We start from the raw sequence: 57,671 nt of genomic DNA on the forward strand, positions 1-57,671 counted from the left end.
CACGACTGTGGTCGATACCGAGCACCTCGCCGTGCGGGCCGATCATCCAGCCCTGTCCGTCGCGGTCCGGAATCCGGATCAGCGCGTCCAGCAGACCGAGCGCACGGCCCGCGACGGTATCGGCGTAACCGAGCTCGTGCACGTCGATGAACTGCGGATGCCGTTCGGCCGCAACACGTCCCGCCAACTTCTCCACGTACACGACATTGGATTTGGCGTGGAACACTTCGGGCACATTCGTACCGATAGTACGGCCGAGCAGCGACGCCAACCGCTCGGCGACGGCGTGGCGCGGATTCATGACGGTCTTGCGGATCAGTTCGGTGCCATCGTTGAAGGTGACAAGCTCCACCTTCCTGGCGGCATGCCCCGAGGCCCCCTCACTGAGCACCGTGACCGAACGCTCACCGGAAGCGATCGCGGAGCGGACGATATCGCCGAACGAGCGGATGCCGTGCGCGTCATCCCAAGCGTGGCCGTAGAACTCAGCATGGTCTTCGGTCGAATGCTCGGGACGATGCCGAGCCACCTCGGGGCGGATGGCGTCCAGGCCCGCATCATTGGCGATTCGATCGAGTTCTGCTGCGGGCGCGTGCGGATTCTCTTCGTGCGCTCGGGCTCGGGCTTCGTCGTAGGCCGCGGTGTAGGCGCGCTCCAGCGGCGTTTCGGTGAGATCGTGTCCGGCGGCCCTGAGTTGTTTCGCCGCAACGATTTCCAGTGCGTGCGCACGGGCTTCCTCGTCGAGCATGCGCGTGTTGTATTCCGCGCGCGGCAGGCGCATGCGTTCCTGCGCACCGCCGGGAGTCTCACGGGTATGTGCCAATTCGACGTGGATGGCGCCGTGTACCAGCGCGGCCATCTGTGCCGCATCGGAGGCGCCGACGTCCAGGGCGAGGGTGCGGCGGCTCGGGTAGTAGCGGTCGTCGGCGCCGGACTCGTGCACGATATCGACGTCGTGGCGGGTGAGCACCTCGTCGGCCCAGCGGCCGACTTCGCTCTCCCGCAACTGTTCTCGAATCCGGGCGATACGTTCCTGGGCCGCCTGACCCGCGCGGTCCAGTGGCGTGAGGTCGGTGGCGCGATCGAATTGGTTGGGTGACGGCTCGTCGATGGACTCGACCCTGATGCGGCCGACCTGGTCGGCGTCGACGTTCAGGTGCTCGCGCACGACCCCGGGCCGGTCGAGCAGTTCGCGGATTTCCTGGTGCTGCTGCGCATCGCGCAGGACGCGCTGGTGGTCGTCGGTGCCCGACGCGATGACCAGTCGGTCGGGCTCGCCGGGGATATGCACGATGTGTTCGTTGAGCATCCGCGCATTCGGGTTCTCACGTACGTGTTGGGTGAGAACCTCTTCGATCGCCGCATTCGCCACCTGGTCGGCGCGGTGGTCGTAGGTCGCCTGGGCATGCTGACGCTGGTCGGCCAGGTCGGCGACGGTGCGCAGCTCGTGTTGTTCGGTACGCAGTTCGGCCTGCCGCTCGGACCGAACATCAGGTCCGGCAAGTTCATTCGTGATGCGCTGCAGGCGGTCGGTGATCTGGCGTTGCAGCGGCTGTCCAGCGAGGGTGGGATCGAGGCCGAGGGCGGTCGCGCGCTCCGCGAGTTCTTCCGAGGTGTCGCGCAGGTCACGGAAGGCCGACTCGCGGTCCAGCGCCGCCGTACGCAGGCTTTCGGCGATATCCGCAGGGGTGTCGTGCATGCGCGCGCCCGACGGGAGTTCGGCACTGGCCGCATGCACGCGGTCCCAGGCGTCGCCGTAGTAATCGGTGTAGTTCTTGCCGTTTTGCCACTCGTGGGTGGCGATTTCCCGGCGTAGCGCATCGACGGCGACCTCATGTGCGGCCTGGCGGACCTCGGCCGGGGTGAGCGACGAATCGCTTGCCGACAGATCGGCGGCGGCGCGGTCATAAGCGGCGGTGTAGGTCTCCTCGAGCGGGTTCACGGCGATGTCGTGGCCGAGATCCCGGAATTCCTGGGCCAATTGGAAGCGTCGGCCCGTTGCCGCAGCCTCCTCGTCGACCATGGTGCGCACGAATTCGTCGCGTGCCATCCCCCTGACGTCACCGGTTCGGCCCTGAACATACCGTTCGGCGTGCACGGATTCGTGAGCCAGAGTGAGCGCCTGCTGGACATGATCGACACCCGAGGTGAAGGCGACTGCGGTCAATTCGCGTCGCCGGAATTCACCGGCTCGGCCGTCACCCGCGGACGGCTCGAATCCGTCGCGAACGGGACTATTGTCGAAGCTCGCCGCGATCCGCCGCCCGGTCTCGGTATGGCGCAACAGTTCACGGACCTGATCGGGCTGCGCATCGAGTGAGCGGCCGATGCGGGCCTCCCGATCGGTTGCAAGTGGCTGCTCGGAGCCGAGCGGGTGCAACGGATTTCCGGCCGGGTCGAAGGCGATGGCGTACGTGCCACGGAGCTCGCGCGGCACCGTCGGCGGGAACCCCTCCACTCGGCCCGCCCCCGGATCGCGCACCACGATCCCGCCGTTCTCGTGCACCAGCACATACGCGTGCGCGCCGACGTTGTACCTGTCGACCGCGCCGCTGTATTCATCGACAACCAGCGCCGAAGACCCCTCCGGCATGGAAAGCAACAGCCGCGCGATCTCTGCATGACCCTCATACGAACGCAACTGCCCACCCGCGGCCGTCTGCACCTCCGCGGCCGTCATCCCGTCCAGCCCGATCATCCGCTCCGGCAACCTGATCGCCGAACTCCCGGTGAGCGCCTTGATCAACCGCAGCGACAACTCCGCGCACCGACCACGATTCCGCTCCGGAATCCGAGGCTCATCGCCACCTTGTCGCTGCTGAACATCCGCCCCATCGCGCGCCCTATCCGCAGGCGCATCCCCCGTGTTCCGATGCGCATGCGGCTCGGCCACCGGCTGTGGCACGAAAGCCACTGCAGGATCAAGAGATTCAGCCCGCTGACGCGCCGCCTCGCGCCGCGCCTCGACCTCCTCCCGCCGCACCGAATCATCGGCACGATGCGACTTGGCCGGCTCGACATCCCCACCCCGATGCGCCCCGTCATCCCGCGCCGCCGGGTCCGTCGCATGCCGGACGTCGGAAGGTTCGGAGCGCACCGGAGTGTCGTCGGCGGCGCGCGCGATGCCCTCGTCACCAAGGTGCGCGACACCGTCATCACCAAGGTGCGCGACACCGTCGCCACCAAGGTGCGCGACACCGTCATCACCAAGGTGCGCGACACCGTCGCCACCAAGGTGCGCGACACCGTCGTCACCGGAGTGCGCTGCACCCTCGTCGCCCTCTTTGCCGGGACGCACTGCATCATCACCGTCGGCGCGAACGACACTCTCGCCCCCGGGGCGTACGAGACTGTCCCCTGCGGGGCGCGCCATGCCGTCACGCTCGGGGCGGGCGGCACCGTCACCGTCGGCCCGCGCGGCACCGTCGCTCGCCGACAGAACACCGCCCTCGCGGTCGGGCAGCACCGGACTCTCGCCCTCCGGCCGCAGCACATTGGTGCTGTCGGGGTGTACCACGCGGTCGTTGTCCGGAGGTGCCACGCCGTCATCGTCGGAGTGCATGGCACTGTCGCTGACAGGGGGCACGCCACCGTCACTATCGGAGCGCCCAACGGCATCCCCATCGAGCCGCACGGCACCGGCACCGTCCGAAGATGCAGCGGTGTCACTGACAGGGGGCACGACACCGTCACCATCGGAGCGCCCAACGGCATCCCCATCGAGCCGCACGGCACCGGCACTGACCGGAGATGCGGCGGTGTCACTCACAGGGGGCACGGCACCGGCACTATCGGAGCGCCCGACGGCATCCGCATTGGGCCGCACGGCGGCGGCACTGTCCGGGGGTGCAGCGTGGTCGCTGTTGGGGCGGACGGTGGCATTGCCGTCGGCGTGGGTCTCGGCGTGGATGGGGGCTGGTGCTGCCTGTGGGCCTGCTATGGGTTCGGCGGTGGGGTGGTTGGGTGTGAATTGGGCTGCGCTCGCGCGGATTTCGGGTGTGGTGCGGAGGGATTCGGATTCGGAGGACGTGTCGCCGGTGCCGGTGTGGAATCGGTCCGGGCCGGGGCGGCCGTCGGTGGTGGTGCGGGTATCGGCGGTGGATGGGGTTGCGGAACGTGGGTCTGTGGTGCGGGGTTCGGCGGTCGGTTGTGGGCGGGTCTGTTCGCCGCGTGCGGTTTCGGTGTTGGAGGTTGCGGCGGGGCGCATGTCGGTGGTTGAGGTTGTGCGCGGTGTGGATGGTGTTGCGCCGGTGCGTGCGTCGGGTGCGGCGTGGGTTGGCGCGGTCCCGGGATGCATAGGAGCAGTGCCGGTTCGGAGTGGGGTCGATGCCGCGGCGGCTCCTGCTTGCGCGGCCACGTTGTCGCCGGAGATGCGCGAACCATCGGCGTTCGTGTTCGAAGTGTGTTCCGCGCCCGCGGGGGTCAGGGAGGCCCGGGTACCGGCATCGAGGCGGCTCTGTCCCTCGCGCGCCGACGCTCCCGCGTGATCGGCCGACCCCGTACGGTCGCCGGCACCGTTGAACTCGGCATTCGAATTCGCCTGTACCGCAGAGGGATCCGAATGAACCGCAGCTTCTCCTGCGGGCCGGACGGCACCGTCCGATCCGGTTCCCACCTCCGAATTCCGGGTCGACTGGTCGACTCCACCATCCGCCGTTCCATCGCCGATGCGCTGCGTGGCTGTGGAACCATCCGCGTCGGCGCGCACAGTCGAGGAATTGTCATCACCCGCGTGGGCGGCCGCACCATCATCACCTGCGCGGACGGTAGCACCATCATCACCAGCACGCACAGCAGCATCATCAGCACCCGTGTGGGCGGACGCACCATCATCACCAGCACGCACGGCCGCACCATCATCACCCGCGCGGGCAGTCGCACCATCGTCACCAGCACGCGCGGTGGCACCATCATCACCGGCATGCGCAGTAGAACCATCACCGGAGGCCCCCGCCTTCGACATACCGTCGTCAGCACCATGCGCCTGCGCCGAATCATCGCCCGCACCAAGACTATTCGACGAACCATCAGCCCCCGAACCGTCGTCCACGGCATGCGCTGTCGAACCATCCGCCGTACCGTCCCCACCGCCACGACCGGCGACAGGCTCCGCCGTGTGCCCCGCGTTCGGCGCCCCCTCGCCGGTCTGCCCGGTTCCCGAACCGGCGCCCGCACGCCCACCGGCATCGGCACCATCACCAACCGGACCGGCATCGGGGCGAAAACCAATGCGGGACAGGTCATCCGGATTTACCCGCGTACCGCTCGGCCGGTACCAATCCGGATGCCGATTGTGATAGAACTGCTCGGCCGCCGCTCGATTCGCACCGGACATCGCGCCGTTCGAGGCGCCCGCCGTCAACATGCGCAGGTCGAATTCGGTCTTCTTCAGACCGTCGACGGCCTTGTCCCAGCCACCTTCGGGTCCGGACTTCGCCCAGGTGAACGCGAACTGCGCGCCGACGCTGCCGCCGAATCCGGCGATGGCACCCACTGTGCCCGCCGTCGCGCCGGTGAGCAGTCCACGCAGCCAGGCCTTCATCTCGGTCTCGGCGAGCTTCTCGCCGAGACGCTCGCCGATCGGGCTCGCGACACCGGCGCCAGCCGCGGAACTGATCGCGGTGATGGCGACCTGCTCCCAGTTGACCTCTTTGCGATGTCCCGAATTCACCTGGTACTGCTGAATTCCCCAGTCCTGGACGGTGCCGAGGACCGTGTCGATGGCAATGTGGCGGACCAGGAAATTCGCCAGTCGACGCCCGAGGAATTTGGCCACGATCTCGACGATCTTGTCCATTATCCGCTTGGCGATTATCCGGATGGCCACCCGTGTTCCGGCAATCGCGAGCGCCTCCTCCGCGGGCGCGGTCGGCGGAAAGATCCATGCGATCGCGATCTCGGCCGCAAGCAGCGCGAGGGAGGTGATCAGCATGAGCTGGCCGTATTCGATTTCGGTGCCGACGCTGGTTGCCGAATCGGCCAGCTTCTCGAAATCGCGGGCCAGCATTTCGAGTGATTGCGGACCTTCGAGATAACTGTCGAAGTTGGCGATGATCGCCTCGATGCCGTCGCCGTCCTGATATGCCTTCAGCGACGCCGTTTTCGCATGACGGATATCGGGCAGAATGTCGCGCAGTCCGGCGGCCGCAGCGCGCCAGTCATCGGCCAGCCCCCACATGCCATCGGGATCGCCCGCAGGCCAGTCGGATCCGGCGACCCATTCCAGCCATTTGAGATAACCCGGCAGCTCAGCCATCTGCGCTCACCCTCGGTCACCAGCTGGAATCGGTGACTCCGCGGTCCGTGGCCGATTGGCGCGAGACGACCTCGACATTGCTGAATTCCATCGGCGCGCCGTCATTGTCGGAAACCGATTGGCGCTCTTCGGAATTCGGCGGAGCAAGCGAAACCTTCGGCGCCTTCGGCATTTCGGCGCTCAGGTCGGGCATGCCCACGATCAGATCCGATAGTTTGGGCAGTCGCGCACGACGGTCGTGCAGGGGCGTCATCAGCTCCTGTGCCTTGCGCATCACCTCGGCGGTAGCCTTCTGCGCCGCCTCGGTCACCGCCTTCGCGATCTCGCCGTAGCTCAATTCGTCGATGCCGGAACCGAATTTGGTTTCGACAATGGTGCCGTCGGCGTTCACGGTGACGGTGATCCGCTTGCGCACGGTAGCGCTCGCGGTCAGTTCGGCACGCTGCTGCTGCACCTGCGCGATCGCCCGAAACTGTTGCTGGACTTCATCGAGCACCGCCGCCATCTCGGCCTTGGCGAATTCGTTCGTCATGGGCTACAACTCACCGGAAGCCGTCGCCGTTGGACTGGTCCATCCGCCGCAGTTCCTTGGCGGTCTTGGTCTGACCGGTGTAGAAGTTGTCGAAATTCGTCGCCGTGGTCTTGATATTCCCGGTCATCTGCTCGCGCGCGACCTTGTATCCGTCGGGCCCCTCGGCGAACTGGCGCCCCAGTTTGTCGTTCCCCCACGGCGCACCGCGGCCGGCGAGCGCGGCATCCAACGTGCTCAGCACGCCGTTCACTCGATCCCGAACGGCGCTGGTCCGCTCCGCGGCCTTCTCGAACAGATCCGCGTCGTGCCTCAACTTGTCCGACATCGCGTACTCCTCGAGCTCCAGCGGTCACCCGCACCCATCACCATCGGATCCTCTGATTCGACGATGACAGCGCTTGGCGACTCACCAGTAGCTCGAACATGAACGGCAAGTGCCGCGCCAGTTACAGCGCCCACCGACCGCGGTTCGCGGTCACTTCGGCTCGCGGAACCTGCCCATGATGCCGTCGATAATGCGCAGCACACCGCGCACCGCCATCGGGAAGAAGGCCGCCTTCATGAACTCGAAGTAGCTCGGGTTGTACCGCGCGACATACGAAATGGCCGGATCCACGGATTCGACCTGGTGCCACCAGAACATCGGGATGTAGAGGATGTCGCCGGTCTCGAGAACCACGTCGTAGTAGGACGCGTCCTGCAGCTTCTCGAAGCTGCTCACATCCGGGTCGAACTCGTCGGGGAGTCCGGTGTAGGGGTCGGAAACCTTCATCGGAATCCGGCCGTACACATTGCGGTACTCATTCGGCGGAAACAGCCGGACCCGCTTGCGGCCGTGCAGCTGAATCAGCAGGCCGTGCCATGGATCATTGTGCAGCGGAGTCAGATTGCCCTGTTGGCCGATCCACACACTGCTCGCCGCCGGGCTCTGCTGCCGGGTACCGACGCGCGCGGGCAGCTGATCGGCGAGCGGCTGCGGGTCCGCGGCGGCACGCGAGTAGTAGTTCTTGCCCGGCTTCGGCTCGTCGAAAACCGCTGCCATGACATCGCGGTATTCGAGTACCTCGACCGGCGACGTCTCCTGTGTGAACACGTTGGTCGCACTGGTCAGCGCGGCGACCTTCTGGTCGCCGTATTTCTCGCGCAGCGCTTCCGGCTGAAAATCTTCGAATACCGGCCAAGTTGTTGCGACACCGCGGAATACGACCGGAGTCTGTTTATCGAAGACGGTTTCGAGTTGGAAATCCCGATCGGGTACGACCAGCCCTTGCTGCCCACCCGTCGACCTATTCAGTACATCGCGAACACTTCGCCCGGCCCACAGTACGAAACTGGCTAGGAAAATAGGAGCCAGCGTGACCGGCCTCTCATCGTAACCCTTAGTCATATCCCCGTGTCTTCTGAGAATTGGTGCACTGCTTTGACTTTCGGTTGCTCGAAGCAACCATCACCGCGCCGTGATCCCGACCCTATCGACATCCTCGAGTCTACCGCCCCAACCGTGCCCACTGCTGGGAAGATTGGGACGCGACTCGGCCCGAGCAATCGGACCTCCCACGGACGGCAACAGCCGGCCGGCCGGAACGCCTAGGGTCGAGGAGACGCCGATTTCAGGAGATGTCGTGGCCGACTTGCCTTCGGACCCATTGATTTCGCTGGTGACCGTGGCGGCTGAACATATGGGGTATTCGTGCCGGGCAACCGAACCCGACGAGGTGCAGTTGATGGGCCCGCGTGGGGATGGACCACATTTTCTGTGGCTTGACAACTTGCGGCGCAAGCTGAATGCGAAGCCATTCGATCAGTGGCCCGCGCTCATCGCGGATCATGTCGAAACGTTCCTGGCGCGAGTCGATCTGGATTACACCGATCCGCTCGATACCGACGAATTCACAACAGTGCGTGGTTTTCTCAAGACACGGTTCGCGTCGTCGGACACCATCGCGGGGATCGACATTGTCGGGCACTACGTCGCGCCCGGCATCATCCAGGTGGTGGTGATCGAGCAACTCCGCACCGCCGAGGTCGTCACTTCCGACCAGCTCGCCCACTGGCAGATCGACACCAACGAGCTCTTCGAACTGGCCGAGGCGAACACTCGTTCCGCCGACCGCCTGGCGATCGAATGGCGGAACTACAACGATGCGCATTTCGCCATTCTGAGCGGGTCGGAGTCCGCGAGTGCCCACTCGAAATGGCTCGGCGACTATCCGGTAATCGGAACGTACGGAGCACTTTTCGTCATCTCGCACGAGGGCAACGTCTACGCACATCCCATTGTCGGGCCGAATGCGCTGACGGCGATGATTCTGCTGGGCAAGGTCGCCGCCAACACCTACCGCAGCGAACCGCAGCCGATCAGTCCGGCGGTCTACTGGTGGCGGGACGGGGAAATCGGCCTTGCCGCCATCACCGAGATCGATCCCGATCACAGCGTCGAGGTGCGCCCGACCCCGGAATTCGAGGCATTACTGACCAGCCTTGCGGTGACCTGCGAGTTCGCGGTGGTGCCCGCCGACGCGGTCGATACCGCACTCGATGCGATGGAGCAGTACCGGCACATGTGCACCGCCCCGGACGGCACTGCGGCCCCACCCGCCGTCGACGACCTCATCGCCGAGATCGACCGCAACGGCGGCGCAGTCGGATTCGTTGCCGCCGTCGCTGATTCGCGCGGAGCGGTATTGCGCACCTGGGGGCCGAACCGGGGCAGGCACCTGCTGGCCGTACTGAAGCTCACCAAGGACCGCGACCTCGCCGTGCTGGACGTCGAGACGGGCCACCTCTACGACCCCCGCGGCCACATCGATGTCCGCGTGACCGTCGGTGACGGCCGGTCACTGCCTTACCTCACCCCCGCGCTGCTCGAGGACGTCGTGGTCGCCGCCGCCGACCCTGATGACCCGTTCCTGGTCGTCGCACGCGCGGATGAGACCTACATCCGAACGCGCCGCCACGAATGGGTCTATGAAATCGAGCACCGGGCGGGATCCGCGTCGGAGCACTTTCGCGTATACACCCTGCGGCACAAGGTCGTTCGCGATGTCATCTGGGCGTGGGTCGGTGGCGACCCGTCCTGGAGGGTCGCGGTGCACTGGCGGCGGGTCGATCCCACATCGCCCGGCATCGAGGCGGCATCCGGACTGGAAATCCTGCAGGACGAACTCTCGTGCGCCGGTCCCGGCCTCACACCCGACGCACTCGCCCTCCTCGATGCCTTTCTGGCAGTTCGTGATACGCCGATCCCGTCGATGGATCCGGCTTCGACGAATGACTTGGCGATCGACCCGGCGAGCTTGCGTGACCTGGCGTCATCACACACCGAAGAGGCACGCCCGATTGCCGAAGCCGAGACGCCGGACGACACCGACGAGACCTGAGGGCGGCCGGCGCACCCACGATCACCCGGGTGCAAGGATCGAAGCATGCGAGTACTGGTGCAGCGCGTATCCGCCGCGCAAGTGACCGTCGACGGACAGGCCGTTGGCCGGATCGAACCGAATCCGCAGGGCCTGGTCACCCTGGTCGGAGTGACGCATGAGGACACGGAATCCACCGCGAAGGCATTGGCGGACAAGGTGTGGCGGTTGCGAATCCTGGCGGGGGAACGCGCGGCCGCGGATCTGGATGCGCCCATTCTCGTGGTCAGCCAGTTCACCCTCTACGCCGATACCGCCAAGGGGCGGCGGCCGTCCTGGTCCGCCGCCGCACCCGGCCCCGTCGCCGAACCGCTGGTCGAGACCTTCGCGCAAGCACTGCGCGAGCTCGGCGCAACCGTCGCCACCGGACGGTTCGGCGCGCATATGCACGTCGAACTCGTCAATGACGGTCCCGTGACACTGCTCCTGGAGGGCTGACCACAACCGCCCGAGCGCAACCACCCCTGACAGCTTCGTGCACGGCTGGTTCGCACGGCTACACTCACGACCACGCGGAACAGCCACGGCGGCCGCGAGCGCGGTTGTCATGGTCGTCAACAGGTCGATCGCGGCGGCACCGGTCGCCGGTTGATTGCCTGCTCATTCCGGCCATTTGTATGGCAAACTCGGTCGAGCAGAATGCGGCCGCTCGACGACCGTGACGCGGAAGGTGAAGCGGGAGTTGAGGTCGCGATGGATCTGAGTGCACTCGAGCGTCGGGTAGCCGAGGATCGCCGGGCAGCGATCGACCGGACGGTCGAGAATGAATTGCGTCTGGCCTCGTCGCTGTGCGACCTCGCAAAAGGCCTGGTCGCGACCAAGAACGGCCCCGGCAGGGACCGGACGGCCGAGGCCTTGGCGCCTTCGCAGGAGTCCGTCGGCATCCGGCTGCACTGGCTCGCCGCCGGTCGGGTGACCGCCGAGTTCGCGGGCGAAGTCCAGGATGCGCTTCGCGTCTTCGAGCAGGCGACCCGGCACATCGGTCACCGCGAGCTCGCGGCGAGCACCATCCGCAATGCCTGCCATACCTACCGGCAAGTGTCACGGACGCATCCGCAGGTGGCCGCCGTCTGCGCGGACGGGCTCTCGAAATGCGGCGTCTGGTTGTGCCGCCTCGACCCGAAGGCCGCCGTCGCCGCCAGCGAGGATGCCGTGCGCATCCGCAGTGCGCTGTTCGCGGCGAATCCGGATCAGTCCGGAAAATATCTCGCCAGCCTGAACATGCTGCTGCGCACGCTGATGGTCGGCCGCCAGCGCAAACAAGCCGTGGCGATGTATCGCGAGCGGTATGCGGCACTGACCTCACCTGAGATGACGGCACGGCTGCGCGAAACCCGGATCGAGGATATCGATCTCACCAACAAGACCTTCACCGCGCTCACCAAACTCGAAGCCCGGACCTTGCAGCGCGCGGGACATCTGACGCAGCAGCAGATTCTGTACCAAACCTCCGGCGATCTCGCCACGATCGAGGAGATCAACTGGAAGCTCGCGCTGGTCGGCTTGAAGCCGCTGGCCGCGGGCGCCCTACCCGATCCCCCGTCCCGGCCGGTGGAAATCGGTGCGACCTTCGGCGCATTGAGTGTCCGTTGCAGCGCACGCGACGCCGTCGCCCAGGTTCGCGCCGCGATCATCGCGGCCTACGCCACCGACAACGCACGCCAGGTCGATCGCTCGGCCGTGCGCGGCGCACACGAAACCCACTGGCATACCTTCGATCCCGAACTGAACTCGACCGAATCCCTCGGCGATGACGTAGTGCTGATCGAACAGCCATACGGCGGTTCGGTTGTCGTCATGAGTCTGAACTGGGAGATCGCGCCGGTCGGCAAACATCCACTGGCACAGCATCTTTCCGCGCGCTGGCCGGTGATCAGCGTTACCGCGAACGAGAAGATGTCCTACGAGCTGTGCCGCTACGAGGACGGTGTGGCCACCCAATACGCCGCACTCGGCCGCCCGAGCGGACAGGCCCCACTCGATACCCCATTGGCACCCCTGGACTTCGCGGCCCTGGCCGACTACGGCGCGGATTACGCGTCCGAAACCCAGGTCCGCGCCGCGTTCGGCAACACCGACATGTTCGCGAAGCTCACCCACCTGCCCGCCAGCGGCATTCGGCAAGCGGCCCTGGCCATTCCGCTCGCGGACTACGGCGACAATGTCCTTTTCTTCCGCGGCAACGGGGGTTAACCGGGTACTTCCCAATGGGTTCATCCCTTGGCTCCCACCAATTTTCCCAGCATCCGCCCAATAAATGGCCTGCGTCACCATCGGTGGGCACGGTACCGTCGTCGCGTGCAGGACTTCGGGCAATCGGCTGACGGGACAACGGATCCGGCCCGACTCCGGGCCGCGCGTGCCTCCTCATTCGGCGCACATGCCGCGGCGTACGCCGAGCATCGCCCCGACTATCCCACCTCGGCCATTCGATGGGCGCTGGAGCCGATCGCGACACCTACACCGGTCGTTCTCGATCTGGGCGCAGGGACCGGCAAACTGACCGAGGGACTGCTTGCCGTCGGCGCGGAAGTGATCGCCGTCGAGCCAGATGCCGCGATGCGCGCCGAACTGGCCCGCCGCTTCCCCCAGGTGAACGCGTCGGCCGGTGCGGCAGAGTCGATTCCATTGGCCGACGGCTCGGTGGATGCGGTGCTGGCCGGGCAGGCATTCCACTGGTTCGACAAGGAGCGCGCGTTTCCGGAGATCGCGCGGGTACTTCGCGGCGGTGGGGTATTCGCCGCCCTGTGGAATGAGGATGACCTCGATGTCGAATGGGTTGCGGAGTTGCACAAGGTAACTCGGACGGCCGCGTCCCTCCCGTCCCAGGTGCTGCTGCCCGCGCGACTGCCCGCACATCCGTCGTTCGACAACTTCGAGCGGGCCGACTTTCCGCACCGCCAGCGCCGCACCGCCGAATCCCTCACCGCGACAATCGGAACGCATTCGCACACGCTGGTCATCCCCACGCAGGCTCGCAACGAGCTGCTCCAAAGAATCTCCGACTACCTGCACGGCAGACCCGAGACAGCAACCGGCGAATTCGACTTCCCCATCCACACCGACGTAATCCGCACCGTACGCCGCCCGGTCGATATCCGAACACCGCAGCCGAATTGAGCCGCGCGGCGGTCTAGCGGAAGTCGCTACCTACTCGGTGCGCCACCCACGCCGCAGCACCGCCCCTGAGCTGTACGGAGACCCGTATCGCCGCCCCTGAAGCACCCATCGAACGATCATTGTTCGCCGCAGAACTACGCAATCCCACAGCGGAATTCGAGTAGCTATCTACTCGGGTGAGCACCCAACCCCGGGCCATACGCTTCTCCCATCGTTGAGGTTCAACACGAATCGGAGGAGAAATCATCGCCATTGTGGTTTGCGGTCGATCCCCTGGATGACCCCCGGGTTGCGGTAAGACGCATGAGCGCGGGCGCAAGGAACGACGACACCGATCCAGCGTGAGCTGGGTAATGTCAGGGCAGGCAGCGGACGCATCGTGTCCGAAGTCGTTGCGTACCAGACATTTACGACCCGCGGGCGTCGGTGCGGCTCGGGTCCTCGCCGCGCGACGTCACCGAACTCGGAGTCCGATAGCGTCGCCGATCCACGAGACATTCAAGGCAATGTCCGCCGGGCCGAGACTCCGGCGATGCTGAAGCCGTTCACGCGGACGGCTATTCGGTGCCGACAAACGTCCGGTGCCGATGCAACGTACGGCACCGATCAACGTATTGTGCCGTTCGACTGGCACAGCGCCGGAAAGGTACGGCGGCTCGAACTGCCCTGCCGAAATGTGCGGCGCTATGAATTCGAAACCGATAACATACGGCACCCCAAACGTACAGTGCCGCCAAAAGTACGACTCCCACAGTGCCGAGAAATGTGCGGCACAAAGGTACCCCCCAGATGTTCGGTACCGAGAATGGCCCGGTACCGACCAATGTCCGGTACCAACTTACTCCGCCCAACCTCCGCGTCGAGCATCGCCACATCCTCGTCCGACAGGCTCACACTCAGCTTCATACCGGCAATGCTGCCAGAGTGGAAATGCGTGGGATACGGCTCGGAGCCGCCTACTCCGGACGAACCGTAAGAATCCGCGGCCCGTCCTCGGTAACCGCAACCGAATGTTCCCAGTGCGCCGCCCGACTTCCGTCCAACGTCACCACGGTCCAGTCGTCGTCGAGCACCTTCGTCTGCGTAGTGCCCAACGTCAGCATCGGCTCGATCGCGAGCACCGATCCGACCACGAGTTTCGGCCCCTTACCCGGCGCACCCTCGTTGGCCAGGAACGGATCCATATGCATCTCCCGGCCGATGGCGTGCCCACCGTAACCGTCGACGATGCCGTAGGACCGACCGTGTTCCTTTTCGGCCGCGCGCGTACCCATTTCGATGGCGTGCGAGACGTCGGTCAGCCGGTTACCGGGCAGCATGGCCGCGATACCCGCCTCCATCGATATCCTGGTGGCATCGCTGAGCAGCTCATCGGCCTCGATGATCGTGCCCACGCCGAAGGTCCAAGCCGAATCACCGTGCCAGCCTTCGAGAATCGCGCCACAGTCGATCGAGACCAGATCACCTTCGGTCAGGATCTCGGACGAGGTCGGAATCCCGTGCACCACACGGTCGTTCACCGATGCGCAGATCGAACCCGGAAAGCCGTGATACCCCTTGAACGACGGCACGGCGCCCGCATCGCGGATCACCTGCTCGGCGATCTCGTCCAACTCCAGGGTGGAAACACCGGGCTTGGCCGCCGCGCGCACCGCGACGAGTGCGCGGCCGACAATCGCACCGGCCGCCGCCATCGCATCCAGCTCACCTGCCGTCCGGAACGGCACGACCTTCTTCTTGCGGTTGAAGACCATCCGGCCTCAGTGTCCCAGGGCGTGCAGCGCGCGGGCGTTGACCTCGTCGATCTCGCCGACACCGTCGACCGAGACGACCAGACCGTCGTAATGCTCCAGCAGCGGCTCGGTCTCCTCGCGGTACACCCGGAGCCGATTGCGGATCACGTCCTCGTTGTCGTCGTTGCGACCACGCGCCATCATCCGGCCGACCACGGTCTCCTCGGGCACGACGAAGCAGAGCACCGCGTCGAGCTTCTTGTCCATATCCGCGAGGATCTTCTCCAGCGCGTCGGCCTGATCGACCGTGCGCGGGTAGCCGTCCAACACAAAGCCGTTCGCGGCATCCGGTTCGGCGACCCGAGCCTCGACCATGCGGTTCGTCACATCGCTCGGTACCAGATCGCCTGCGTCGATGTACTTCTGCGCCTCCCGGCCCAGCGGCGTCTGAGCGGAGATATTCGTGCGGAACAGGTCCCCGGTGGAGATGTGCGGGACGCCCAGTTTGTCCGACAGTAGATCGGCCTGGGTACCCTTGCCGGCTCCCGGCGGTCCGAGCAGTACAAGTCTCACTTGAGGAACCCTTCGTAATTTCGATTCATCAGCTGGCTTTCGATCTGCTTCACGGTGTCCAAGCCGACGCTCACCATGATCAGCACCGAGGTGCCACCGAACGGAAGGTTCTGGGTGCCACCGGATGCGCCGATATCGAGGAAAAGGTTCGGCAGGACGGCCACGAGACCGAGGTAGATCGAGCCGGGGAGGGTAATGCGGCTCAATACGAAATTGAGGTAGTCGGCGGTGGGCCTACCGGGGCGATACCCGGGGATGAAGCCGCCGAACTTCTTCATCTCGTCCGCGCGTTCCTCCGGGTTGAAGGTGATCGCGACATAGAAGTAGGTGAAAAACACGATCAAACCGAAGTAGATCGCGATGTATACGGGGTTGCCCGGGTTCACCAGGTATTTCTGGATGATCTCCTGCCACCAACTCTTATCGGTGGCGGTCTTCGAGGAGGTCAGCTGCGCGACCAGGTTCGGCAGGTACAACAGTGAGGACGCGAAGATCACCGGAATAACACCGGCCTGATTGACCTTCAGCGGCAGATAGGTCGAGGAACCGCCGTACATCTTGCGGCCGACCACACGCTTGGCGTATTGCACCGGAATTCGGCGCTGGCCCTGCTCGACGAAGATGACCGCGGTGACGATCGCGAACGCGGCCACACAGACCAGGCCGAAGACCAGTCCACCGCGGTTCTGCAGAATGTTGTTGCCCTCGTTCGGGATACGTGCGGCGATGCCGCCGAAGATGAGCAGTGACATGCCGTTGCCGATACCGCGCTCGGTGATCTGCTCGCCGAACCACATGACCAGTGCGGCACCGGCGGTCATCACCAGCACGATGATCACCATGCCGAAGATGCTGGTGTCGGCCAGGATGTCCTTCTGGCAGCCCTGCAGCAGCTGACCGCGGGCCGCGAGCGCGACCAGACCGGTGGCCTGCAGGATCGCCAGCGCGATTGAGAGGTAGCGGGTGTACTGCGTCATCTTGTTCTGGCCCGTTTGGCCTTCTTTACGCAGTTCTTCGAAGCGCGGGATGACGACGGTGAGCAGCTGGATAATGATGCTCGCGGTGATGTAGGGCATGATGCCGATCGCGAAGACCGACAACTGCAGCAGCGCCCCACCGGAGAACAGGTTGATCAGCTGATAGATACCGGCGGAATCACCGCCGGAGACCAGGTCGATGCATTCCTGCACACTCTTGTAATCGACACCGGGGGACGGCAGCGAAGCACCCAAGCGGTACAGCGCGATCAACCCCAGCGTGAAGAGAATCTTCCGCCGTAAGTCCGGAGTCCGGAAGGCCGATACGAAGGCGGAAAGCACAGATCCTCCTGGCGAACGACATGGTCATGCCACGGATATAGAAAACCCATGACGAGGCTTGGCAGGCAACAATTGAACTCTAACAGTGGCACCGGACGAGCTCTTCACTCGTCCGGTGCCACTATCTGCAGAGTACCGTCAGCCCAGCTCGGTGACAGTGCCACCGGCCGCGGTGATCTTCTCCTTGGCGGCGCCGGTCACCTTGTCGACGGTCACCTGGACCGCGACGCCGATCTCGCCATCGCCGAGAACCTTGACCAGCTGGTTCTTGCGAACCGCGCCGGCTGCCACCAGCTCCGCCTTGCCGATCGCGCCGCCCTCGGGGAACAGCTTGGCGATCGCGCCGACATTCACGACCTGGTATTCCGTGCGGAACCGGTTCGTGAAGCCCTTGAGCTTGGGCAGCCGCATGTGAATCGGCATCTGCCCGCCCTCGAAGGCGGCCGGGACGTTCTTGCGAGCCTTGGTGCCCTTGGTACCGCGGCCCGCGGTCTTGCCCTTGGAGCCCTCACCGCGACCCACACGGGTCTTCTCGGTCTTGGCGCCGGGAGCCGGACGCAGGTGATGCAACTTGATGGTCATGTCAGACCTCCTCAACTGTTACGAGGTGGCGCACGACGTTGATCAGCCCACGGTTCTGCGAGTTGTCCTCACGAACCACGGTCTGGCGGATCTTGCGCAGGCCGAGCGTACGAAGGCTCTCCCGCTGGTTCGCCTTGGCGCCGATCGACGACTTGATCTGGGTCACCTTGAGCTGGGTCTTAACCTCTTGGGCCATAACTACCGACCTCCCGCTGCCTGAGCGCGTGCGCGCAGCATGCCCGCAGGGGCAACATCCTCGAGGGGCAGACCACGACGGGCCGCGACCTCTTCCGGACGCTGCAGCATCTTGAGCGCCGCAACCGTCGCGTGCACGACGTTGATGGCGTTGTCGCTACCGAGCGACTTCGCCAGAATGTCATGGATACCAGCGCATTCCAGCACCGCGCGTGCCGCACCACCGGCGATCACACCGGTACCGGGCGAGGCCGGACGAAGCATGACCACACCGGCCGCCGCCTCACCCTGCACCGGGTGGGTGATGGTCGAGCCGATCATCGGAACGCGGAAGAAGCCCTTGCGAGCCTCCTCGACACCCTTCTGGATGGCCGCGGGAACTTCCTTGGCCTTGCCGTAGCCGACGCCGACCAGACCGTTGCCGTCACCGACGATCACCAGGGCGGTGAAGCTGAAGCGACGACCACCCTTCACGACCTTGGAGACGCGGTTGATCGCGACGACGCGCTCGAGCTGGTTCTTGTCGGCCTGCTGGTCACGACGGTCACCACCGCCACGACGATCGCGGCCACCGCCGCGGCCGTCACGGCTGTCGCCGCCACCGGCGGCACCATTCTGCTGTCCGGCGGGTCCGCTGCCGCCGTCACGCCTCTGACGTCCCGGCATCAGACGTTCCTTCCGTAAATGTTTGCAGTCATCAGAACTTCAACCCCGCTTCGCGAGCGGCATCCGCCAACGCGGCGATCCGGCCGTGGTAGTCGTGGCCACCCCGGTCGAATACGACGGCCTCGATGCCCGCAGCCTTGGCACGCTCGGCCAGCAGTTCGCCGACCTTCTTGCTCTTGGCCGACTTGTCGCCGTCCAGCGCGCGCACATCGGCCTCGATGGAGGACGCGGCGGCGATGGTCTTGCCGATCGAGTCGTCCACGAGCTGTGCGTGCAGGTGACGCGAGGAGCGGTTGACCACCAGGCGCGGACGCTCGGTGGTGCCGACGACCTTCTTGCGCAGACGGAAGTGACGGCGGGTCTTCGACAGACGACGTGCGGTAGACACGTCCTTGCCGCGCGGCTTGCGCTTGGCAATCTGGTTTTCGGTTTGCGCCATGATCACTTACCCGTCTTTCCGACCTTGCGGCGAACGACCTCGCCGGCGTAGCGGATGCCCTTGCCCTTGTACGGGTCGGGCTTACGCAGTCCGTGGATGACAGCGGAGATCTGGCCGACCTTCTGCTTGTCGATTCCGGACACAGCGAACTTGGTGGGCGATTCCACCGCGAAGGTGATGCCCTCCGGGGCCTCGATCGGCACCGGGTGCGAGTAGCCGAGGGCGAACTCCAGGTTGGAGCCCTTGGCCGCGACACGGTAACCGACGCCGAAGATTTCCATCTTCTTCTCGTAGCCCTTGGTGACGCCCTCGATCATGTTGGCGACCAGGGTGCGGGTCAGGCCGTGCAGCGAGCGGTTCTGGCGCTGGTCGTCCGGGCGCGCGACCTCGAGCTGGCCGTCCTCACCCTTGGTGACCGTGATCGGCTCTGCGACGACGTGGGTCAGGGTGCCCTTCGGGCCCTTCACTGACACGCTCTGGCCGTCGATGGCGACCTCGACGCCCGCGGGAATTGCGATGGGCTTCTTGCCAATACGCGACATTGTCCTACCTCCCGTTACCAGACGTAGGCGAGGACTTCCCCGCCTACACCTTGCTTGGCCGCCTGGCGATCGGTGAGCAGACCGGTCGACGTGGAGATGATCGCCACGCCGAGGCCGCCCAGGACCTTGGGCAGATTGGTGGACTTCGCGTACACACGCAGACCCGGCTTCGACACGCGGCGCAGGCCCTGCAGGCTGCGCTCACGGCTCTGGCCGTACTTGAGGTCGACGACCAGGGTCTTACCCACGGGTGCGTCCTCGGTCCGGTAGTCGGCGATGTAGCCCTCGCGCTTGAGGATCTCGGCGATATTCGCCTTGAGCTTCGAGTGCGGAGCCTTCACCTGATCGTGGTACGCCGAGTTGGCGTTGCGCAGACGTGTCAGAAAGTCTGCGATCGGATCAGTCATGGTCATGGTTCGACCTTGACACCTTTCTCGCTGCGGTTCCCATGCAACACCGGCACACCAATAGGCGTGCCAGCCGTGGGCCTACAGCAATTCGGCGGTCCGGCCGACATTTGCCGACCGGATTGAGTTCTCATATGAGCTCTCGGTGCGAGGGCCGTCCACACGTCGATGCAACAGCGCACCTCGGACATGCGGACACAGAGGTGCCCGAGCAACCGCTCTAGTGTAGGCAATGGGCTGACCAGGACAAAATCCGGGTCGGTCCCCTTACACTCACCCGAGTGCAGGATTGTTTCGCGGCCGCGTTCGTGGGCCGCGATGCCGAACTAGCAACTCTGACCGCCCTCGGACGGCGTGCCGTCGCCGGTCATGGGTGCGTCGTTTCGATCGAGGGTGCGCCGGGAATCGGCAAATCGGCACTGCTGGAAGCGGCGCGAAATCCATTGGCGGCAGCGGGCCTGCACATCCGGATCGGCGCTGCCGACGAGTTGCGGCAGGGCGTGCCGTTCGCCGGGGTGTGCTCCTGGCTGGACGACGCGGGAACGACCTCCCCGATCGAGGCGCTGCGCAGCGGAGATCGCGTGGGCGATGTGGCGGCGTCGCATGAACTCGCCATTGCCGAGGCGATTTTGGATCAGATCGACACCTGGTGCGCGGCGGGACCGATTGCGCTGGTCATGGACGATGTGCACTGGGCGGATCGGTCGAGCCTGACGCTGCTGCGCCGGCTCTGCACACTCGTCGACGAACTGCCGCTGCTGCTGGTCCTCGCAGCCCGGCCGCTACCGCGCGATCCGGCGTACGCCGCACTGACAAGCGAACTGGTGGCGCGACAGGCCCCGGTGCTGCGGCTCGACGGTCTGCCTGTCGCGGATGCCGCGGAACTGGTGCGTCATCTGGTCGGCGCCGAACCGGGACCTCGATTGCTGGCGAAGGTGGCCGAGGCCGGTGGGAATCCACTGCATGTCACGGAATTGGTGGCCGCCTTGGTGCGCGACGGGGCGATCAGGGTGATCGCCGACACCGCCGATCCCGCGGGCGCTGTTGTCGCAAACCCGTCCGCGTCACTTGCCGAGGCGATTACGCAGCGGCTGGACTTCCTGTCCCGTCCGACACGGGATGTATTGCCGATGGCCGCGGCGCTGGGGCCGACTATCGATGTCGCGGACCTGGCTGTGGTGTTGAAGATCCCAATTCTGGATGCTTGGAGCGCCGTGACCGAGGCGCTGGACGGCGGGCTGCTCATCCGCGTCGACGCAGAGCTGGTGTTTCGGCACGATCTGATCCGGCACGCACTCGCCGATCGGCTGCCTGCTTCACTGCGGTCGGATCTGCTTCAGCGGGCCGGACAGGCGCTCCAGTCCACCGAGGCGCCGATCGAGCGGGTTGCCTATTACTTGTCGGTCGCCGATCGCGAGTTGGACCGGGCCAGCCTCGATTGGCTGATCGGTGTCGCCGACAAGCTGATCGTTCGCGCGCCCGAACTGGCAAAACGGTTGTTGAGCCGAGTCGCCGCTACGCCGGATCTCGACGCTGGAACGCGTTCGGTACTGATCCGACTGAGAATTCACGCCCTGCTCTGGGATGGGAACGCCGCCGAGGCCGAATCGGTGGTGCGTGAGGCATTGCTCACCCAGCCGGATATAGAACTGCACTGGCTGCTCGCCCAGATCTATCAAGCCCAGGCACGGTTGTCCGATGCGGTCGCATTAGCCGAGGACGTGCTGTCCACTCGGGAGCTCGACGCCGAGGAATCGGCCCGGTTTCTCGGCATGTGCGGACTCGGCAATTTCTTCCTCGAGCGGTTCGCCGCGGCCGAGCAGGCCGGTCGACAGGCCGTGGCACTAGGCGAGAGCACCGGGAACCCGCTGGCCACCGGATACGGACTCACTGCGGTGGGCGCCGTGCATTACACCCGGGGCTACCTGGACGAAGCGTTGAACCTCAGCGCCCGCATCCCGGCCCTCTTCGAGGACGGAACCGGGCCAGACCAATTCGATCCGTACGCGCTCTACGCCCACTGCCTGATCGAACTCGATCACCTGACCGACGCCGAGGCAGTTTTGCAGACGGCGATCGGGCGCAACCGCCGATTCCGCGGGGTCTATCTGTCCTCGAACCTGGTCGCCAAGGCGCGGATGTATTTGGTGGGCGGGCGCTGGGACGACGCGCTGGCCGAATGCACGGCGAGTATGCAGACGCCCGATGTACTCGGGTATGCGACGCTCGCGCACACCATCGCGGCGCTGATCGGAATTCGCCGCGGCACCTTCGTGCCGGACCCCGACCGCGTGCCCGCGCCGGACCATCGCCTCGCCAATATCGGCTACGCGCATTTCCATCCATGGGTCAAGGCGCTGACACACGAAGCCCGCGGCCGCCCCGACCTGGCACTGGAACTACTCGTCGATACGCACAACCGCCTTACCGACGGATTAGCCTCAGCCACACTGCATTACATCTATCCGGACATCGCGCGCCTGGCCGCGGATGTGGGCGACGCGCACGCGGCACGGTCGGTAGCCGCCAGCGCGGATCTGCTGCTCACCCGACAGCCGACCGCATCGCGCACCGGAACCGCCCTGCTGTGCCGCGGCCTGGCCGACTCCGATCCCGACGTACTCCGCACGGCCGCAAGCGCTTTCCGGCAATCGGGCCGCCCATTGTTCGAGGCCCAAGCACACGAAAACGCCGCCGTACTCCTCGCCGCAGCAGGACGCGCCCCCGAATCCCGCAACGCCCTGGAGACCGCGACCGAACTGTATTCCGGCCTCGGCGCATCCTGGGATTCCGCCCGCGCGGTAGCACGGGTGCGACCATACGGAATTCGCCGCGGCGTCCGCGGCCCCCGCAACCGCCCCAAATCCGGCTGGGCAGCACTGACCGACACCGAACGCAAGGTCGCCGCCCAGGTAGCCGAAGGCCTCTCCAACACCGATATCGCCGCCCAAATGTTCTTGTCCCGCAGGACAATCCAATCCCACGTCTCGAGTATCCTGGGGAAACTCGATCTCCACTCCCGCCGGGAAATCACTACGCCGCAAGCCCACTGATCAACTGCTCCACAGGTCGCCGCATACTTGCGAAGCCGTCACACAGCCACCCGGATAGCTCACAAGCCATGCGAGGCTGATACCCGTTCTGCGGGAGCCTCCTTGGCTGTGCGGCACCGCCGAGCCGACTGCGGAGAGCGCCGCAACCAGGGCAAATTGTCGCCCTGCCCGACTAGCATGGCACCATGTCGAGTCCGCGGATCGAGCGTCCCGACCTCCCGGAGTACATGACCTGGGAGGAGTTGGAGCAGCTACCTGAAGAGATCGCGGAACAGATCGAACTCTGGAACGGGCGGGTTGTATGGCTCCGACGCGGGCCTGCCGAGCACCAAGCCTTCACCTTCGCGTTGACAAGCGCGCTGAAAAGCTGCGCCCGCAAGGCCATGACCGAACTGCCGCAACGGTGCTGGCGCGTGGACTTCGAGACGAATGTGTTCTTCGGCGACGCCGGAAAGTCCGATTTCGTCACACCGGACTTCCTCGCCTATCGCCGCCTCGACAAGCCCTACCAGGACATCCGCGCAGCGGACGTGGTGCTCGTCGGTGAAGTCCTGTCACCGTCCAATTCCCAGACCGATATGGAAGAGAAAAAAGCGAAGTACGCACAGGCGGACATCCCGTGGTATTGGGAGATCGCACTCGCCCGGGAAAAGAGCGAAATCGCCTACGTCCACACGTACGCCCTCGCAACCGAGGTCGACCACCTCCCGCCCGGCGTTCGAGCGTTGCACCCCGCGAACTACATCCTGACCGGCAAATGGTCACCCCACGATTCCACCGCGATCACCATCGACTTCCCATTCCCCATCACCATCCCCTGGTCCGAACTCGAATTCTGAACCGCAGCAAGCGAATCGACAGCCTCGAAAACCGGGGGGCCGGGGAGGTGAGGGCCGAGTCCGCCCGGACCGCTCATCCGGCGTAGGTTTCGCTCATGCGCCGCCTCAACGTGCAGCCGAAGAAGAAGCTCGGCAATCCGGGGCGTCACTTGCGCCGGCTGGCTCGGTGGCCGGAGCGAATCGTTGAGCAGGTTCCCGACTCGTCGCTCCTGGTCGAGGAGCGGTACTGGAATTTCAAGCTGCCGGTTGCCGCGAAACTGGTCGATCCGCCATATGCGACGAATGCGATCCGTAAGGCGTGTCTTGCCACGCTTTTCCGCCCGCCTGAACCGAATGGCCTCGGATTCCTCGGCGGAACGCGGCTGGTGATATTCGACGAGGAGACGCCGGATCAACTCGTCGAGTACACCAACTGGGTCTGGGCATTTCCGCGCCGATAGGGATGGCGAGCGGCTTCGAGCCGGGAAGGAATAGCGGGCACGGAAACGAGCAAGGGCACGGCCTCTAGTAGAGGCCGTGCCCTTGTTCAGTTTCGTGCGGGTGCGCTCACAAAGAGCGCAAGCTCACCAGGAGCTCTTGTGCACGCCCGGGAGCTCACCGCGGTGCGCCATTTCGCGCAGGCACACGCGGCACAGGCCGAACTTGCGGTACACCGCGTGCGGGCGGCCGCAGCGCTGGCAGCGGGTGTAGGCGCGAACGGCGAACTTCGGCTTGCTGTTGGCCTTGTTGACCAGTGCTTTCTTAGCCATGTGCTCAGTTCTCCTTGAACGGGAAGCCGAGGTGCTTGAGCAGGGCACGGCCTTCTTCGTTGTTGGTCGCCGTGGTCACCACGGTGATGTCCATACCACGCGGGCGGTCGATGGAGTCCACGTCGATCTCATGGAACATCGACTGCTCGCTCAGGCCGAACGTGTAGTTGCCGTTGCCGTCGAACTGCTTCGGCGACAGACCGCGGAAGTCGCGGATACGGGGCAGCGCGATGGAGACCAGGCGATCCAGGAACTCCCACATGCGGTCGCCGCGCAGGGTGACCTTCGCGCCGATCGGCATGCCCTCACGCAGCTTGAACTGCGCGATCGACTTGGTGGCCTTGCGGATCTCGGGCTTCTGACCGGTGATCAATTCCAGGTCCCGGACCGCGCCGTTGATGAGCTTGGCGTCGCGCGCGGCGTCACCGACACCCATGTTCACGACGACCTTGACCACGCCCGGGATCTGCATCACGTTGGCGTAGTTGAACTCGCTGTTCAGCGCGTCCTTGATCTCGGCACGGTAGCGCGCCTTCAGACGCGGCTGAGTCTTCTCAGAGGTGGTCATGTCAGATGTCCTTCCCGTTCTTACGGGAGATCCGGACCCGCTTGCCGCTCTCCTCGTCCGCCCGGTAGCCGACGCGGGTCGGCTTGCCGTCGGAGTCGACGACCATCACGTTGGACACGTGGATCGGAGCTTCCTGGGTCACGATGCCGCCCGAGGAGGCACCACGCTGGTTGGTGGAGTTGGCAACGTGCTTCTTGATCCGGTTCACGCCCTCGACCAGGACCCGGTTCTCCTTCGGGTAGGCCTGGATGACCTTGCCCTTGGCGCCCTTGTCCTTACCCGAGATGACGAGCACCGTGTCGCCCTTGTGCACCTTCATGTCAGAGCACCTCCGGAGCCAGCGAAACGATCTTCATGAACTTCTTCTCGCGCAGCTCGCGGCCGACCGGGCCGAAGATACGAGTGCCACGCGGGTCGTTGTCCGCCTTGATCAGCACGGCCGCGTTCTCGTCGAACTTGATGTACGAACCGTCCGGGCGACGACGCTCCTTGACGGTGCGCACGACGACGGCCTTGACGACCTCGCCCTTCTTGACGTTGCCGCCGGGGACAGCGTCCTTGACGGTGGCGACGATGATGTCGCCGATGCCGGCATAGCGACGCGACGAACCACCGAGAACGCGGATGCAGAGGATTTCCTTCGCACCCGTGTTGTCGGCGACGCGCAGTCGCGACTCCTGCTGAATCACTTCAGCCTCCTTGACCTGGATGTATACGCACGCCGGATTGCCGACCCGACGGGCATGGTCGTGTCACCATCCGAACGCGCGCCTGCCAGCGGTTTCTCGATCGGATGGATCAACCACTGGGGGTTCGCGGCCGGATTGCGGGCACAGCTCCCGCAGGCAACCGGTTCAGTGTAGGGGAATCCCCAGGTCTGTCCCAAATCGGCCCTGCGCGGGCACAGGCTGAACTTCGGCTGTGAAACCCGCGTGGATCAGTGCTCTCGGGCCGTCCCGTTACTACCCTCGGAACAAGCAAGATCACCGGATGAGCTGTGCACCTTCCATATCGTCGCTGAATAGGGGGTTTCGTTGAGTTCGTCTGCGCGTCCCACCCGGCTCGGTCGTCGCACCTTTCTGATCGCACTCGGTGTGATTCCGGCCACCACCGCGCTGGTCTCCTGCTCGCGGGAGCAGTCGGTGCGGCTCACCGGTGTCGATATGCGGGGCGAGGACCCGGCGATTCGGCCACAGGACGATTTGTTCCGCTACGTCAACGGCGGCTGGCTGCGCGATTACCAGCTGCCGCCGGACAAGCCGTCCTACACCACCTTCGACGAGGTCGGCGACCGGGTCGAACAGCAGCTTCGGGCGATCATCGACGGCATCCACGATCCGAAGGCCGGGACCGCAGAGCAGCAGATCCGAGATCTCTACGACGCGCGGGTCGATCTGGCCGAAATCGAGCGGCTCGGCGTGACCCCGCTGGCGGATCTGTTCGCGGCGATCGACGGCGCGACGACCAAACCGGATCTGGCCAAGGTGATGGGCGCGCTGCCGACCGGCGGGCTCATCGGCTTGTCCGTCGGGGTCGATCAGAAGAATTCGGCCGAATACGTCGCAGGCATCTCCCAGTCCGGTATCGACTCGAATATGGGCGAGCAGTATTACCGCAAACCCGAATACGCCGAGCAGCGTGCCGCGTATCAGACCTATCTGCAACGCGTCGCCGCGGGCGCGGGCTTTCCCGATCCGGCAGGTACTGCCCAGCGGGTATTCGAACTCGAAACCAAGATCGCCAGCGGCTTCTGGGACGATGTTCGGCTGCGCAATCCCGATGCCGTCTACAACCCGATGAGCTGGACCCAATTGACCTCGCTCGCACCGCAATTCGATTGGGAACCGTGGCTGGCGGGCAATACCGACCGGCCGCGTGCACTGTTCGATCGCGTGGTGGTCGGCCAGCCGTCGTTCGTGTCGACGGCCGGAAAGCTCTGGGCCGAGGTCGATATCGCCGCCTGGCGTGAGTATCTGCGCATGGCGGTGGTCAAACAGTTCGCATCGCTGCTGCCCAAGGCCATTGCCGATGCCGAATTCGATTTCGTGGGCAAGGTGCTGCAAGGGTTGCAGGAGCGTCCGGAGCTGTGGAAGGACGGCATCGCGACCCTCAATGCGAACCTGAGCCAGCCGCTCGGGAAACTCTATGTGGACAAACACTTTCCGCCCGCGGCCAAAGAGCGCGCCTTGGCGCTGGTCGCCGATCTCATATCCGCCTACCGGGCCGACTTCACCGATTCGACCTGGATGTCGCCGCCGACCAGGCAGGCCGCCATCGCGAAGCTCGACAAGATCGTCACGAAGATCGGCTATCCGGACAACTGGATCGACTACTCGGGACTGACGATCACCCGCGGCAAATTGATCGAATCCGTTCGCGCCGCACAGCGTTTCGAGACCAAGCGCGGTTTCGCGCACCTGGGCACCCCGGTCGACAAGTCCGAATGGCAAATGCCACCGCAGATGGTGAATGCCCAGTACAACCCGAATGCCAACTCGATCTCGTTTCCGGCCGCCATTCTGCAGCCGCCGTTCTTCGACTCCGATGCCGCGACCGCGGTCAATTTCGGCGCGATCGGGGCGGTCATCGGTCATGAGATCGGACATGGCTTCGACGATCAGGGTTCGCGCTACGACGGTGACGGCAATCTGCGCGACTGGTGGACGCCCGAGGACCGGACCGCGTTCGAGGCCAAGACCAAGCAGCTCATCGATCAGTACAACGCGCTGGTGCCGGCCGGTCTCGACCCGAGCAAACACGTCGACGGCGCGCTCACGGTCGGCGAGAATCTCGCGGATCTGCGCGGTCTCGGTATCGCCGTGGCCGCCCTCGGCATAGCCGATAAACGCGACGGCAAGGGCGCCCCGGACAACCGCACGCTGTTCCTGTCCTGGGCCCGGATCTGGCGGGAGAAATCGACGAAGCAGCACATGGAACTGCGACTGGCCATGGATCCGCACGCGCCCAACGAGTTCCGCTGCAACCAGGTGGTCCGCAATATCGACGAGTTCTACACCACCTTCGCCGTCGAACCGAGCGACAAGCTGTACCTGGCCCGGGACCAGCGGGTCTCGCTCTGATCCGACAGGCTGGCAACGCCGGAGACAGGTAGCCTCAGGCCAGCACTATCGCGCCTGACGAGGATGCGGCCGGGACCGCATCGGGAGAGGAAATCCTCGTGACATCAACCGGTCGTCTCGGTCAGCTGGACCGTCGTGCCTTCCTGATCGCGCTCGGGGTGGTGCCCGCGGCCGTCGCTCTGGCCTCCTGCTCCAAGGATGAGCATCAGGTGCAGCTCACCGGGGTCGATCTGGGCGGCGCGGACGAGGCGATCCGGCCGCAGGACGATCTGTATCGGCATGTCAACGGCAAGTGGCTGCGGGACTACCAGCTGCCGCCGGACAAGGCTGCGGTCGGCGCGATCAGCGATGCGAGCGATCGGACGCTGGATCAGCTGCGCGAAATCATCGAGGGCATCAAGGATCCGAAACCGGGTTCAGAGGCGCAGCAGATTCGCGATCTCTACGATGCGCGCCTCGATGAGGCCGCCTTCGAAACGCTCGGCATGACACCGCTGACCGATCTGTTCGCCAAGATCGATGGCGCGGCTACCAAACCGGATCTGGCCAAGGTGATGGCGGAGCTGCCGATCGCCGGGCTGATCGGTATCGGAGTCGGCATCGACCGCAAGGACTCCAATTCCTATATCCCCACCATCAGCCAGTCGGGTATCACGCTGAGCGAGCAGTATTACCGCAAGCCGCAATACGCCAAGCAGCTCGCGGGCTACAAGACCTACCTCGAGAAGATGTCCGCGGGTGCTGGGTTCACCGATCCGGCGGGGATCGCGCAGCGCATGGTCGATCTGGAGACCAAGATCGCGGCGGCGCATTGGGACAGCGTGCGCAATCGCAATACCGATGCCACCTACAACGTGATGGGCTGGCACGATCTGGTCGCGCTCGGACCGCAATTCGATTGGGATCCGTGGATGGCCGGCAATACCGATCGGCCGCGCTCGCTGTTCGACAAGCTCGTGGTGGCGCAGCCGTCGTTCGTGACCGCGGCCGCGCAACTGTGGGCCGAGAGCGATATCGCGCTGTGGCGAGAGTATCTGCGGGTCAATGTGGTCGCGCAGTTCGCCCGATTCCTGCCCAAGGCGATCCGCGACGCGCGGTTCGATTTCGTCGGCAAGGTGCTCAGTGGACTCGAGGAGCGGCCGGAGACCTGGAAGTCCGGCGTCGGCGTCGTCGACGACAATCTCGGTGACCAACTCGGCAAACTGTACGTGGACAAGCACTTTCCGCCGGCCGCCAAGGATCGGGCCAAGGAGATGGTGGCCGACCTCATGGCCGCCTATCGGGAGAACTTCACCAATTCGACCTGGATGTCCAAGCCGACCAGGGACGCCTCGATCGTCAAGCTGGACAAGATCGAGGCCAGGATCGGATATCCGGATAAGTGGGACGACTACTCCGCGCTGAAGATCACCCGGGGCAAGCTGATCGAATCCCTGCGCGCCGTCAATGCTTTCGAGTCCAAGAAGGCGTTCAACCGGCTCGGCACTCCGGTCGACAAGTCCGAATGGGGTATGTCACCGCAGACCGTCAATGCCTACTACTCACCCACCAGCAACCAGATCACCTTCCCCGCCGCTTATCTGCAGCCGCCGTTCTTCGACAAGGACGCGACGACCGCGGTCAATTACGGTGCGGTCGGCGCGACCATCGGTCACGAGATCGGCCACGGCTTCGACGATCAGGGCCGTAAATACGACGCCAGCGGTAATCGCAGCGACTGGTGGACACCCGAGGACCTGGCCGCATTCGAGGCCAAGACCAAACAGCTGATCGACCAATTCGACGTGCTGGTCCCCGAGGGCCTCGATCCCAAATACCACGTCGACGGCGCACTCACCGTCGGCGAGAACCTGGCCGATCTGCGCGGCCTGCAAATCGCCGTCGAGGCCTACCGTATCGCCGCCAAGCGCGACGGCATCGACCCCGACTACCAGCAGATGTTCTTCTCCTACGCCCGCAGCTGGCGCGAAAAGCAGACCGAGGAATCAACCATCAGCCTGCTCCAGGACGTCCACGCCCCCAACGAATTCCGCTGCAACCAGATCGTCCGCAATATCGCCCAGTTCTACAACACCTTCGCCGTCAAGGAAGGCGACAAACTCTTCCTCCCCGAAAACGACCGCATCACCCTCTGAGCCGGAGGCCGACCTTCCTCGTTATCGGACCAAGTCCGCGAAGCTGATATCGCCCAGCACCACGTGCTCCAATCGTACGAATCCGTCACGATGCAACCGGTGCAGGCGGTATTCGGCGGCGTGGGCGTCGAGCCGGAACTCGCGGACCTCTTCGATGTCGTACTTGGTGTCGAGTGCGACGACAAGATAGAGCGGAATGCCCGCGCGGGCGTACTGCACCTTCTTGTCGAGCAGATCCTCGGCGGCGGTGGATGGCGAGGAAACCTCGATGACAATCAGGGCATCACCGGCCTCCGGTTTCGCACCCCGCTCCGGAAGGCACCGATAGACCGTGACATCCGGCCGCCGGAACGTGAATTTGGGTACTCGCCAGAGCACTACGTCGATATCGGTCTCGACTCGAATACACGGTTCGGTACTCGGCAGCTGCTCCATGGCACCGGCCAGCCTGCGTGCCACGCGATTGTGCTCGGGTACCGGCGACTCACAGACGATCACATGCCCGTGTACGACCTCGATCTCGCGTGCTGTCGCCTCGGGCAGTTGACGGTATTGCTCCTCGGTCATCTCGTGCGGCAGATGGCCGAACGGCTCGTTCGTCATGACGGAAGCCTACCCATTCGTCATGTCGAGAGCCCGGCTCGGAATAAGCCCGGCTGCTGCGCCGGGCTTATTCAAGCGAGACCCGCTTCTGGGCTTTCGCAGCAGAGGCGACTCGGTCAGAAGGCGCTGCCCGTGGAGGGGCGGGGGAAGTAGCCGGGCCAACCGGGGTAGTAGCCCGGGTAGCTCGGGTAGCCGGGGTAGCTGCGGTGGCCCCAGCCGCCGTTGCCCCAGCCACCGAAGCCACCCCAGCCGCCGAAACCGCCGTGGCCGTGGTGACCGTGGATGTCTTCGGCCTGATCGACCAGCACGATCGCCGGCCCCTGGGTGTCGGTCGTATCGGCGAGCGCGGGTCCCGCGACCGCGGCGATCGGGGCCAGGGCAAGGGCGGAGGTGATGGCGATGCGGGCGACCATGGGGCGGACGCGTCCGGCGGAACTCTTTTGATTCATCGGAACTAACCTCAATTCGGTATGCGTCAGTCGTGCGAAGACCCGCGTGCTCACGGGTTCGACGTCGATGCCTCCCGGACGAGAGGATCATGTATTGACGTCATTTAACGTACCGCTAGATAGCGGCACGTTCAATAGGTTCACAACAGTTGACATGACAGCAACCGTCAAGCCGGGGTGGTACGGGGATCAATGTAGGTTAGGCTGACCTTCGTTATTGCGGCTCGAAGGGAGCCCAGTCGGGGAATTCCTCGATGAAGGAGAGGGTGTCGATGGAGTCTGTACGGACGTCTCGTGGCTGGAAGCGGGCGGCGGTTGCCGTGCTGGCCGGTGCGCTGACCCTGGGTATCGCCGCCTGTGGGTCGTCGAAGGACGACGTGGGGTCCGACGGTGGCGCACCCGTGACCGTCAACCACGCACGCGGCACGACAACAGTGCAGGGCACCCCGAAAAAGATTGTCACACTGGGGAATCAGTGGCTGGATTCGACGCTGGCGCTCGGCGTGACCCCGGTCGGCTACGTCGACAATGTCGCCTCGATATCCAAGAGCACCCCGGCATGGGAGCCGAAGTCGCTCGAATCGGCGAAGGCCTTGAATACCACCGGCAATATCGCCGAGCAGGTCGCGGCGCTGGAGCCGGATCTCATTCTGGTGGACGGATTCCTGGCCGAGCAGAAGACCTATGACGAGCTGTCCAAGGTCGCCCCGACGCTGCCCGCACTCACCTCCTCATCGATCCAGCCCTGGCAGGACCTTTTGACCACGCTCGGCAAAGTACTGCACAAAGAAGACGACGCGACGCGCGTGATCGCCGATGTGGACAAGAAGGTGGAGTCCATCGGCCAGGCCAATCCGGGTCTGAAGGGCAAGACCTTCGCGAGCACCTGGTTGGCCAGCCCGGCGCAGCTGATGGTGCTGACCGATCCGAACGACGGGTCCAGCAAGATCTTCTCCCAGCTCGGACTGAGCATTCCGAAGAACCTCACCGATCAGCCGTCGAATCAGGGCAGGCTGGCGCTGTCCCCGGAGCGGGTCGACGAGCTCACCGCCGATCTGCTGCTCGCGGGCTACTCCCCCGGTATGGACGAAAAGTACCGGCAGCTCCCCGGATACGCCGATCTGCCCGCGGTGAAAAAGGGTTCGGCGGTCTTCCTCACGGTGCAGGAGATCAGCGCCGTCAACCAGCCGACCGCACTGTCGGTGCCCTACCTGCTGAACAAGCTGGAACCCGCCTTCGCCAACGCGGCGAAATAGGTTCAGCGCGCTGGAGATTCGAGGCCCGCACGCATCAGCGCGCGGGCCTTCGGCCATTCCGCGGCCAGAGCGAGCAGGTATCTGAGTTCATCGGTCCGGTCGCGCAGGTCGACCGGAGTGGCGCGACCGGAGGCCGTCGCGGGCGACCCACCAGCAGCTTTGGCCTGTACGGCCTGCGCGATACACCGCGCGTATTCGCGAATATCGGTATGCGCCTCGATATCCGGTGCGTACGGCCGCAATTGCACCAGGGCGTCGCGGATTTCGACCGTCATCCGATAAAGCCGTGAGGTGGAACCACTACTCGGCCGAGCCAGCACCACCTCGGGTACGGCGTCGGTGAGCGCCAGCCACAGCGGACGAAGCCGGCGACAGCAGCGCCCGGCCCGATCCAACTCCGCCCGAATCAGCACCGCATTCCACAGCGGGATTCCGATCAGGCCGGCGAGCAGGACCAATGTCGCGTATGTTCCGATCGCCCAGATCGGCCCCTGCTCATCGGGTCGAGTGCCGGTGGCCATCCGCACGAGCGAGACCACCGTGGCGCACGCGGCATACCCGGCGACGAGCAGCAGCGCGCCGTAGGTCAGTCGTTCCTTCGCCGTGATCCCACCGGTGCGCAACTCCCGCACGCAGGCCCGCGTCATCAGCATGCCGGACAGGGCAGTCGGCACCGTGGTAAGCGACCAGACGGTGAGCCCCCAATCTCGCTGCGGTGCCGCCACTATGCCGACCAGCACGACAGCTCCGGCCGCCACGGCGATCCCGTCGTAGGTGCGCTGCCGCCGCACCGCGGTCCGGGTGTCCCCGCCGTCGAGCAAGCGGGCGAATCCGAATACATTCGCCACCGCCAGCGCCCCGAAGATCGTGAACAGATCGAGCGCGAGATGAGCCCGCCCGAGCCGGCCGACGCAGATGAAGACGAGCAGACCGACCAGATCCCAGGCCAGTGCGCGATTGATGAGCCGGTCGCTGAGGGTCTCCTGGACCAGGAACCACCGGCCGATGGTGATCGCCGCGACGAATCCGACGATCACCACCACGGGCGCGACCGGCAGCGAGTTCATGGCCCAGACAGTAGAGTCCGAGCGCGGCACGCACCAGCCGTAGCTCAGCGCGCGGCGACGAGTTCGTCGGCCTCGGCGAGTTCGGCCAGTTCTTCCTCGACGTACTTATCGCCCGCGAAGTACGCGGCCGCGGCGGCCAGGAACATCATCACGGCGGCCGAGACGAATACCACGATCAGACCCGAGTGGAACGGTCCGGTCAGCAGATGCGGGAAGAATTCCTGACCGGTGAGGGTGTCCGCATTGACGCCCGGCTTGGCCAATTCACCACTGGGGCCGAGCAATTCCTGGATCGGGTTGTAACCGAGGAAGGCGGCGAACATGCTCGCGACCGGCGGCAGGTCGGCGAGTTGGGACGCGGCGCCCGCGGATACGCCCTGGGCACGCAGACCACTGTCGAGTGCCGAGGGCAGGCTCGCGGACAGGCCGACGACCATGAGCGAGAAGAAGATTCCCATCGACAGCGCATTGCCGCCGTTGAACAGGGTGCCGCGCATACCGGATGCCGCGCCGCGCTGGGACGCGGGCACGCTCGACATGATGGCGGCGGTGTTCGGTGAGAAGAACAGTCCGCAGCCGATGCCGTTGAGCAGCACGATCGTGGCGAACACCCAGTAGTCGAAGTCGACCGGGATGACGAGCAGCAGCACGAAGGTGAGCCCGGCCAGCAGCGCGCCGCCGGTGGTGAACCGGCGCGATCCGTAGCGGTCCGACAGCCAACCCGAAACCGGCCCGGCGGCAAGGAATCCCACGGTGAGCGGCAACAGATAGATACCGGCCCACAGCGGCGTCGATTCGTAGTCGTAGCCGTGCAGCGGCAGCCAAATGCCCTGCAGCCAGATGATCAGCATGAACTGCATGCCGCCGCGGCCGATCGAGACCATCAGATTGGCGAAATTGCCGAGGCCGAACGCGCGGTTGCCGAACAGCGACAGATGGAACATCGGCTCGGCGACTTTGGTCTCCACCACGCAGAACGCCGCGAGCAAAGCAATGCCGCCGAGTACCGCGCCGAGCACCCACGGGTTGGACCAGCCGGTGGGATGTCCGCCATGGGGCTGGATGCCGTAGGTGATGCCGGTGAGCAGTGCGGTCAGGCCGAGGCCGAAGGTGATGGTGCCCGCCCAGTCGACCTTGCCCTTGGTGCGCATGCCCACCTCGTGCAGCGAGCGATAGGACCAGATCGAACCGATCACGGCGATCGGCACGCTGACCCAGAACACCGCGCGCCAATCCCATTCCGAGAGCACGCCTCCGATGATCAGTCCGAGGAAGGAGCCCGCGACCGCGGCGACCATATTGATGCCGAGTGCGGTACCACGCTGTTTGGCTGGGAAGGCGTCGGTGAGGATGGCCGTCGAATTGGCCGTGAGCATGGCGCCGCCGATGCCCTGCAGCACGCGCCAGACGATGATCCACATCGCGCCCGAACCACCCTGGAACGGATCGAAGGACAGCGCGACCGAGGTCACCGCGAAAACCGCGAAGCCGAGGTTGTAGATCCGGACGCGGCCGAAGATATCGCCGAGCCGCCCGAACATCACCACGAGTACCGCGGTGACGAGCAAATAGCCCATCAACATCCACAGCAGATAGCCGACATTGCCCGCTTCCAGTGGATTCAGCCCGATACCTCGGAAGATCGCGGGCAGTGAGATCAGCACGATCGAGGCATTGACCGCACTGAGCAGCACACCAATGGTGGTGTTGGTCAGGACGATCCACTTGTAGCGCGGGTGATCCCGGTCGTAGCGCAGGCGGCGGCGAATGGTCTGGACATCACCCAGATCGAGATCGGCGGATGGAATCGTCACGGCAGCCCCTTGCTGATTGTTACCTCAGGAAACTATATAGTTAGCCGATGTAACTATCAAGCCGGGGCCCCACTCAGTGGACCGCTCAGCCCTCCGCGGCCTTGCGGTAGCCGCGTACCGCGAACGCGCCGAAGACCAAGGCGAGCCCAACGGACCAAGCCAGGGTCTGTAGCAGCGGGGTGGCGATAGGGCCGCCGATCGTGCAGCCGCGCATTGCCTCGATGGCGCAACTCATCGGCTGGACGCGAACTACCGGCTGCAGCCAACCCGGGTAGTTCTCCACAGGTACGAATCCGGAATTGAAGAACATCCCGAGCAGCACGAGTGCCGAGAACAACTGCACCACCTTGTCGCCCGCCTTGCTGACGCCGACCGTGATCACCATGGTGGCGAAGCCGGGAATCAGCAGCACCGGAACGGCGAGCGCGCCGAGCACACCCAGCCAGCCCTGCTCGAAGCGCAATCCGAGCGCGACGCCGAGAGCGACCACGATGATCGTCGCGATCAGCGTGCGTCCGCATTCGGCGAGCAGTCGGCCGATCAGTCCGGCCGCACGGTGCACCGGCAACACCCAAATGCGCCGCAGCAGACCGCTTTCCCGTTCCGCGTAGAGCGAAAGGCCGGTCCCCATGGCGCCGTACATCGCGCCGGTGACCGCGATCATCGGGACGAAACCGTAGATGGCGTCCACACCGGAGGATGCGCTGAGGAATTTGTGGAGCACCAGTTGGTACATCAACAGCAGCAGTACCGGCAGGATCACGGTCGAGGTCAGCACCTCCTGCTCGCGCGGCCAGCGTCGCAGCAGCCGGCCCGTTTCGACGAAGCTCTGGTCGATCAGTGTTTTCACGGCCGCCGCCCTTCCACCCAGACCGAGATCGCGGTGAACACGACGATCAGACCCAGAATCCAGGCCACCGCAACGGCGCCGGCCGAGGTGTATTCGCCAGCCGCGAGATCGCGCAGGGCCGCAGCGGCCTGGGAAACCGGCTGATTGCGAACGAAGGGCTGGATCCAACCCGGAAAGCCTTCGGCCGGAACGAAACCCGTGGACATCATGATGAGTAGCAGTTGCGGTGCCAGCAGTGCGGACGCGCCGACTTCCGGCTTACCCGTGGCGACGCCGAGTGCGTCGGCACCGATGACCAGTGCGATGGCGAAGGCAAGGGACAAAACGATGAAGACGAGAGCGGCTGCCGCACTGTGGAATCGGAATCCGAAGGCCGTGCCGATGACCAGCGCTCCGGCTAGTCCGGCCAGCGCGCGAGCCAGATTCGCGGACATCCGGGCGGCCAGCGGTACCCACGATTTGACCGGCATGGACCGCATGCGAGTTCCCATGCCGCTGAAGGTGTCTCGGGCGGCGCGGTCGGCCGCGGACATGGCGGTGAAGAACATGCCCTGCAGCACGATCACCGGCAGCAGGTACTGGGCGTAGTCCGCACCGGTCTGCTCCATCGACTTGCGCAGCGGGACATAGAAACAGACGAAGAAGATCATCGGCGCGACGAAACCGAAGGGCAGATCACCCTCGCGGATCGCCGCGCGCACGGTGCGACCGCTCAGCGCGGTCCACTGCATTCCGGCGGGAATGGTGACTGATTCGGTCATGCGGTCACCAACCCGGGCTCGTCGGTGGTGAGCTTGATGAAGACCTCGTCCAGTGACGGTCTGCGCAGGGCGATATCGATGAGTTCGATACCGGCCTCGGTAATGCGGCGCAGCGCCTCGGCCAGCGTGGCGGCACCGTCGGGAGCGGGGAGCGACACCCGGTCCTTGGATTCGGCGACGGTCACCGTGCCGAGTCCGTCCAGCGCGGTGACCACGGCGGGCACGTCACCCGCGTCGACCGGAACGACCTCGCAGTAGCTCGAACCCGAGCGGGCCTTGAGTTCGTCCGCGGTGCCCTCGGCGATGACGCGGCCCTTATCGATGACGATGATGTTGTCGCTCAACGCATCCGCCTCTTCGAGGTACTGCGTGGTGAGCAGGATCGTCACCCCCTGTTCTTTCAGCGAACGCACCAGCGACCAAACGCCCTGTCTGCTCACCGGATCCAGGCCGGTGGTGGGTTCGTCCAGGAAGACGACCTTGGGCGGGCGCACCAGCCCGCAGGCGATATCGATGCGTCTGCGCATACCGCCGGAGTAGCCGCCGACGCGACGGTCGGCCGCCTCGGTGAGATCGAACTGTTCGAGCAGTTCGGTGGCGCGGACCTTGGCCTGTTTCGGACGCAGACCCATCAGGCGGCCGAACAGGACGAGGTTCTCCCGGCCGGTCAGCACCTCGTCCAGGGCGGCGTACTGGCCGGTGAGCATGATGGATGCCCGCACATCCGCGGCCTCGCGCACGACGTCGTATCCCGCGACCAGGGCGCGGCCCGCATCGGGCTTGGTGAGCGTCGACAGAATGGAGACCGTGGTGGTCTTGCCCGCGCCGTTCGGGCCGAGTACGCCCAGCACACTCCCGGCCGGCGCCGAGAAACTCAGGCCGCGCACGGCGTGGACGTCGCCGAAGGACTTGCGGACGTCCTCGACCACGATGGCGTTTTCGATCGCGTTCATCGTTCTCCCGGAGTTGCGCTTGGTATGGCGGTGGCGACCGCGGTGATGCAGCGCTGCCAGATGGTGGCGAAACGGTCGATCTCAGTGGTGTCGAAAAGTGCGTCACTCCAGCGGAACAAAGTGGCCAGCTGGGGTCCATCGGCGCCGGGGTAGACGGCGACGACGAGGTCGAGTGCGTAGCGCAACGGCATCTCCGGTTCGGGTGCGACCGGAAGCCGCTGGTGCAGGCTGAGGTCGGTGATCGGGGTCCACGGACCCGATGCGCCTGCGGTGAGGTCCATGCGGCCCAGGTAGTCGAGCATTACCTGGGGATCGGTTTGCGGCTCGGTATCGCCGTAGCGGAGCAAGCCGTAGTCCAAGCCCTTGTTCGGCACGCTGTCGAGTTGTGCTGCGACCGCTTTCAGCAAGCCTGCGACTTCGGCCGAATCGGATTCGGCGCAGGTGATGTCGAGTGTCGAGCCCGTGCCGACGCGCAATGGGTACACGGTGGTGAACCAGCCGACCGTCCGCGATGTGTCGACGTTGCCGACGGCGGCGTCTTCACGGCCGTGGCCCTCGAGGGCGACAAGTGCGCCGGTGGAGCCGTCCTGGTTGCGTTCGGTTCGCCAGGTGGTGAGTGCGATTGCCAGTGCGGTGAGCAGTAACTCGTGCATGCCGAGGTCGTTGCCGAGGCCGTCGAGGATGTGGCGGGTGGTGTCGGTCGGCATGAACGACGGCGTGAGACGGTAGGCGGACCAGGTGTCGCGGGTCGGATCCGGACGGCGCAGGCCGAGTTCCGGATCGGGGCCGGTCAGCTGGTTCGACCAGAAGTCGCGTTGGGCCAATACTTCCGGTGCGGTACTGCGCTTGTCGAGCAGTTCGGCCCAGCTGCGGTACCCAGTCGATTCTGGTGCGACAGTGGGGGTGTGCCCCGCTGCGATTTGCGACCATGCGTCTGCCAGATCCGCGAGAATTATGTGCCAGGAGACGGGATCAACCGCGAGGTGATGGATCGACAGCAGCAGCACATCGCGGCCCGCGAAGCGGACGGCCTGAATCATGGTGCCGGTCTTCGGATCGATGCGGTCGATCGTCGCTCGTGCATGCTGCTCGAGCGCGGTACCGAAGTCACCGGATTCCCGAACCTCGTGCAGGATTTCGGCGGCGCGCACGCTGCCCGGCGCTCTGGTTTCGAACCGGTTACCGGTCCTCGACAGCTGGCCGCGCAGCATGTCGTGACCGTCGAGTAGTGCCTGTAGCACCGCTTCCAACTGGGCCCGATCAACCTCGGCGGGCAGCGATACCAGCGTCGAGAGCGCGAGCCTGCGGAAGCCGCCGTACTCGTACATCCAGGACATGATCGGCGTCGGGAGTACCTCGCCGATCGCGGTCGGGCTGTTCTCCTGTTGTGCCGCGCGGGAATCGATGGCGGCGGCCAGATCGCGGACCGTGGGGTTGGTCATGACCATGGCCGGACTGACCGAGAGTCCCGCGCGTCGCACCGCGTTCACCAGGGAGATGGCGACAATGCTGTCCATGCCGAGTTCGATGAAGTCGTCATCGATGCCGGGCGTACCGCCAAGCGTCTCGGCGAGCGCGCGACACAAGGTCCGCTCGGTATCGGTGCTCGGCAGGGTGCGCTGGGCGCAGCCCGGTAGGGCCTCCAGCGCCAGCGCGTTCAGAACTCGGACGTCGAGCTTTCCGTTGGGGGTGACCGGCAGCTCGGGTAGCGCAATGACCCGCGCCGGAACCATATACGCAGGCAGGCGCTCCGCGAGCCGGGCACGCAAGGTGGCCGAATCAGTACTGACCGCGAAGGCGACAAGACTCGGGCCGCTCGGCCGCTGCACGACCAACACAGCGCCCGCACGAACCTGCGGCAGCCGCAGCAAAGCCGTTTCGATATCACCGATTTCGATTCGGTAGCCGCGAATCTTGACCTGGTCGTCGGCTCGGCCGAGATAGGCGAGGTCGCCATTCGGCAACTGCCGCACCAGATCACCGGTGCGATACATGCGAGCGCCGGGTCGGAAGGGGTCGGCGATAAAGCGATCCGCGGTGATGGCGGCCTTACCGATATAGCCGCGGGCCACCTGAGCGCCGGACAAATACAGCTCACCGACGACACCGCGCGGCACCGGCCGCAGCATGGCATCGAAGACGTAAGCGGACATGCGATCCACCGGTCCGCCGATGGTGGGCTGGGCATTGCCCGGCTCGCCGCGACCGGTATTCACCGTCGCGACCACCGCCTCGACCGTGGTCTCGGTGGGGCCGTAGCAGTTGTAAACCGCGGTACCCGGCAGCGCGCGCAGCCGCTCCCACATGGGCGCACCGATGGCCTCGCCGCCGAGGGCGAGCACGGTCAGTCGCTCACCGTCCACCAGACCGGCGGCCGAGAGCTGGGTGAACATCGACGGCGAGGTGTCGATCATGTCGATCTGGTGCCTGACGATGCCGTCGACGAGGCCCTGCGCATCGCGCATTTCGGTCTCGTCGAACAGGTGGACGGTGTGACCGTCGAATAGGCCGATCATCGGCTGCCAGGAGGCGTCGAAGCTCAGCGACCAGGCGTGTGCGATGCGCAGTCGGCGCCCGAGCCGGGCCACCGCCGGGCGGTAGACGCGGTCGCGGTGGTCGGTGAAATAGCTGGTCAGAGCGGCGTGGGTGCCGATCACGCCCTTGGGTTCGCCGGTCGAGCCGGAGGTGAAGATGAGGTAGGCGGTTGTTTGCGGGGCGACCGGGCGGTAGGGCGAGACGGGGTGGTTGGCGATTCGCTCCGCGACGGCGGGATCATCGAGTAGCAGGACCGGGCGTGTGATCTCGCCGAGCAGGTTTGCGGACTCCCCAATTGTCACAATGAGTTTCGGATCCGCTTGGCGCAGTATGGATTCGATGCGGGCAGCGGGAACCGAGATGTCGACCGGCACATAGGCTCCGCCGGCTTCCAGTACGGCGAGGATCGAGATGATGGATCGAGCCGATCGCGGTAATGCAAGGGCGACAACGGTTTCCGGGCCGACACCATTGGTCGTCAGCTCATTCGCCAGTTGCCCAGCAGCTGCACGCAATTCACGGTAGGTGTAGCGATCCGAACCGGTGCTCAGCGCGATCGCATCCGGGGTGCGGGCGACCTGGTTCAGGAAGAGCTCGTAAGCCGTGCCATTCGCGCAGACGTCCTGCTCTGCAACGATGACTTTTTCGTCGGCCAGCAGCACGTCCAGTGCATCGGGGCTCGAATCGCCACGATCGGGCAGCTGACGCAGCACCGACAGGATCCGCCGGCCGATATCGCCGACCGGGAAGTGCGGCAGGGCTTCGGCAATCGCCTCGAGCATGACGACGAGCGTGCCGTCGTTCAGATGAGACACCACCGAAAGCGGGTAGTGCACCAGACTTTCCATGGCCACCGGCAGGAATCGGGTGCCGCTCGCGGTGACGATCGGATCGGTGGCCGCGCCGATGGGTGCGTTCTCGAAGACGAACAGCACGTCGAACAGCGCACCGTGCCCCGCCACGCGCTGAATGGTCGACAGGCTCACATATCCCGCATCCCGCATAGCCGCCGATTCGCGCTGCAGCTGTGCACATTGCTGGGCGACGGTGCTGGTCCGGTCGATGATGACGCGCGCGGGCACGGTATTGATGAACAGCCCGATCATCGTCTCGACGCCGGACAGCGCATCCGGACGGCCGGAAATGGTGGTGCCGAAGACGACGTCGCGTCGACCGGTCAGCCTGCCGAGGACGACGGCCAAGGCATACTGCACAACGGTATTGACGGTCAGGCCGTTCGCGCGTGCCCATTGCACCAGCCGCGCGGTTTCGGCATTGTCCAAGCTGAATCGGCTACGGCGCGGAATCGCCGCGCCGACTTCGGTCGCCGTACCGGCGGCCAGCATGAGCGGACCGCTCAGCGGCGCGAGGTATTCGGTCCAGCTGCGGGTGATGGCGGCGGTGTCCTGCGCGGCGAGCCAGCCGATGTAATCGCGGTACGGCCGGGCCGGTGGCAGCGAATCCGCCTGTCCCCCGGCGTCGTACACCGCGATCAGCTCGCGGAAGAACACCGCGACCGCCCAGCCGTCCATCAGGATGTGATGCGCGGTCACGATCATTCTGCGCCTACCCACCCCACCGACTCCGTCGGCTGCCATCCCGCTGTGCTCACCCACCCCGCCGACTCCGTCGGCTGCCATCCCCCTGTGTTCACCCACCCCACCGACTCCGCAAGCTCCGTCGGCTGCCATCCCCCTGTGTTCACCCACCCCACCGACTCCGCAAGCTCCGTCGGCTGCCATCCCCCGGCGCCGCTCGTCGGGCAGCGTGACCAGGGTGATCCGCAGGGCCGGACCGCGAGAGAGATCGAAGCGCTGCTGCCGGTCCGCCTCGGCGATGGCATCGAATTCCGCGGGTAGCGCGGAGGTTTCGAACCAGGGCAGATCCACCCAGGTCGGCACGATCTGCACCGGCTTGGGTAGATCCTTATCCCAGAACGCGGCCCGCAGATTGGCGTGCCGCTCCAGGATCGTCTCGGCGCTGCGACGCAGCATCGGCACGTCGATCGGACCGCCGATATCGATGACGAACTGCATCGTGTACAGGTCGACCCCGTCGGCGGCCAGCCGCGCCAACGAGAACAGTCCCTCCTGCAGTGGGCTGAGCGCGAGCACATCCTCGATTTCGGCCGGGACGCTCCGGTCCACACTCATCGCAACGCCTTTCGGCCCACGGACATCGCATCGCCCTTCGTCGGGTCCGCCGCTCGGAAGAAGTCGCCCCTCATCGCGACTGCTTCCATGCCGCACCCAATGCGGCCAGCGCGTCCGAGCCGAGGCCGGACACGCTCATCGCGGCGTGCTGGTGGTTGTCGGTCGGCTCCTCGGGCTCAGCCCGCACGCCACCGCTACCGAAGGTGTCGCCGATGGTCGTGGTCTCCCCGGCGGCTACCGCTTCGTCTACTGCGGCCGCGAGTTCGCCGATGGTGAGGTGCTCGAATACCAGCTGCGGAGACAGCGGGAGACCGAGCTCATTGGCACGGGCCGACCACTGGATGGAGATCACGCTGTCGCCGCCGAGTGCGAAGAAGCCGTCGTCGGCGGTGACATCCGCGATCTCGAGCAGTTCCTCGAGGATCGCAATGAGCTGCTGTTCGGTCTCGGTGTGCGCCACATCGGAAGATGCTGTGCCCGTGCTGGTTTCACCGGCGCTATCGGTCCGGAAGGCGAGCCGCCCCGCGGTATCCCAGCGCGCCCGCTGCGCCGTGCGGAACAACCGGGCTCCCGGCAGGTGCGGGTCGTCGATGAACGCGTCTGCCGAATCCTCGACGTACCCCTGAGCAAGCCCGACACCACCGACGTACACATCGCCGTCGACGCCGGGCGCGACCGGTCGCAGGGCTTCATCCAGCACCAACAGCCGAGCCCCTGGAATGGGTCGCGCACGTCCGCTGCCATCGACCGCACCGCGTGCCACCGCACCCGCGTACTCCGGAATCCGGAAGTCGAAGGTGGCGATCGAACCGGCCGCGAGCGCGGGCAGCAGATCGGGAAGCGCCGCGGGCCAATCGGTTCCGACGACCTCCCAGCTGCGCACCGACGGCAGCATGGATACGCCGGTCTGCACGAACCGCGACAGCGTGACGGGCTCGGCGACCACATGGGTGACCGAGTGCGCGCCGATCAGCTCGACCAGCGCGACCGGATCTTCACCTTCGGTGGTGAGGATCAGCGTCGCCCCATCGGCGAGCGCGGCCAGCAACTCGACTTCGATCTCCGATCCCGTCCAGGGCGCGGCGACGAGTCGCACATCCGCCGAACCCGTTGCCCGGTCCAGCGATTCGCCGCGGCGATCGGCGGCAATGGCGCGTCGATCGGCCACCGCGGCCGCCAGCGCCTCCCGGTCGAGCACAACGTGCGAAACCGCAATGGTCCCGCCGGTATTCGCTACCGCATCCAGTGCGGCTAGCCTGCGCACCACCCCGGCCACCGAAGCACCATCGGGCACTTGCGCCGGTCCCCCGCCATCGAGCTGTTCGAACAGCTCACCATAGGTGAGCGTTTCGGTACCGCACCGCAGGGCGACCCGATCGGTCGGCACCCCGCGACCGCGCCGGATCAACTCGGCAATGCCCGGCGTCCAGGAGAGCTCCACACCGGTGGCCCATTCACCGAGGACCCGCTGCCGCTCGGCGGCGGGCATGATGTCGAGTTCACCGACCGTGCTGTCGGGTGCTTCGGCGAAGGCCGTCAGTACGCGAAGCATGCGCTGCGCGAACAACTCTCCGGTCGCGGGCTCGTACAGATCGGTATTGACGATGACGCCGGCATCGAAGCCGCCGTCGGAGCCCGCGAAGAAATTGATGCTGAGGTCCAGCAGCGAGGTGTCGAAATCCAATGGCAATACCGTCAGCGTGGTGTGCGCGTCCAAACCCTGACCGGCACCGTCCCAGTTCTCCTCGCGGAAGTGCATCATGGCCTGGAACAGCGGGTTCCTGGACCGGGACCGTGCCGGATTCAGCGAGTCGACCACGCGTTCTATCGGGATGTCCTGATTGCTGTACGCGCCGAGTGCGGTATCGCGGGAGCGCTCCAGCACGGTCCGCAGCGTCGGATCGCCGGACAGGTCATTGCGCAGCACCACCATATTGGCGAGCAGTCCGACCAACTCGGCGGCGGCCGGATCGACCCGGCCCGCGATCGGCGTGCCGAGCGGAATATCCACACCCGCACCCAGTTTGTGCAGCAGAGTCGCGACCGCGGCCTGGTAGAGCATGAATTCACTGCCCCCGCTCGCCTCGGCGAGGCCCTTCAGTTTGCCGCGCAACGCGGCGGGCACCACGAACGGCACCACGTGTCCGTTCTTGCCGAGAATGGCGGGACGCGGCCGATCCGGGGCGACATTGATCTCGTCCGGCAGACCGGTGAGTGTGTCGCGCCAGTAATCCAGCTGCGTGCCGAGCGTCTCGACCACCTCGCGCTGCCACAGCGCATAGTCGGCGTACTGCACGTCCAGGGGCGTCCAGTCCGGATCAGCGCCTGCGATGCGTGCACGGTAGGCGGTGGCGAGGTCGTCCAGAATCGTCCGGAACGACCAGTGATCCGCCACCAGATGATGTACGAGCAGCGAAAGTACGTGGGCCTTGTTGTCCAGCACGAAGATTCGCGGTCGGATCAGCAGTTCGGTATCAACGGCGAAGCAATGCCCACCGGCCGCGGCGAGTTCCGCACGCAGCTGCTCAGGATCGTCCAGCTCCGTTACCGGCACATCGATCGGCCCGGCGGGCAGCACCAATTGATAGGGCACACCGCCGTTCTCGGGGAAGACGGTGCGCAGCACCTCGTGCCGGGCAACGACATCGCCGAGCGCGGCAGTCAGCGCATCGAGTTCCAGCGGACCGTCCACCCGCACCGCGAATGGAATATTGCCGATCGCGCTCGGCCCCTCCAGCTTGCGCTGGAACCACAATGCGAGCTGCGAATAGGACAGCGGAATATGCTCGGGCCGTTCCCGTTTAAGCAAAGCGGGCACGGCGGCGCATGCCTGTGCCGGTGTGGCCTCGATGAGCGCGGCAAGTCCCGCGACGGTCGGGGTGTCGAACGGTGCCCGCACATCGATCTCGATGCCGAATTCGGTGCGAATCCGCACGACCAGGCGGGTGGCCAGCAGCGAATGCCCGCCTAGTTCGAAGAAGGAATCGTCCGCGCCGATCTGCTCGCGGCCGAAGATCTGAGCGAACAGGCCGGCGAGCCGGATTTCGGTGGCGGTGCTCGGCTCCCGGTAGCGGCGTGTGGTGGCGCGTTCCGGATCCGGCAGCGCACGGCGGTCGAGTTTGCCGTGCACGGTCAACGGGATCTCGTCGATCACCGCGAAGGCACTGGGCACCATGTACTCCGGCAACGTCGCCGCGGCGTGCCCGCGCACCTCGTCGATATCGAGCGTCGACTCCGAAAGACCATTGGCCGCGACCACATACGCGGCCAGCATCGCACCGACGGCGGCATCCTCGACCGCGATGACGACGCAGTGGCCGACACCGGGATACGACGCGATGGCCGCCTCGACCTCGCCGAGTTCGATCCGGAACCCACGCACCTTGACCTGCTCATCGGCCCGGCCGACGAATTCGATCTCACCAACGGCGTTGCGTCGCGCGAGATCGCCGGTCCGATACAGCCGAGCGCCCGGCTCGAACGGATCGGCGACGAACCGCTCTGCCGTGAGCCCGCGTCGATTCAGGTAGCCGCGCGCCAATTGCGCTCCACCCAAATAGATCTCACCGACCACACCCGATGGCACCAACTGCAGCGCCTCGTCGAGCAGATACACCGTGACGTTCTGATTCGGCACACCGATCGGCACGATCCGCGTGCCCTGCGGACCCTCCACATTCATATGCGTCGCACACACCACGGCCTCGGTCGGACCGTAGTGATTGCGCAGTTCGGCATCGAAGACGCCGGCGAACTTGTCGGCAACCTCACCGGGCAGCGCCTCACCGCCCACCGGAACATGCCGCAGCGCACGCCATTGGCTCACCTCCGGCAGCAGCAGGAAGGTGCTCAACATCGACGGCACCATATGCAGCACGGTGACCCCGCAGCGGGTGATCAACTCGGCGACATACGGAATATCGCGGAAGGCATCCGGCTTCGGGATGACCAGCCGGGCGCCAAGGGTCAGCGTCACGAAGATATCGAGCAGGGAGGCATCGAAGCTCACCGAGGAGGACTGCAGCAGCCGGTCTTCGGCGGTCATACTCCATTCCGCGACGAAGCCCGCGAGATGTTCGGCGATCGCGGCATGGGACACCGGCACGCCCTTGGGCTTTCCGGTGGAACCGGAGGTGTAGATGACATACGCCAGATGGCCGGGCAGCAGCGGCCGCACCCGGTCCGTGTCGACAGGATCGATCTCCGCAAGTTCGATGGCCGCGGACTCGGCGGCGTCCAGTTCGGCTCGCCCGAGCACCATTCGGGGCGCGGCATCCTCGACCAGGTAGTCGATGCGATCGTCCGGGTAGGCCGGATCGATGGGCAAGTAGGCCGCACCGGATTTGAGCACACCCAGCACCGCGACGACGAACTCCACCGAATTCGACAGCCGCAACCCGACGATGTCCTCGGTGCCCAGTCCACGCCCGATCAGCCAGTGCGCCAGACGATTGGCGCGACGATTCAATTCGACATAGCTGAGTTCGATGTCGCGGTCGGCGGGGGCGACGATGGCGAGCGCGTCGGGCGTTGCGGCGACCTGGTTTTCGAAGAGCGCGACCATGGTGGTCGGTTCGGCCTCGACAATCGGGCCGTGTGACAGTTCGAGAATCGCGGCCCGATCCGCCGTGCCGAGCATATCGATATCACCGAGCCTGCGGTCGGGATTCGCGAGCGCGCTGTCCAGCAGCTGCACATAGTGGCCGAGCAGCTGTTCCACCAGGGCACGGTCCAGATCAGCGATCCGGTACTCGGCCTCCAGATAGGCGCCATCGGCTTCGGTGACAACGGTCAGTCCCAGCGGAACCTGCGCCACCGCGCTACCGAGATCCAACAGCTTCGCCTCGACACCCGCGAGATCGAAGCCCTGTGCGCTCCTGCGGACCCCGAAGCCGAGTCGGACCAGCTGCTCCAACCCGTCTCGGCCGCCGACGCGATCCGGATTCGCCTCGCGCACGACGCGATCGATGCCGACATTGTGATGTGCGAAGGCACCGACACAGGTGTCGCGAATGGTTTCGGTGAAGCGAGCGAAGGTGTCCTCGGGGCCGATGGTGGCACGCAGCAGCAGCGTATTTCCGAAGTAGCCGATCAATGATTCGGCGGCGGCATCACGCACGGTTACCGGGACCGATACCAGGAAATCCGTTGCCGCGGTGTAGCGATGGATCACCGCGTCATAGGCGGCCAGCCACACCATGAACGGGGTGGCGGCGTGCGCACGCGCGAAGGCCTCGACCCGGCCGACGAGCTCCGCGGGCAACGGCAATGTGCACCGATTGGACTGCTTGGCCGCGACCGTGGCGACCGTGGCCGGACCAGGGAGTTCCAGGGATTCCGGCAGTGGGCGCAGGGTGGCGCGCCAGTAGTCGATATCGGCGCTGTCGTTGTCGGCGGCGATGTCGCCGATGACCGCGACGTCGACGAATTGCGCACGGCCGGTCTGGGCGGACTCGGCGCGGTAGGCGGCATTGAGCTCGGTGAAGAAGACCGCCCAGGAGTCGTCGTCCCAGCTGATGTGATGTGCGACCAGTAGCAGGGCGAATTCGTCGGCGCCGGTGCGCACAAGGCTGACGCGCAGCGGCGGCTCGGTCGCGAGATCGAACGGTCGGCCGAATTCCCGGCGCGCCAGCACTTCCAGCCTGCGCGACCGGCCGGATTCCGGCAGATCGGTCAGATCGTGTGCCTGCCAAGACAGTTCGAGATCGGCACGGACGATCTGGTACGGCTCGCCGTTCTCGTCGAGCCCATAGGTGGTTCGCAGTATGTCGTGGCCGTTCACGACGGCCCCGACCGCATCGCGCAGCTGCGCCTGGTCGAGCGCACCCGTCAGCCGGTAGGCCACACAAATATTGAGGGTCGTGTCCTGCGGATCGCGGGTCTGCAGAAACCACATGCGCCGCTGCCCCGCCGAAAGCGGATGACGCTCACCGGGTTTCGATCTGCGAATCGGCGCATTCTCGGAAGTCGGTGCGGTCAGACCACTTTCGGCCAAACGCTGACGCAGCAGCGCCTTGCGGCGGTCCAGCACGCTCGCCGGCTCATTGTTCGACATCGTCAATCCCTCGCCTAGACGTTGCTGTCGGCCATCAGGCGCACGACGTCGTCCAACGACGCGCCGCCCAGAATGGCCGCCACCGGAAGATCGCGGTTCAGTTCCGCCTGCACCCGCTTGCGGAAGTCCAACGCCTGCAGCGAATCCAGGCCGAGCGCCACCAGCGGCACCGAGCTGTCGATGGCGTCGAGCCCGTCGGCGCCCATCACCTTGCCCAGTTCGATGCGGACCTGGTCGGACAGTGAACCGGCGGGCCGTGGTGCGGGCTCTACCGCAATCACCGGTGCCTGCGCCGGCTCGACAGCGGGAGCCGGGCGCTGCACCTGTGCGAGAACATTCGTAAGCAACGGCCCGAACCCGAGCGCGGAGATGAGGGCATGCACCTGGAACCAATCGGCCGCGGCGACCAGCCGGTTGCCGGGTCTGCCGATTTCGGCATAGTCGGACATCCCGACTACGAGAGCGGCAGCAGGATCCATCGGGACCACTCCGGCCGCGGTGACCCGGTCCAGACCGACCGCATGCAGCGGCCCCGCCAGATCCCAGATGCCCCACTGCACCGCAACGGCATTCGCGCCCCCGGCGCGCAGGCGCTGTGCGAGCACATCGAGCATGCGGTTGACGGTGGCGTAGAGGATCTGTCCGCGGCCGCCGAACGTCGCGGCCGCCGAAGAACAGATGATGATGCGACAGTCCTCGCTCATCGGCAGTGCGCGCAGCAACAGATCGGTGCCGACAATCTTGGAACCGCCCATCTCCCAGACCTTTTCGGCAGTGATATCGCCGAGGTCGGCACCGACGTAGTTCACCGCCGCATGCACCAGCATGCTCACCGGCCGATCGGCATGCGCATCGGCGAATCCGCGCACCGCGGCCTGGTCGCTGACATCGCACGCGACGACCACGACCTCGCCATCACCGCTCTCCCGGATCGAACGCAACCTAGCCGCGATGGCGTCGGTCTCCCCGGAACGGCTCAGCAGCGTGATACGTCGAGCGCCACGCTCGGCGAAGTGCGCGCCGAACTTCAACCCCAGTGTGCCGGTGCCGCCGACGATCACGATGTGGTCGAGTTCCTCGGATGCGGCGGCACCCGAAGACTCCTGGTCGACTTCGAGCCGCTTGGCGTACAGATCACCCGTACGCAGCGCGAGTTGCGGTTCATCCTTGGTATGCAGGGCCCGCACAATCGCGGCGGCCTGCGCGGCGTCGCTCTCGCCGACGCCGAGATCCAGATGCCGGAACGCGGTGCCGATGTGTTCCATACCGATGCAGCGGAATCCGGCCGAAATCGCGCCGTGGAACAGGTGCGGCACGGCACCCTCGGCCACCACGGATTCACCGCCGATGGTCAGCAGCCAGCAGTCGGTGACGGTCGAGTCGATGGCGGGTAGCCACCGCGACTCATAGAACTCGGCCACCTCACGAAGGGCGGTAGGCCCGTCCATATCCGGAAGTTCCGGCAGCAGTATGACAACGGCATCGTGGTCGAGGGCACGCTCGGGGCGAACTGGATCGAAAACCGTGGCATTGCCGCCGTGGTTGTACGCCGCGGTGGTCAGCGCGGCCGCCAGTTCGCCGCATCGCCCGGAGGGGTCGACTATCAGCAGTGTGCGCGGCGCGTCGAGCGCACGTCGCTCCAGCCGCACCCAGCTCTCGGTCAGTCGCGTCGGGTACTCGCCCCCACCCACCGCTTCCGCGCTCACCGGTTCCGGCGGCGCGATCGGCGTCGCGGATCGGTATGCGGCCCAGAGCCGTTGCGGGTTGAGCACGGTATTCGGGAAGTCACGAAGCGGCAATTGGACAGTGCCGGCGCCGGATTCGCTGCGCAGCGAATCCCATGAATAATTCAGGTCGTGGACCGCGACCGCGGCCAGGTTGCGCGTGAACTCCGTCAGCGCCGTCGCGGTGCGCAGCGACGTGCCGAGCACCTGGAAATCGCGTGGCGGCAGCCCCGGGTCACGCGGCACCAACATCAGATTCTCCTGCACCGCCAGTTGCAGCATCGGATGTTCGGAGACCTCGATGAAGGTGTCGACGCCGCCGGTTGCGGCCGCCACGATGGCGCGATCGAAGCGAACCCGGTTGCGTAGATTCCAGTACCAGTACTCGTCGTGCTGCAGATCCGGAGTGATCGCCGCGCCGAGTGTGGCTCCGTAGCAAGGAATATCGGTATCGGTGAAATTCGGCCCGCTCATCTCGGTGCCGAGGAATTCCTCGAACTCCGCCCGCAATTCGGCCACGATCGAGGTGTGCGCCGGGTAGGCGACCCGAATCTCGCGGGCGAACTGGCCCTGCGCGGTCGCGGTCGCGACCATGTCGACAATGGTGTCCCGATCCCCCGAGATGGCCAGAATATGTGGCGAATTGACCACCGACAGCTCAGCCCACCCGGAGTGCCTGGCCAGCAGCGCCTCGCAGTCATCGCGGTCCATCCCGAGCACGGCCATCGAATAGCCGCGCGGCGAGATCCGCTCGACCAGCCGGGCGCGATGGGTCACCGCGAGTACCGCATCGCGCCGGGTCATCACACCGGAGACCGCACCGGCCGCCAGCTCGCCCTGGCTGTGCCCGATGGTGGCGGCGGGCAGCACACCGACGGCACGCCACATAGCGGCCAGACCCGCCATATGAAACATCAAGGCGGGCTGCACCTCCCAGACCGCGTCGGCGTATTCGCCCTCGTGCCCGAGCAGATAGTGCAGCGGGCTGACGTGGCCGAAACGCTCCTCGTGGATCTCGGCGCACGCGTCGATCTCGGCTCGGTAGGCCGCGGAAACCTCGTAGTACAGCGCGCCCATACCCGGCCGCTGGCTGCCCTGACCGGGAAAAACCAGCCCGATCCGGCGGGCGGTCGCGGCTGCGTCGGTCGATACCACCGCCGCATGGGAGGCGTCTTCGGCGATCGCCCGCAGCGCGTCGAGTAGTTGCACGCGATCGGTGACCATCACCAGCGCCCGCCGTCGGCGCGCGACCCTGGTGCGAAACAGCATGTCCGCCACGCGATCCGGGGACACTCCGGGATGCCGCTCCAGATATCCCAGGATGGCAGCCGCCTCGCCGCGCAGTCCGTCGGCCGTATCGGAGGAAAGCAGTACGGGGACGGTGCCGTCCGGTAGTCGGTAGTCAGGCATCGGTATCCTCCAGCACGGGCATGGCCAAGATCGCGTGCGCGTTGGTGCCTGCGACGCCGAACGAGGAGACGGCGCCACAGCGGACGCCGTCGATCGGGTCCCAGGGTTCGAGTTTCGTGGCCAGCCGCAAGCTGGTGGCGTCCCAATCCACCTCGGTGGTCGGGTTGTCCGCGTAGAGGCTCGGCGCGATCTGACCGTTCGAGCCGCTCAGCAGCAGCTTGATCAGGCCGAGCACCCCCGAGGCGGCCTGCGCGTGACCCATGTTCGACTTCACCGAGCCGAGTCGCGGACCATTGTTGCCGCGGTCGACACCGCCATAGGACTGTGCGAGGGCGGTGAGCTCGAGCGGGTCGCCGACCGGCGTTGCGGTGCCGTGCCCCTCGATCAGGCCGATGTCGTCCGGTTGGATTCCGGCCGCCGCCAAGGTCTTCTCGATCAGTCGCTGCTGTGCCGTCGCGCTGGGTACCGCGAGCGGTGCGCCCTTGCCGTTGTGATTGACCCGGGTGGCGAGCACGCGGCCGTAGATCCGATGGCCGAGTTCCCGTGCGCGCGATTCGCGTTCCACGACGACCACACCGGCGCCCTCACCCCACAGCGTGCCGGTCGCATCGGCGGCATAGGAGCGACAGTGGCCGTCGACGGCGAGTGCCTTGTTCTTGGAGAACTCGAAAAACGCCGCGGGCGAGCCCATGACACAGACGCCACCGGCCAGCGCCCAGTCACATTCACCGGCACGCACGGCATTGGCAGCCAGGTGCAATGCGGTCAGCGACGATGCGCACGCGGTGTCGGTGGTCAGCGACGGCCCGATCAGTCCGAGGCTGTGCGAAATCCGACCCGCGACCGCGCCGAGAGCGGTCCCGGTGGCGCGGTATCCGGAGTACTCGGTGACCACACCGGACTGCGGCCCGTATTCATTGATGGACGCACCCATGAAACAACCGACGTCAGCGCCGTCCAGCGCGCCCGGATTGATGCCCGCATTCTCCAGCGCCCGCCAAGCCACCCGCAGCGCGACCCGCTGCTGCGGATCCATCGAAATGGCCTCACGCGGGGTGATGCCGAAGAACATCGGATCGAATTCGGTTGCCTCCGACAGGAACCCACCGGCATCGGCGACCCGGCTCCAGCCTTCGGCGCGGTGCAGCGCGAGCAACTCCTCGATCGGCCATTCCCGATTGCGCGGGAACGGTCCGATGAGTTCGCGCGCTTCGGCCAGCGCCGACCAGAAGTCGGGCAGCGTTTCGATACCGCCCGGCGCCTCGACGGCCATACCGGAGATGACGATCGGATCCATTTCGCTACTCATCCGACGCGATCCAGTTCGGGCGCGAGCAACTCCGCGATACCGACGGCATTGTCGTTCAGGTAGAAATGCCCGCCGTCGAAGATGGTGACGTCGATTTCCTGTGCGCTGTGATCGGACCAGCCATACAGCTCACGCGGCGTGATGAAAGTGTCCTCGGCACCGCCGAGCACATGAATCTTGGCCTGCACCTGGACATCCACCGGACAGGTATAGGCATCGAAGGCGCGGTAGTCGGCCTTCACCACCGGCAGCGCCATCCGCATGAGCTCGCGGCTGCCGAGTACATCGGCGCCGGTGCCCTCCAGGGCGCCGAGGTGGTCGAGGATCTGCTCGTCCTCGGTCGGATGCGGCGGCAAGTCGATAGCCCGGCCCGGCGAAACCGCGGCGGACGGGGCGAGCAGTCGCACCTCGAGTCCGGCCGCCTCGGCATTGCGCACCAGTTCGAAGGCCACCATCGCGCCCATGCTGTGGCCGAAGACCGTCAGCGGCAGACCGCGATTGTGTGCGGAAGTCCGGAATTCCGCGAACGCACCGGCGGCCAGATCGGGCAGCGTGGCGAGTGCCGCCTCGCGGGCCCGGTCCTGACGACCCGGGTACTGGAAGATCAGCACATCGAAGTGCTCGCTGAGCACCTTCGAGAACGCGCGATAGGTGGACGCGCCGCTGCCCGCGTGCGGGCAGATCAACAATGGCGGGCGCGCTGTGCCGTTTCGAGCGACCTGTGAGCAGTCGCTAGCGGTGGAGCGGGGCTTATGGAATTGCCGGATCCATCCGAGATTTGCTGGCATTTCTTGACTCCTGCGCTTCCGCCGGACGTCCCGGCGCAACGGTCGCGCCAGGCAGCGTCATTCGATCGGCGGCGTACAACAACCCCCGGCTCGCTGCACTGATCTGGTTTCTTCTGAACGGTCGATTCTTCTGAACGGTCGCCCGATATTAGCGTAGCCTACCCTAACAAGTCTACTGATTCGGGCCGACCCCCCTGTGCCGCCGCCTCATCGATCAGTGAGATAGCCACCGCGCGTGAAGAATTCCGCGGCCGAATGTTCGGTACCGTCCGCGGTGCGAATCCGGGTGAGCACCAAGCCACGGTTGCGCCCGCGATGCGCCTCCGGACCACACACCACCGCGCCGCCGCCCTCCTGCACGATCACCCGACCGGGCGTGCCGCCGTAGCGCGCCTCCGAGACCGCCGCCTCGAGCACCTCGATCCGCTCATCGCGGTAGTAGGTGAACGCGCGCGGATACGGCTCGGACAGCGCGCGCACGAAACGCTCCAGATCGACGGCGGACCAGTTCCAGTCGATGCGGCTGTCCCGTTCGGAACGCTTGTGGAAGTACGTGCGCTCGGATTTGCGCTGCGGCTTCCATTGCGCGGTACCGGATTCCAGGGCGTGCAGCGCTTCCTGCAGCGCGCCGGGGATGAGTTCCATACCGCGCAACACCAATTCGGTGCCGGTATCGGTGGGTCCGATGGGCAATGAGCGCTGCACCAGGATGTCGCCGGTATCCAAGCCCTCGTCCATTCGATGCACGGTCAGGCCCGTCTCGGACGCACCGCTGATCAGCGCCCACAGCACCGGGGAGAAGCCGGTGAACTCGGGCAGCAGCGAATCGTGCAGATTCAGGGTGCCGTGCGGGGGCAGGTTGTAGAGCTCGGCGGGCATCCAGGTGTACCAACTGTTCACCACGATCACATCCGGCTCGGCCCGCTTCACCAGGTCGATGGTTTCGGCATCGGCCCGTTCGGTCAGATGCAGCGGGATGTTGTGCTCGCAGGCGAGGTCCTCGACCGAATCCGACCAGATTCCCTTGTAGGAGTCCGCACTGGCCGGATGGGTGACCGCGAGCACGACCTGGTGCTCCGAATCGATCAGTGCCTGTAGCGTTTTGCGGCCCCAGGTCTGGAAGCCGAACGAGACGATGCGCATGAAAACCTCACGTAGATGTACTGGGGAATATCCGGGGCCGAATCAGCCAAGCCGGGCGGCCGCACCCCGCCGCGCACCGACGACCTGACGCGCCGGGGCGGTACGCAAGACCCGATCCGAAAGTTCGCCGAGGCAGCTGAGATTCGGGAAGCCGGGCCCCTGTGCGATGGCCGCCATATTCGGCAGATAGAGCTTCGCGTCCAGTCCGGAGACCGCGAGGTCGTAGCCGATCGAGGCCTCCAGCCTGGGCTGGGTCAGCGGGCCGCCGACGGCGAGCTCGAGCAGATCGGCGGCATCGGAATCGAAGAGCTCCAGAAACCACAGCGGCTGCCCGCCGGTCGCGTCGACCACCAGGTCGAAGTTCTGCACCAGATCCGGGCGACGGTCGTTGCGCAGCGTCACCGCCACGCCGTCGCCCTGTTCGGCGACCCGCACGACCCGTCCCTGCAGATGATGTACGCGGTTGTCGCCGATGACGCTCTCCTGCACGCGAACCGAGAACACACCGCGGTCGGTGCGCCGGATGACGTCGCGGCGCTCGTCCATGCTCAGCGCGTTCCACTTCGTCGGATCGCTGAAAAGCGCGTTCTCGAAATAGCTTTCGCCGCGGGTGTAGATGGTGGCCTTGGGCGTGATCACCGAGATGGTCAGCATGTCGTGGCGAACCAGCTCGTCCAGCGCCGAACCCGCTGTTTCGCCGCCGCCGATCACCGCGACGCGCGAGGAGACCGGCAGCGCGCGTTTGCCCGCCAGGTCCCAGAATTCGGCGATGCTGAGCACCCTGGGGTGTTCGGCCAAGGCCCGACCGCTGTGGCCAGGACCGGTGATCATCAGCGCGTCCGTGTCGATCTGGGTGCTCACAGCAGTGTTGTTTCGAGCGACCTGCAAGCGGTCGCCAGCGGCGGCGTCGGTCACCGAAACCAGCCAGCCGCCGGCGGCCGCCGCGACCGAATCCACTGTCCCCAGGACCAATTCGAGATCTATCGCGCGGGCCACCCACTGCAGATATTTAGCCCAGACGTGGTGGTGCGGGCTCGGCCGGCCGCGGTCGATCCATTCGGCGTAGGTGCCGTGCTCGACCAGAAAGGAGGTCCAGCTGTAGGCCATCATCGCCTCGTCGATGGCCCGGTTGTGCCCGCGCGCCCAAGTCGAGTGGTACGGGAATCCGATGTCCTTTTCCGGGCTGGTACCGAGCCGGTGCTGCCCGTCGGTCCAACCACCGCTCGGCAGCCAGTTGCCGCCGACGGCATGCGCCTCGACGACGATCACGCGCGGGGCCGCGAGCCCCAATTTCCGCAGGACGTGCGCCTTTGCCGCCACCGCAAGGGCTTTCGGCCCGGCGCCGACCACCAATAGTGTGTCCACGGTTCTCCTGCGTTCGATCTGGTGCGGTAGCCAGGGTCGCCTAACTTCCGACTTCAGCTTTGCATAGGCTTACCTTATATTGCACTCTAGTGCCAGTCCTCGGACCGGCACCTCCCCGGCAAACGAACGATTGGATGATCCGATGCACAGCACCAGAAATAGGCCGGTGGCGCGCCTTGCCGCCGCGGCGTTCTCGCTCACCGCGGCCGCCGTTATCGGCGCATTCGGCACCGTCGCAGCCGTGACGCCGGCCACCGCCGCGCCCACCGCCGCGCCCATCGGCGCGCCGATGCGGACCGCGGCTCCCGGCCTCGGCGAGCTGAAGGCAAAGCTGCAACTGGTGCTGAACACCGGAGCGTCGCGCTCCGCGCGCGCGGCCGAACTCGAGGCGGGCGAGGCCGGTCTCAGCCTGGTCGACCAGGTCGGCAGCGTCATGGCCTCGGCGCCGCCGAGCTTCCGCTGGAACGTCCTCGGCCCGGTCAATGTCTCCGGCGATCTGCTCACCGCCCAGCTGACCACCGCCATCGACGGCTGGGACCCCTGGTACTTCGACCTGTCCTGGAAGCAGATCGACGGCACCTGGAAGCTGACCCGCGAGGCCGAATGCACCATCGCGAGCGTCGCGATGCTGCCCTGCAACCTGTAACCCCCTGCGAAACAAGCGAGTTGGCCCCGAGGCAGATCACCGCCTCGGGGCCACACGGCCATTCGGAACACTTTCACCGGACACCCCACGACATCAGAGTGTGTTTAGGCTAACCTTAGCTGCATGGGCAGAGGTTTCGAAGGGTTGATGCTGAAGGCGTGGCGCGCCGAGGATTACCGGCTCACGGTGACCTCGACCGAGTACATCAGCGACAAATACATGCGGCTCGGATTCGACGCGGGTGGACTGCTCGCCGATCATCCGGTGCATCCGACGCAGTGGGTGCGGCTGTGGATTCCGAACGGTGAGCGCGAGCATCAGCGGGGCTACACGCTGGTCGATCCCGATCCGGACGGGAACAAATTCTCGATCGAATTCGCGGTGCACCACGGGCCCGCCTCGATGTGGGCGCAAAAGGCGGCCGTCGGCGACCAGATCGATGTCTCGGTGCTCGGCTCGGATTTCCAACTGCCCGACCCACTCCCGAGCGAGTTCGTCATCTTCGGCGATACCGCGTCGCTGCCCGCCATCAATTCCCTGCTCGACGCGATCGGCGACGTGCCCGCCCAGGTCTGGCTGGAAT

Annotated in this window: 43 protein-coding genes (2 of these 43 only partly in view); 12 read left to right on the top strand and 31 right to left on the bottom strand. The window is 65.6% G+C overall.

The window, feature by feature from the left end; genetic code table 11:
- The 4 genes from ACQPYR_RS39515 to ACQPYR_RS39530 form a co-directional block, all read right to left on the bottom strand.
- Positions 1-6,256 carry the start of a hypothetical protein gene (locus ACQPYR_RS39515; RefSeq protein ID WP_433624658.1) on the bottom strand. Its footprint begins 20,474 nt before the window's first position, so only the first 6,256 of its 26,730 coding nucleotides appear in the window; it begins with the start codon at positions 6,254-6,256; its stop codon lies beyond the left edge, outside the window.
- Between the two features lie 16 nt (positions 6,257-6,272).
- Positions 6,273-6,788: a YbaB/EbfC family nucleoid-associated protein gene (locus ACQPYR_RS39520; protein ID WP_433624660.1), complete on the bottom strand. Its 516-nt coding sequence runs from the start codon at positions 6,786-6,788 to the stop codon at positions 6,273-6,275.
- 10 nt (positions 6,789-6,798) lie between these two features.
- Complete coding sequence (locus ACQPYR_RS39525; protein ID WP_364480454.1) at positions 6,799-7,113, bottom strand: hypothetical protein; 315 nt, start codon at positions 7,111-7,113, stop codon at positions 6,799-6,801.
- A gap of 150 nt (positions 7,114-7,263) precedes the next feature.
- Complete coding sequence (locus ACQPYR_RS39530) at positions 7,264-8,175, bottom strand: cupin-like domain-containing protein (protein ID WP_433624663.1); 912 nt, start codon at positions 8,173-8,175, stop codon at positions 7,264-7,266.
- 235 nt (positions 8,176-8,410) lie between these two features.
- Here ACQPYR_RS39530 and ACQPYR_RS39535 point away from each other — a divergent pair, with 235 nt between their 5' ends.
- From ACQPYR_RS39535 to ACQPYR_RS39550, 4 genes are all read left to right on the top strand, one after another.
- Complete coding sequence (locus ACQPYR_RS39535; protein ID WP_433624664.1) at positions 8,411-10,168, top strand: hypothetical protein; 1,758 nt, start codon at positions 8,411-8,413, stop codon at positions 10,166-10,168.
- 45 nt (positions 10,169-10,213) lie between these two features.
- A complete protein-coding gene (gene dtd, locus ACQPYR_RS39540; RefSeq protein ID WP_433624666.1) occupies positions 10,214-10,645 on the top strand; it encodes a D-aminoacyl-tRNA deacylase in 432 nt (143 codons plus the stop codon).
- Positions 10,646-10,900: 255 nt separating this feature from the next.
- The gene (locus ACQPYR_RS39545) at positions 10,901-12,400 is read left to right on the top strand and encodes a hypothetical protein (protein ID WP_433624668.1); all 1,500 of its coding nucleotides are present in this window, start codon (positions 10,901-10,903) and stop codon (positions 12,398-12,400) included.
- A 105-nt stretch (positions 12,401-12,505) separates the two neighbouring features.
- Positions 12,506-13,327 carry a class I SAM-dependent methyltransferase gene (locus tag ACQPYR_RS39550; RefSeq protein ID WP_433624670.1) on the top strand — a complete coding sequence of 274 codons (822 nt, stop codon included), beginning with the start codon at positions 12,506-12,508 and terminating at the stop codon, positions 13,325-13,327.
- A 956-nt stretch (positions 13,328-14,283) separates the two neighbouring features.
- Here the strand turns inward: ACQPYR_RS39550 and map are convergent.
- The 9 genes from map to rpsH all read right to left on the bottom strand — a co-directional run bounded on the left by map (position 14,284) and on the right by rpsH (position 19,789).
- Positions 14,284-15,081 (bottom strand): type I methionyl aminopeptidase, encoded by a 798-nt coding sequence (gene map, locus ACQPYR_RS39555; protein WP_433624672.1) that lies wholly within the window; start codon positions 15,079-15,081, stop codon positions 14,284-14,286.
- Between the two features lie 6 nt (positions 15,082-15,087).
- The gene (locus tag ACQPYR_RS39560) at positions 15,088-15,633 is read right to left on the bottom strand and encodes an adenylate kinase (RefSeq protein WP_063046905.1); all 546 of its coding nucleotides are present in this window, start codon (positions 15,631-15,633) and stop codon (positions 15,088-15,090) included.
- The gene (gene secY / locus ACQPYR_RS39565; RefSeq protein WP_433523168.1) at positions 15,630-16,952 is read right to left on the bottom strand and encodes a preprotein translocase subunit SecY; all 1,323 of its coding nucleotides are present in this window, start codon (positions 16,950-16,952) and stop codon (positions 15,630-15,632) included. Before secY ends, ACQPYR_RS39560 begins: the two co-directional genes overlap by 4 nt.
- 138 nt (positions 16,953-17,090) lie before the next feature.
- Positions 17,091-17,534, bottom strand: coding sequence for a 50S ribosomal protein L15 (gene rplO, locus ACQPYR_RS39570; RefSeq protein ID WP_063046903.1), 444 nt, complete (start codon positions 17,532-17,534; stop codon positions 17,091-17,093).
- A 1-nt stretch (position 17,535) separates the two neighbouring features.
- A complete protein-coding gene (rpmD, locus tag ACQPYR_RS39575) occupies positions 17,536-17,730 on the bottom strand; it encodes a 50S ribosomal protein L30 (protein ID WP_433624675.1) in 195 nt (64 codons plus the stop codon).
- 2 nt (positions 17,731-17,732) lie between these two features.
- Positions 17,733-18,395, bottom strand: a complete 663-nt coding sequence (rpsE, locus tag ACQPYR_RS39580) for a 30S ribosomal protein S5 (RefSeq protein WP_040686598.1) — start codon at positions 18,393-18,395, stop codon at positions 17,733-17,735.
- A 31-nt stretch (positions 18,396-18,426) separates the two neighbouring features.
- A complete protein-coding gene (gene rplR / locus ACQPYR_RS39585) occupies positions 18,427-18,834 on the bottom strand; it encodes a 50S ribosomal protein L18 (RefSeq protein WP_433624677.1) in 408 nt (135 codons plus the stop codon).
- A gap of 2 nt (positions 18,835-18,836) precedes the next feature.
- Positions 18,837-19,376, bottom strand: coding sequence for a 50S ribosomal protein L6 (rplF, locus tag ACQPYR_RS39590; protein ID WP_433624679.1), 540 nt, complete (start codon positions 19,374-19,376; stop codon positions 18,837-18,839).
- A gap of 14 nt (positions 19,377-19,390) precedes the next feature.
- Positions 19,391-19,789: a 30S ribosomal protein S8 gene (gene rpsH, locus ACQPYR_RS39595; protein ID WP_327095437.1), complete on the bottom strand. Its 399-nt coding sequence runs from the start codon at positions 19,787-19,789 to the stop codon at positions 19,391-19,393.
- A gap of 275 nt (positions 19,790-20,064) precedes the next feature.
- Between rpsH and ACQPYR_RS39600 the strand changes: the two genes are divergently transcribed.
- The 3 genes from ACQPYR_RS39600 (at position 20,065) to ACQPYR_RS39610 (ending at position 24,115) form a co-directional block, all read left to right on the top strand.
- A complete protein-coding gene (locus ACQPYR_RS39600) occupies positions 20,065-22,836 on the top strand; it encodes an ATP-binding protein (RefSeq protein ID WP_433624681.1) in 2,772 nt (923 codons plus the stop codon).
- 185 nt (positions 22,837-23,021) lie between these two features.
- A complete protein-coding gene (locus ACQPYR_RS39605) occupies positions 23,022-23,675 on the top strand; it encodes a Uma2 family endonuclease (RefSeq protein WP_433624683.1) in 654 nt (217 codons plus the stop codon).
- Between the two features lie 95 nt (positions 23,676-23,770).
- The gene (locus ACQPYR_RS39610) at positions 23,771-24,115 is read left to right on the top strand and encodes a DUF3916 domain-containing protein (RefSeq protein ID WP_433624685.1); all 345 of its coding nucleotides are present in this window, start codon (positions 23,771-23,773) and stop codon (positions 24,113-24,115) included.
- Positions 24,116-24,238: 123 nt separating this feature from the next.
- Here the strand turns inward: ACQPYR_RS39610 and ACQPYR_RS39615 are convergent, their stop codons facing one another.
- Genes ACQPYR_RS39615 through rplN form a run of 4 tightly spaced genes read right to left on the bottom strand, consistent with a single transcriptional unit; the run spans position 24,239 to position 25,681 of the window.
- Positions 24,239-24,424: a type Z 30S ribosomal protein S14 gene (locus ACQPYR_RS39615; RefSeq protein WP_062983162.1), complete on the bottom strand. Its 186-nt coding sequence runs from the start codon at positions 24,422-24,424 to the stop codon at positions 24,239-24,241.
- A 4-nt stretch (positions 24,425-24,428) separates the two neighbouring features.
- Complete coding sequence (gene rplE / locus ACQPYR_RS39620; RefSeq protein ID WP_062983164.1) at positions 24,429-24,992, bottom strand: 50S ribosomal protein L5; 564 nt, start codon at positions 24,990-24,992, stop codon at positions 24,429-24,431.
- Position 24,993: 1 nt separating this feature from the next.
- Positions 24,994-25,311 carry a 50S ribosomal protein L24 gene (rplX, locus tag ACQPYR_RS39625; protein WP_040686592.1) on the bottom strand — a complete coding sequence of 106 codons (318 nt, stop codon included), beginning with the start codon at positions 25,309-25,311 and terminating at the stop codon, positions 24,994-24,996.
- A 1-nt stretch (position 25,312) separates the two neighbouring features.
- The gene (gene rplN, locus ACQPYR_RS39630) at positions 25,313-25,681 is read right to left on the bottom strand and encodes a 50S ribosomal protein L14 (RefSeq protein WP_040686591.1); all 369 of its coding nucleotides are present in this window, start codon (positions 25,679-25,681) and stop codon (positions 25,313-25,315) included.
- Between the two features lie 345 nt (positions 25,682-26,026).
- On the opposite strand from rplN, the gene ACQPYR_RS39635 reads away from it, so the two are divergent.
- Together ACQPYR_RS39635 and ACQPYR_RS39640 are read left to right on the top strand one after the other, a co-directional pair.
- Positions 26,027-28,072 carry a M13 family metallopeptidase gene (locus tag ACQPYR_RS39635; protein ID WP_433624687.1) on the top strand — a complete coding sequence of 682 codons (2,046 nt, stop codon included), beginning with the start codon at positions 26,027-26,029 and terminating at the stop codon, positions 28,070-28,072.
- Positions 28,073-28,170: 98 nt separating this feature from the next.
- Positions 28,171-30,207, top strand: coding sequence for a M13 family metallopeptidase (locus ACQPYR_RS39640; RefSeq protein WP_433624689.1), 2,037 nt, complete (start codon positions 28,171-28,173; stop codon positions 30,205-30,207).
- Between the two features lie 21 nt (positions 30,208-30,228).
- On the opposite strand, the gene ACQPYR_RS39645 is transcribed toward ACQPYR_RS39640, so the two are convergent.
- A complete protein-coding gene (locus tag ACQPYR_RS39645) occupies positions 30,229-30,810 on the bottom strand; it encodes a Uma2 family endonuclease (RefSeq protein ID WP_433624691.1) in 582 nt (193 codons plus the stop codon).
- Between the two features lie 116 nt (positions 30,811-30,926).
- Positions 30,927-31,259 carry a hypothetical protein gene (locus tag ACQPYR_RS39650; RefSeq protein WP_433624693.1) on the bottom strand — a complete coding sequence of 111 codons (333 nt, stop codon included), beginning with the start codon at positions 31,257-31,259 and terminating at the stop codon, positions 30,927-30,929.
- A 272-nt stretch (positions 31,260-31,531) separates the two neighbouring features.
- Between ACQPYR_RS39650 and ACQPYR_RS39655 the strand changes: the two genes are divergently transcribed.
- Positions 31,532-32,515, top strand: a complete 984-nt coding sequence (locus ACQPYR_RS39655; RefSeq protein ID WP_433624695.1) for an ABC transporter substrate-binding protein — start codon at positions 31,532-31,534, stop codon at positions 32,513-32,515.
- Positions 32,516-32,517: 2 nt separating this feature from the next.
- Here ACQPYR_RS39655 and ACQPYR_RS39660 read toward each other — a convergent pair whose 3' ends face one another.
- The 12 genes from ACQPYR_RS39660 to ACQPYR_RS39715 form a co-directional block, all read right to left on the bottom strand.
- Positions 32,518-33,582 carry an MAB_1171c family putative transporter gene (locus ACQPYR_RS39660; protein WP_433624697.1) on the bottom strand — a complete coding sequence of 355 codons (1,065 nt, stop codon included), beginning with the start codon at positions 33,580-33,582 and terminating at the stop codon, positions 32,518-32,520.
- Positions 33,583-33,626: 44 nt separating this feature from the next.
- The gene (locus ACQPYR_RS39665; RefSeq protein WP_433624699.1) at positions 33,627-35,396 is read right to left on the bottom strand and encodes an MFS transporter; all 1,770 of its coding nucleotides are present in this window, start codon (positions 35,394-35,396) and stop codon (positions 33,627-33,629) included.
- An 85-nt stretch (positions 35,397-35,481) separates the two neighbouring features.
- Complete coding sequence (locus ACQPYR_RS39670) at positions 35,482-36,246, bottom strand: ABC transporter permease (protein WP_063046886.1); 765 nt, start codon at positions 36,244-36,246, stop codon at positions 35,482-35,484.
- Positions 36,243-37,007 (bottom strand): ABC transporter permease, encoded by a 765-nt coding sequence (locus ACQPYR_RS39675; protein ID WP_433624701.1) that lies wholly within the window; start codon positions 37,005-37,007, stop codon positions 36,243-36,245. The genes ACQPYR_RS39670 and ACQPYR_RS39675 overlap by 4 nt, the downstream gene beginning before the upstream one ends.
- Positions 37,004-37,960 carry an ATP-binding cassette domain-containing protein gene (locus tag ACQPYR_RS39680; protein ID WP_433624703.1) on the bottom strand — a complete coding sequence of 319 codons (957 nt, stop codon included), beginning with the start codon at positions 37,958-37,960 and terminating at the stop codon, positions 37,004-37,006. Before ACQPYR_RS39680 ends, ACQPYR_RS39675 begins: the two co-directional genes overlap by 4 nt.
- Complete coding sequence (locus tag ACQPYR_RS39685) at positions 37,957-42,648, bottom strand: amino acid adenylation domain-containing protein (protein ID WP_433624705.1); 4,692 nt, start codon at positions 42,646-42,648, stop codon at positions 37,957-37,959. The genes ACQPYR_RS39680 and ACQPYR_RS39685 overlap by 4 nt, the downstream gene beginning before the upstream one ends.
- Positions 42,649-42,718: 70 nt before the next feature.
- Entirely contained in the window at positions 42,719-48,703 is a 5,985-nt protein-coding gene (locus ACQPYR_RS39690) for an amino acid adenylation domain-containing protein (protein WP_433624707.1), read from the bottom strand.
- A gap of 14 nt (positions 48,704-48,717) precedes the next feature.
- The gene (gene nbtC, locus ACQPYR_RS39695; RefSeq protein WP_433624709.1) at positions 48,718-51,837 is read right to left on the bottom strand and encodes a nocobactin polyketide synthase NbtC; all 3,120 of its coding nucleotides are present in this window, start codon (positions 51,835-51,837) and stop codon (positions 48,718-48,720) included.
- A complete protein-coding gene (locus tag ACQPYR_RS39700) occupies positions 51,830-53,146 on the bottom strand; it encodes a polyketide synthase (RefSeq protein ID WP_433624711.1) in 1,317 nt (438 codons plus the stop codon). Before ACQPYR_RS39700 ends, nbtC begins: the two co-directional genes overlap by 8 nt.
- On the bottom strand, positions 53,143-53,934 hold the full coding sequence (locus ACQPYR_RS39705) for a thioesterase II family protein (protein ID WP_433624713.1): 792 nt from the start codon (positions 53,932-53,934) through the stop codon (positions 53,143-53,145). Before ACQPYR_RS39705 ends, ACQPYR_RS39700 begins: the two co-directional genes overlap by 4 nt.
- A 207-nt stretch (positions 53,935-54,141) precedes the next feature.
- Positions 54,142-55,077, bottom strand: a complete 936-nt coding sequence (locus ACQPYR_RS39710) for a methionyl-tRNA formyltransferase (protein ID WP_433624715.1) — start codon at positions 55,075-55,077, stop codon at positions 54,142-54,144.
- 42 nt (positions 55,078-55,119) lie between these two features.
- Entirely contained in the window at positions 55,120-56,442 is a 1,323-nt protein-coding gene (locus ACQPYR_RS39715; protein ID WP_433624717.1) for a SidA/IucD/PvdA family monooxygenase, read from the bottom strand.
- 142 nt (positions 56,443-56,584) lie between these two features.
- Here ACQPYR_RS39715 and ACQPYR_RS39720 point away from each other — a divergent pair, with 142 nt between their 5' ends.
- Both ACQPYR_RS39720 and ACQPYR_RS39725 read left to right on the top strand, forming a co-directional pair.
- Entirely contained in the window at positions 56,585-57,088 is a 504-nt protein-coding gene (locus ACQPYR_RS39720; RefSeq protein WP_433624719.1) for a hypothetical protein, read from the top strand.
- A gap of 123 nt (positions 57,089-57,211) precedes the next feature.
- Positions 57,212-57,671, top strand: the 5' portion of a protein-coding gene (locus ACQPYR_RS39725) for a siderophore-interacting protein (RefSeq protein ID WP_433624721.1). It continues 242 nt past the right edge of the window; 460 of the gene's 702 nt are visible here — the first part of the coding sequence; it begins with the start codon at positions 57,212-57,214; its stop codon lies beyond the right edge, outside the window.

The sequence above is a fragment of the Nocardia sp. CA-120079 genome, from assembly GCF_050955745.1.
In the GTDB taxonomy this organism is placed as follows: domain Bacteria; phylum Actinomycetota; class Actinomycetes; order Mycobacteriales; family Mycobacteriaceae; genus Nocardia.

Coding starts and splice junctions, on each gene's coding strand:
- rpsE (WP_040686598.1), bottom strand. CDS start 18,395: ATGCCGGGACGTCAGAGGCGTGACGGCGGCAGCGGACCCGCCGGACAG.
- ACQPYR_RS39705 (WP_433624713.1), bottom strand. CDS start 53,934: ATGCCAGCAAATCTCGGATGGATCCGGCAATTCCATAAGCCCCGCTCC.
- ACQPYR_RS39655 (WP_433624695.1), top strand. CDS start 31,532: ATGGAGTCTGTACGGACGTCTCGTGGCTGGAAGCGGGCGGCGGTTGCC.
- rplX (WP_040686592.1), bottom strand. CDS start 25,311: ATGAAGGTGCACAAGGGCGACACGGTGCTCGTCATCTCGGGTAAGGAC.
- ACQPYR_RS39545 (WP_433624668.1), top strand. CDS start 10,901: ATGGATCTGAGTGCACTCGAGCGTCGGGTAGCCGAGGATCGCCGGGCA.
- ACQPYR_RS39685 (WP_433624705.1), bottom strand. CDS start 42,648: ATGAGTGTGGACCGGAGCGTCCCGGCCGAAATCGAGGATGTGCTCGCG.
- rpmD (WP_433624675.1), bottom strand. CDS start 17,730: ATGGCCCAAGAGGTTAAGACCCAGCTCAAGGTGACCCAGATCAAGTCG.
- ACQPYR_RS39660 (WP_433624697.1), bottom strand. CDS start 33,582: ATGAACTCGCTGCCGGTCGCGCCCGTGGTGGTGATCGTCGGATTCGTC.
- ACQPYR_RS39690 (WP_433624707.1), bottom strand. CDS start 48,703: ATGTCGAACAATGAGCCGGCGAGCGTGCTGGACCGCCGCAAGGCGCTG.
- ACQPYR_RS39530 (WP_433624663.1), bottom strand. CDS start 8,175: ATGACTAAGGGTTACGATGAGAGGCCGGTCACGCTGGCTCCTATTTTC.
- ACQPYR_RS39720 (WP_433624719.1), top strand. CDS start 56,585: ATGCACAGCACCAGAAATAGGCCGGTGGCGCGCCTTGCCGCCGCGGCG.
- ACQPYR_RS39700 (WP_433624711.1), bottom strand. CDS start 53,146: ATGAGTAGCGAAATGGATCCGATCGTCATCTCCGGTATGGCCGTCGAG.
- rplR (WP_433624677.1), bottom strand. CDS start 18,834: ATGGCGCAAACCGAAAACCAGATTGCCAAGCGCAAGCCGCGCGGCAAG.
- nbtC (WP_433624709.1), bottom strand. CDS start 51,837: ATGCCTGACTACCGACTACCGGACGGCACCGTCCCCGTACTGCTTTCC.
- ACQPYR_RS39710 (WP_433624715.1), bottom strand. CDS start 55,077: ATGCGCATCGTCTCGTTCGGCTTCCAGACCTGGGGCCGCAAAACGCTA.
- map (WP_433624672.1), bottom strand. CDS start 15,081: ATGGTCTTCAACCGCAAGAAGAAGGTCGTGCCGTTCCGGACGGCAGGT.
- rplF (WP_433624679.1), bottom strand. CDS start 19,376: ATGTCGCGTATTGGCAAGAAGCCCATCGCAATTCCCGCGGGCGTCGAG.
- ACQPYR_RS39645 (WP_433624691.1), bottom strand. CDS start 30,810: ATGACGAACGAGCCGTTCGGCCATCTGCCGCACGAGATGACCGAGGAG.
- rplE (WP_062983164.1), bottom strand. CDS start 24,992: ATGACCACCTCTGAGAAGACTCAGCCGCGTCTGAAGGCGCGCTACCGT.
- dtd (WP_433624666.1), top strand. CDS start 10,214: ATGCGAGTACTGGTGCAGCGCGTATCCGCCGCGCAAGTGACCGTCGAC.
- rpsH (WP_327095437.1), bottom strand. CDS start 19,789: ATGACCATGACTGATCCGATCGCAGACTTTCTGACACGTCTGCGCAAC.
- ACQPYR_RS39525 (WP_364480454.1), bottom strand. CDS start 7,113: ATGTCGGACAAGTTGAGGCACGACGCGGATCTGTTCGAGAAGGCCGCG.
- ACQPYR_RS39650 (WP_433624693.1), bottom strand. CDS start 31,259: ATGAATCAAAAGAGTTCCGCCGGACGCGTCCGCCCCATGGTCGCCCGC.
- ACQPYR_RS39520 (WP_433624660.1), bottom strand. CDS start 6,788: ATGACGAACGAATTCGCCAAGGCCGAGATGGCGGCGGTGCTCGATGAA.
- ACQPYR_RS39610 (WP_433624685.1), top strand. CDS start 23,771: ATGCGCCGCCTCAACGTGCAGCCGAAGAAGAAGCTCGGCAATCCGGGG.
- ACQPYR_RS39675 (WP_433624701.1), bottom strand. CDS start 37,007: ATGACCGAATCAGTCACCATTCCCGCCGGAATGCAGTGGACCGCGCTG.
- ACQPYR_RS39605 (WP_433624683.1), top strand. CDS start 23,022: ATGTCGAGTCCGCGGATCGAGCGTCCCGACCTCCCGGAGTACATGACC.
- ACQPYR_RS39680 (WP_433624703.1), bottom strand. CDS start 37,960: ATGAACGCGATCGAAAACGCCATCGTGGTCGAGGACGTCCGCAAGTCC.
- rplO (WP_063046903.1), bottom strand. CDS start 17,534: ATGACCATCAAGTTGCATCACCTGCGTCCGGCTCCCGGCGCCAAGACC.
- ACQPYR_RS39615 (WP_062983162.1), bottom strand. CDS start 24,424: ATGGCTAAGAAAGCACTGGTCAACAAGGCCAACAGCAAGCCGAAGTTC.